The following is a 56,187-nucleotide window of genomic DNA, read 5'->3' as shown; positions in this document are numbered from 1 at the left end:
TGGATGCCTGACCGTTAAGGGGCAGGCTGGAAAACCTGGCATACGTATACCATCTGGTGGTTTCCTGAAGCAGCGAGCTCGAAATCCCTCATTCGATAGCATTTCGTAGAACGGTGAATCAGGCATCAGAAGCTGATACTTCTTCGCTGTCTCTGCAAAAAGCTCAGGTGGGCAGGCCTGAAGAAGCGACTTATCGACGATGACTCCCTGATATTTGGGCATGTTCGTCCTTAGGTGTTGGTCATCTGTTGGCTGCTCTCTATGCCAGTTTGAAGTGAAGCGAAAGCAAGCGCGTTGGCTTTCGCATATTCCTCTCGGTCATGGTCAATCTTTGCAAGCCGTGACCGCATGTACTCAACTGGATTCCAATCGCCATCTGTTGGTCTGGATGGGAGGTGTGCATGAGAGCGAAGGCTTGCAGACAACTTAGAAGCACGTATGCCTAGAAGGGCATATTGATACTGGCGTTCTTGAAAAAATTCCTCAAAGTCTGGCGGGTCGCTAACAAACTCGCCAACGTTATGAATTTTTGCCTTTGCGGATTCAATTTCAAGCGGAAAGCTCAACAAGTCGTTCATCAGCTTTGCTGGCAAAGCCTTCCATTCAACCTCAGCGGATAAGGGCTCAAAGGTAGGTGGGACGGTTTGGGTCCTCCTATTCCCATCGCTATCGGGCTGGCCGTGGAACAAGCCATCATCGCCAACGACTTCAGCGCATCCGGCTAAAAAGCGCTCTAGCATCGAGGCGATAAGAATTGCTAGATATTGCGTATCTTTCCGCTTGTCTCTTGCCTTGAACCACCATTCTTTGAAGATGGTTAGGAGTGCACCGACTACAACACCAATCAGGCCGAAGATTGCGGTTTCCATGGTTCCCCTTTGCATGATTTTTGAGCGTGCGACGCATTACCGAAGCTGGATATCGTCTACTTCGTAACGTACGTGTGACCCAATCCTTGGGTGCGTGTTCTTTGGTAGTCGATGACGGTACATCGCTCCTCTCTTGTGGAGAGGAATGGAGCTGTATTCGCGGCGTATTTTAATGAGATTCGGGCTGAGACGAATTGGCAGAAGCGCTTCGAAGCTGTGCACGATTTGTTCCATCGAGCCATCCGCGTTCTTTGCCATCTTTGTGGTTACGAAAGTGGTGCGACCCTGGGGGCGACGTGCCTTGCTATCACGGCAGAACGCCTCGAATTCTGGATTCACGTCGTCCATAAAATACAGATTCTCGTGCGCATTAAGCGCTTGAAAGGTGTTGAAGCAACGCACGTCCCGTATGTCCTTCAAGGTGGTTACGTGTCTTGCCCCTGGGTCACCAGTCACTCTGTAGGTGTCTGCGTCGTACAGCATCAAAAGATGCCTTGGGGATAGGGGAAGGAATGCTTGCAAGCCCCGGCAATCCCATCCAAGAACGCCTCTGTACGTGATGCCCTCGCAGTACAAGTTGTGGGAGACCACTGGGTCGTCGCCGGTAATGAACTGTTCGGAGGTTTCGTTGACAAGGAGGTGCATCTGGAGGTCGGCGGCCACAAACATCATTTGCGGTAGCGAGCTAAAGATGATTTTAAGTGGAGGCGTTTGGTCCTCCATCATCTCTTTGATGAAGGCCTCTGGAGCTTCTTCCGGGCCCTTGTTTACCTGCTCTCGCAGAAATTGATTCATGGTGTCTGCGGACTGGATGGAGCGGGTTGTTCGTGCTTTTTGGAACACCAAGAATATGAGAAGGTCCAGCCATTCTTTCGTGCCACGGGGAGGAAGTGCCTTTCCATCTATCACAGAGCGGATGACGATGGAGGCTGCCGCTTCCATTACTCCTAGCCTCTTCTCAAGGCCTGGCTCAAAGGCGTGCAATTTCCGCTTATAACACTGACCATCAACACCGGCCTCTGTAATGAACCGGTCGCCAGCAAAGTTGTAGAGATTGATTTGCTTTCTGTTGGTCGAGAAATTTTTGAGGTAGAACCTCGGGACATAGTGATGCTTCTTAGGTTCACTCATGTTCTACCTGCCAGGCCGCGCGAAAGTCATTTTTCAAGCCGTGAGCTATGGTCAGAAGGGTACGTCATCATTCCATGTTGGCCGCGTTGGAGGCGATATTTCGGTGGCTTTTTCTTGAGGTTTTGGAAGTGTTTTGGATTCCACGCGCTTCAGATGCTGGCGGCTGACAAAGGTGTTAACGGCTGCTGCGAGATTGATGGCTAGCTCGCCATACTCTACGGGAATTTCCAGAGTGTCCGAGCCGTGCCCGTGGCCCGCAAGCTCATTTCGAAGAGTTGCTGTGGGCATTAGTGCCTTCTACAAAGATTGAGCTTTCGACTTTGGCAAGCCCTCCAGGAGATTCGCGTTGGCATAAGCTTGGGTCAGGTCAATCCCCGTCTTGGGAGAGTTTCCCAAAGCAGCCTTGAAGGCGCTTTCTACACTCGCGCCTGCATAGAAGATGGCGTCGCGGATGTTGCCTTCCGTGAGTTCGTTTCGTGCGCGCTGAAACTCATCTTTTGCTCCGCTAAACGACGCTAACGCTAGGATTGGTGGCGTATCGGCCAAGACGATGTCCTCCATGAAGTCATCATCAACGATAAGACCTTGGCCGTCGCTCATCCGCCATCGGCATGTGTAGTCACGGAAGACATCATTGATAGCTGTTTGTGCTTCATCGCGTCGCTCAGCATCAAGCCACGCCAAGAAACATTCGAGCACATCGAGTGCAGACTCGACCTTTCCTGTTTGGATTATCTCTTCGATGACTTCTCCGACATAGCGAGCCGATTCTGGCTTGGGCGTGCCCAATAGCCTGGCATAAAGGTGCTCGACTTCTTGGATGTCTGACGATTGCTCGTTCCACCCGGGATTGTCGGGCGGGCTGTAGTAGAAGGGCTCGTCAATCTCTCTAAGCGTAATCCAAAGACGGCGCCGCGCTTGTGCCGATAGGTCTGGAAGCGAACCCTTCTCTACGAGTCGCCGATGTCTAAGCGAGAATGGTTTGAGTCTTATGTGGACCTGTTTTTGCATCGAGCTTCACCTCACAACTTTCTTGGATGTTGCGATTTTGGGATGGCTATAGTGGTGAAGCGTATTGTCACGACTTCATGGCCCACCTCTGCAAGTAGGGCGGCGGGTTACAGCCTGCTGTATGAACTGCCGGGGGTGTGGCCCTGGGGATGATATGGGTGGCGACACCGACGCAGCAGGGTTGGCTGTACCTGGCCGCCGTGCTGGATATGTACAGCCGGCGCATTATCGGCTGGGCCATGAGCGAACGTCCTGACCAGGCACTCGCCAGCGATGCCTTGACGATGGCGCTCGCACGCCGACATCCACCCAAAGAGACCATCCACCACAGCGATCAGGGCTCGCAGTACACCAGCAAGGCCTATCAGCAGCAGCTTCAAGCGGCTGGCCTGATCGCCAGTATGAGCCGCAAGGGTATGCCTTACGACAACGCCGTGATGGAAAGCTTCTTCGCCTCGCTCAAACAGGAGCTGACGCACCACGAGCGGTTCGTCGATCGCGATACGGCCAGGAGCCAAGTCTTCGACTACATCGAGAGCTTCTACAACCGCCAGCGGCTACACAGCAGCTTGGACTATCGCTCGCCCGAAGTGTTTGAGAGCATGGCGCGGGTGACTAATTAATCCGTCCGAGAAATCGGGGGTAGTCCACTTCGTCCCGGTTTCACAGGTTTCCGAGGCTTCGGCCTCACGTAGGAAGCCAATAATCTGTTCATCGGAAAAGCGCTTTTTCACCTCCAATCTCCGTCAGTGGGGGGATTGGACTCCAAACCGCTGTGCTACTCAAAACTGAGGGGACGTCGTCGCTTCAGTAATAAGGAGCCGGTAGTCTGCTGAACTTTGCCCAAGAAAAAGCCCCGCAAGATTGCTCATGCAGGGTTTAGAGTTTTAGGACTGAAGGTAGAACTTACGCTTTTGCCGTCTTCTTGGCTGCGGACTTCTTGACTGCTTTCTTGGTGGCCTTCTTTGCCGTTTTGGCAGGAGCTTTGGGGGTGGTTCCACCAATCAAAAGACTCTCAGCAGTTACGCCGCGTTTCTTGATGGCTTGAGTGAACCAGAGAGGCTGACGGCCGCGCCCGGACCAGGTCTTGGTCGGATCAACAAGGTCACGGTACTTTGGGGCAACCGAACTTTTCGTGCCCGGCGCTTTCTTGCCTCCACGGGTTGGGTAGACCTCAGCCAAGGTCAAGCCACTGATGTTCAACAAGGCATCAATCTTTTTGCGTACATCTTCAACGAGGTTCGAGTGGGCCGATTTCATCTTGGATTCCGCTTCAGCAATGATGGCTTGCAGTTCTTTGGGGGAAAGGTTTTCGAGGTTAACGGCCATGGTTATTCCAGTTAGGTAAAGAATGAAGGTGCGTTTGAAGCGGGTAGCTTCTGAAACTTCCATGTGTAAGTACATAGGATAGTGCTAATCACTGCATGTGCGTTGAAATATGACCCATTACTGGAATATTTTGAGCTCTTCTTCAGATGCCTCAGAAAAGAAATCGCCATCGGTAACGATGGTGAAAGTGGGATGTCCGTTCTTTAAGACGATCTGATCAACGCCGAGTCCAACCCAAAACTGTGCAAGGCCAATGTCTCCGGTCAACACAGCGGTAGGCTTGTCCGGGAACAGCGCGATAGCGTAGGTGAGCAATTTTAGAAGTCGTACGTCTGAAAGGGCGTTGTAGGCTTTCACCGATGCGTTTCGATGCTCATGAGGCTTCAGGATACGAAATGCAGGGTTTTTGTCTTGGGGCAGAACCAAGGTCAGCCACGCTAGTAGAAAAGCAAACGATTTGACTGACACCTCGTTTTTCTCGGCTATCGACCGCAGCTCCGCGATCACTGGTTTACGTTTACCGGCAGAGAGAACCGGCCGAAGCAATGGGAAGGCCTCCATCAAAAAGTGCTGTTCTCGTTCGAGGGATGAACGCTCGTCGGCCAATAGATTCATCAGGCCTTTGGTAGCACTGGCGATATTTGGTAACACCTTTGCGCTTGGCATCGCGCGTCTAATTTCACTGTGCGCTTTTTCCAACAAGCGGCCGACCTCGTTTTCGTCGGGTTGGTGGCCCTGCGCGCCTTCCATGGCGTACGCCATAGGGTTAACGGTGACAGCGTTATCGAGGAGGAGATCAAGGAGGTCTTCGGGCCTCCCCGCATCCACCAATGCTAGGCGTCTTGCGCCCAATCGACCAACGACGTTGCGATCAGGCAACAGCATGTAGTGCGCCCCTGATAGTTGAGAGGGGAGCCAGCCGCCTTGGACGAGCGCAAAAAAGTCGTTCGAGTAATCCGACTGGGCTTCGGATTTAATTTCATATCCGCGGCAGTCGTATTCAGTTCCATTGGCGTCGCGTGCGATCACCTCGGTGAACTGTGTCGTCAATTGCGCAGGCGTGCGACCTTTTGCAGACTTCAGTCGGTCATACAACAGAGGTAACGGTGTCCATGACTCGAGAACAAGCGGACCGTGATGGTCTGAGATGATGTGTATGGGATAGAGGGTCATGCATCCATCAATAACGAGGGCTGATCCACCGAGCAACTTGACACTTCGGTTCTGATAGAGGTTTGGTTTGACAAGTATTTTCGGTGGTTCCAAGATCGCACCACACATCACACCACGGTATGTGGGCTGTCAGGCAAGGCGATGGCTTGGGGAGATCACCTCCCACTCTCTCCGCCAGGTAGGTCAAAGCCCTGATTTTTCAGGGCTTTTTTATGTGCTTGAGAACGGCGCTTTTTCAAGTCGGTTGGTCAACACGACATGCGTCTAGCTCATCATCTCCTTCGTCATCCCACCGGCTTGTGGCACTTCCGACTGACGGTTCCGCGCGATCTGCATGCGGCATTGGGTTTGCGGGTCATTAAGAAATCCTTGGGCACCTTCGTGGAGTTTGCCCGGCGTTTTGAAGAACGTGTCGAGGCCAAAGAGTCCAGGCGGCGGCAACCTCGCCGGCCGAGAGCGAGTTAGTCCGTCGCACCACGATTCGTGCATCGTGACGTCAGGAGTAACATCCTGTCGTCTTGATTCGCCATCGCTGGATATGGCCATGTCCTTCCAAAATCGTTTATCTCGCGCGCCTCGCTGTGTCAGCGCTGGACGTTATCAGCGTAGACAACGTCAAAAATAGACTTCGCAAGGCGGCATTGCTCAAAAGACGATGACAAAGGCCCGACTCGGCAATGATGCCGAGCGCTTCATGCTTTGCGTGTAGGGCTTTCTGAATGTACATCGGTTGGTTTTTGCTGGTTCGAGTAAGCGTTACACTCGGACCACCGACGCACGGAGCCGCGTGATGATGTTGAACGTCACTTCGAGCGCAGCCGCAGCGCTGCGCGTGGAAACACTCGATGTCAGAGCACCCGATGCTCGACGTCAGGCCACAGCTTACCTACCTGAATTTGCCGGCCCAACGATCGCGGACGCCATTGGTGTGCCTGCGACTGAGAACCATCCATGACGAAACAGCTTTTCTTCGGCCTGTTCTTATCGGCAACCCTTGTCACCACTGCTTGCGGCTCATCGACCATGACGACACCTGACATCAAATTCAATCCGCACCCGACCAAGCGCTACGAGCTGACCGTCACGATCAAAGATGCCCCCGGACCGTTTGATTCGATGCAGACCTATGTTCTCTACGATGTCACCGATCCGTTTTGCGTGCCGACACTCCCGGGAAGTGGGGCAACAAACGAACCCAGGAAAAGCGTTCCGCTAACACTGACGAAAGTTGGTGAAAACACCTACACGGGGACGTTTTACAGCGACCTAATCAAGGATGAGGACTATTCCGGCAAGGGTGTATGCCATTGGAAGCTCAGTGCGGTTTCCATGTATTTGCGGCACGAGAAGCTGACATTACCGCCCTCAATCACTTGGGAAAATATCCTCGCCGGTAAGCCACAAACCACTTATTTTTCGGGACTTTCTTATGCCGATGCGAGCGCCGAGCGCGTGGACGCGGGCATTGAAGAAGGTGGCAAGCTGCGACCTTCTGATCATCCCTTTACGGTCACATTTGAAACGAAGGCGCATGTGCAATGACGCTTCGAACGGCGGACTACGCCGCGATCAGCAATGACGTCTACAAAGATCCCGTGGTCGATCAGAGAGCGCCGGATGGTCAGGTGCTGACTTATCGACGCGTCGAACTCAATGGAGTTTGGTATCAGCCCATCGCACACGCCGACAATCCGAAAACGGGGTTTCAAGCCACTGCTTATGAGCGATTGGATGGCACGCATGCAACAGTGATTGCTTATCGCGGGACAGAGATGGACCGCGAGTTCAAACAGGACTTGCTGACCACCGATGTGTCCATGGCCATCAAAGGGGTCAATACTCAGGGCCCTGACGCCGATGCGTTCACTAAAAAAGTGATCGCCCAAGCCACCCAAAAAGCAGAGCAATACGGCTATCCGCCGTCGATCTCGGTCACCGGCCATTCTTTGGGTGGCACCGAAGCGGAAATGAACGCGTTCAAATATGGTTTGAAGGGCGAAACCTTCAACGCCTACGGCGCGGCGGGTCTGAGCGGCCTGGGCATCCCCGAAGGCGGTACTCAGGTCATTGACCACGTCCGCGCGACAGACGTGGTGAGCGCGGCCAGCCCGCACTTCGGCCAGGTTCGGATCTATGCCGTGCCACAGGACATCCAGGCTCTGCAGGGCGCCGGCTATCACGACAGCCGACTGCTCAACGCCATCACGCCTGACGAGCCCATTCTGGGGAAGATCCAGGGTGAGGCACACAAAATGGGGAACTTCTTGCCCAACAACAGCGTGACCGGGCAATCGCTCCTCACGCCGCAAAACGAGGCACTGGCAGCCGAGCACAGCGTGATGATCGGGCACTACCGTGGCCAGATCGAGCGCGCCCGAGAAATGGCGCACATCGAGTATGAAATTCAAAAACCCGTGATCGATGCGACGGGGGCAGTCGTGCATCAAGTCGAAAACAACGTCAAGAAAACGGGTGAATTTCTTGGCGCGGTCAAAGACAAAGCCGTGGAGGACTACCACGGCACGGTCAACGCAGCCTCGCGCGGCATCGAAGGCGCGGCGCATTCCATCAACGCGCACCCCGTGCTGCTTAATCATCCGGCGCACCCGGACTACATGTTGTTTCAACAATCGCTGGGTGCCGTGCATCGCCTGGATGCCGAACATGGCCGCACGCCCGACCAGTACAGCACCAACCTCGCCGCTGGTGTCGCGGTTGGTGCCAAGGCGCACGGGTTGAGCCGGGTGGACCACGTCGTGCTGAGCACCGACGGCGCAAACGCGTTCGCCGTTCAAGGCGACCCGGCGTCGCCATCGAGGGAAATAGCGCGCCCCATCGCCACAGCGCAAGCGGTCCACACGCCGGTTGAGCAACACACCCAAGCGATGCAACAGGTCAATCATCAGCAACAGCAGGTCCAGCAGCAAGTGCAGCAGGCGATGCAGGTGCAGCAACCCCAGCAGCAAGGGCCAGCGATGGGGCGCTAGCGCACTGAAGCTCGGAAAAGCTGCGAATTGGCTATGCGTTCGCTTAACTCAGCGTTAGGTCACACATGAGACTAGTCGACCCCACCTTACGATTCCTGCATTGCTTGCCAAGGCGCGAGTATCTTTACTCCGCCTTGAGCAACGGGTTGATGTTCACGGATCATGAAGTGAATTTCAGTGTCACCGAAGATAAAGATCAGCTTTGGAAGATAATCCAAGAAATTCTCCCCATCCTGCATTACAAGTTGGCGACCCTAGGCCTAAAGCTGGAATCTCTCCCAGAAGATAGAAAACAGACCATCTTCGCTGGTCTTGGAAGGGTAAAAAGCAAGATTCCAATGGTCTGTCTAACGGAGATTCCACCAGGAAAGATTCTTAGCAATCATCGCATGCAGTTTGGCAGCTACGCTTTAGTGCTTAAGCCTTCGTGGGTTTCCTCAAACGAAGCTGATCGAGTCATCTACATCGGCCAGAACTCGCCAACCTCACGAGCGATCTTCAGATGCCTTGCCACAATGAACATCCTTGGCCTGAACATCGATAAAAACGGACTTCTGCTCTTTGATATGCGAACGAACAAGGAGGTGTTTTCCCTTATTTCATATTATGAAACCCGTGAAAATGTCACCGAGGCCGAATGGCGAGTATGCGGAGAGACAGGCTACTTCGGAGGAACTCGCAGCACAGGAACAACTGTTCCTCTTGGGTTAGATGATATAGATCACATCTTCGTGCCAGCTTGCGACATAGAGCAAACCAAAAAACTGGTAGAAAATCTTGCAAATGCGCAGTCTGTATCCGTCAGTCCATCAGTAGGCGAATTTCCACAGGCACTTGAAGGCCTGACCTAACAAAATTTTCAAGGCGGACGGCTGCGCCGCCGCTTAACTCCAGCGTTGAGCGTCAGCTTTCGGTCGCTCGCTTTCTGACAGTCGCGCAATCAGCCGATTCAGCGCCCGGGCATGTAACGGTGGAATTCCCCTGACCAACGCATACGCGGTGACTTAAATTCCGCCATCACATCGCTCGATGAATGCGGGCGGATCACGATTTCACCGTCGACCAGTTCATCGCAAAAATGTCCGCCTTGAGGTGTTTCGATCGCGTAATGGCTGGTGTGCGGATCACCGTGCACCAAGTGGGCATGCAAGACACAGATGTGGGGCCCATGCACTTGGGCAACCAAGCGGTGGGGCTCGAACCGGATTTCGGTGTAAACGCCGTGGGGACTGCGGGCGTGCAGGACGCCATCGAAGAAAGGAGCCGTGGCTGTCGGTGCGCAAAGTGCGCTGGCACTGATGCCCAGAAGCATGACGGCGGCCCATGTCTTTACCTGCGCCCACTTGCCGAGTGTGCTGCTAGGTGAAAGCGGAAGCGTTGGATCAGCATGTACGGCGGTAGGATCGGGCATGGCAGTCATTTGACCATCTCAAAACTGGCCGACAATTAGATCATTTGGCGGTCGCAAGCGTTGAGATTTTGATTGCATCATCGTGCCCGAACACCACATAGATAAGAGGCCTACCTAATGCATCAGGAGAAGGCGGATCGACATAACGACCGAACAGCTGGAGCGGTGAGGTCGTCCAGCGTTAGACCGTGCTTCGGGAAATTAGACTGATCTCAATTCTTGAGAACGGATGTGGGCAAAGTAATCAGCAATTCACCACCGGAGGAAGGCCATGCAGCTGCGTGCCATCATGCCCCATGAAAATGTCTATAACGCTGTAGATGCAGTCATCGCCCACGGTTTTGCTGCCGTGGAGGGGACAAAATCCCAAGCGGTTCCGTTTTGCGAACGGATTATCGAGGCACTTGGCCCATACGACGATGTTGTGCCAATCACCTCATATCAAAATGTCCGGAATCGGGGCTATCTATACTTGGTTGTAGATACGGAGCGCTTTCCTTTGGATGACACGAGTGTTTTGAAAAGGCGGGTGGCTGAGTTGGATCGTTTGGAACCTGGCTAAATCGCGGCGTCGAAGGTCGGGATGTCCAGGCGATGCATGCAAAGCCTACGCTAGCGCGGACCCTTAAAGGGGACGGAGGCTGAGGTTTCCCCACGTTTTCATGCTGCCACAGCCATTTGATCGAGCAGTGCCGGAGATGGCTTTCGCATCTGCTCCATGAGCTCTTCGAGCCTGGCGTTTGACCATCGTCGCAGCAGCGCTTCACGGCCCAGCCGCATGATCGAGTACAGCCGTCGCTTGGATCGAAACGGCGCCAGCCATTGATCTATCCCTGCGGTTTCGCAAACCATGCCGACCAGCCAGCTGGCGAAGGCTGCCATCGTGTGGAGCAACAGCAACACTTCGATGCGCTTGTCCTTGCGGGTCAGGCTGTCTTCAAAGGCATGACCGTAGCGGTGGGATTTGAGATCCCGGAAAGACAGTTCGATCTGCATGCGTCGCGCATACAGCGCGACTATCTGTCGGGCACTCAAGTGACTCAGTGTCGGTGAAGCGACGAGGAGCCATGGCTCCCGCTCACGCGCCGCATTCTGCTTACTCTTCTTGGTGCGCGAGGGCACACCCTGACGATTGCGTTGTTTGCGTCCCTTCGGTGGTTTGGCATGCACCACCATGCGGCAGCGCCACGGCTTCGCTCGCACCGTATCCATCAGCCCCAGGTCGCGTGGCGCGGCGACGGCCAACTCATAGAGCGCCCGACACGGTACCCACGCATTCGGTGTATCCACTTCCTCGACAGGCTTGACCAGCGTGCGGTGGCGCAGACGACCAAGCCAGTACCAACCCATCGCTTCGACGGCACGGAACCATGGCGCGCGAAAGCCGGCATCAGTTACCAGGATCGGCTTTACATCATCGGGAATGAGCGTCGCCAACCGTTGCAAGAATTGCTTCTCTGCCGCCGGCGAACCCTGTTGCCCGTCGGGGAAGACCATGTCCAAGATCGTCAGGGTACGACCACCGACAGGAACCGCCGCGCGCAAAAGATGCCAGCGCTGATCGGCCTTCAGATTGCACCAATCCAGCACGATCACCGGATGCCGGTCGCGCAGGAGCCAGCGGGCCATGGACGCATGTACGTGCTCCCGCTCGGCGTGCAGATGTCGATTACCTAACAGTCGATCAAGCGCCTTCAAGGGTGCTCGGACGCGCTCTGCGCCTGGCCATGCGCGCGCGACATCGATCAGGGTCAGACGACGGCCATGGATCAACGCCTCAACGGCCCGCAGCAACACACTGCGGCGTAGTGCGTGCATCGGCTGAAGTGCATCGCCCAAGCACTTTTGCAATACTTTGGTCGCGCGCATGGTGTGGTCTCCTCTGGCTTCGTAACCCGTGAGGAATGACCGCATCATGCGCGCACTGTTCCTTCAGTCCCCACGCAACGTGTTGATTGAGCGAGGAGATTCGTGGGGAAACCTCAGCCTCCGTCCCGGTTTCCGGAAGTGATGCGCGGAGCAGGACTGCCGTCTTTGGCAACAATTTCTGACTGGAAAATGCTAGCCGATGGGAACGTATCGAGTAGCCCAAGTTTGTCTGAACGGACATACCATCACCAGGGCCGTGGACCGCATGCCGGAATTGCAGGAGAAGTTCTGCTCGAAGTGCGGAGAAGTAACCATCATGGAGTGCTTATCGTGCGTCACGCCGATACGCGGTGAATTCGAGACCGAAGGGGTTTTGATACTTGGTAGTGGGTATACGGCGCCGGCTTTTTGTTACACGTGCGGAAAACCGTTCCCCTGGACGCAAAAGCGCGTGAAAGCTGCGATCGAACTCGTTCAGGCTGCCGATATCGAAGGGCAGGAGTTGGCACAGTTCGAACGCGATGTGCAAAGCCTGACAAAAGACAGTTCAGAGACGACCATCGCTTCCATCAGATTTAAGAAAATCATGGGAAAGGTCGGATCTTCGATTGCCGGCGGCGTAAAAGACATTTTGGTAGATGTAGTGAGCGAGGCTGCGAAGAAAGCGATTTGGGGCATATAAAGTTTGCAGCCGACGTAGAATTTTTTTGCTTTGACCTTCAAGCGTGGATAAGCCGATGCACATGCCAAGCAAAAGAATCCGTAAGGAAATGTATTCGGAGGATGCTTCGTTATGGTTCACTCTTGCTAATGGCGGCGCCGAAACGGCAATTCTGCTCAAGCTAACCACGACATCTCTGAAGGCGCTCATGCAGGGGTGTCGGTTCGAAATTTTATTTGATCGGATAGCGGGCTACGTTTGTTGGTGCGCGAGAATTTATGATGTGCCAGAGCGCGCCATGACCGTCACCGGGGTCATCCGGCATCCTGACGAGTTCGGTGCAGTGATCCGTGTTTTAAACGAGAACGGCGCGCCATTATTTTTGTATAACGAAATGGATTTTTGTGTGGCCTGGGCTGATGTCACTCTCGACGATGTAGCCACGCGAAAGGCGTTGGGCTTGCTGAGCGAGACGTCTTTGAAAATTACGATACCGTTTGATGCCGAGGCATCAGGCGCTCTCGACGTTTTCTGCGCACGACTTAAGGAGAGACATTCTGAGAACACAAGTATGGTCTCGGTGCTAGCGACAACTGAGACTTGGACGTCGGCGAAGATCGCCGTAGCTGGCGTGAATGATTTGAAGCGCATTGATGTCAGTAGTGAGGATGAAGGCTTTGCTCTAGAAGCAATTACATGGTCGGCGCTTGAGTCTGTATTTCCGTTCTCCTTGCACCATAGCCCGAAGGTTACGGAAGGCATTAAAGAGCGTGAGCTGATCGATATCATCGCCAGCTACGAGTTCGGGACTTTTCTGATCGAGGCGAAAGACCTTGCCGTGCTTAGGGCAAAGCCTCAGCGGACTCATTCCCGGCGGCTGTCTACACTTAGGGCGCACATCAGTAGGGCAATCGGCCAATTAAAAGCAGCGGCTAAGTCGGTGCAGCAAGGTGTCGAGGTTCGCACGCAAGGCGGCGAAGTGATATCCCTGAATCGAGAGCAGCCACTTCACTGCATCGTCCTGGTGACTGAGTTTATAGAGGATGATGACTGGGAAGAGGTATTTATGGAGTTATGCAATGCGTGGATAGAGCGCGAGTGTTTCTTTCACGTGCTTGACCTCCGCGAGCTTGTGACGATGCTGAAAATCGCCAAGGGCAGATCCAGTCATTTGGACTATATGCTCATGCAACGTGCGAAGGTGTGTGTCGAGCACTCGGTGCCCCACGTTCGCAGCCGCGTAGCAGGGTCGGACGCGGCCTAACAGATTGTGGATTTCCCTCACGAGGTGACCGGCACGTTGGAGTTTGCGGTATGGAATGCTACGTTCACCCTGGACACTTCCCCTAGGCACTTTGTTGCGGGCGGTCGCCACCGAAAAGGCTTGATTTGCGGGGCAGGGGAGAGAGACATACGGTCTACCACTCTCTCCGCCAAAAGTGGAGCTAAGTCGCTGAAAAGTGGATATAAATCGCTGAATTAAAAGGTTTTTTACTGCGTATTTTTCACTGTCTCTACTTCTGTCCCTATGCCGCAACCCGCTTGTGCGTAGACGGCTACGGACACGGATGGCCGCAGTATGCGAAGCGATTTCGCTGTGCGCGGGCTGCGGGCCAGTAGTACGCGCACTGGCCTCACCGCGCGACCCGCTACTGCACATTGCCTGCATGGGATACACACAGTTCTTGTCCCGTGCAGGGCGCGGCGCTGGAGCTGACGCCTTGATAGCGAGATACTGGGCCGTCTCCCAAAGATAGGGACAGGGGCCAACATGAACGTTCTCGTCAGCATCGCGCTCGCTGGGTGCAGCACGTATCAAGCGCACAGCAATCTAGCTACACCCCATGTGCCCACCGATCCGAGCAAGGTGCAAATCCTCTACTCGCCCCCGCAGCGCGCGTACATCTCCATCGGCATCGTCTCGGCTAACCGCTACAAACTCGGCTGGACTGATACGACTGTCGGCGACGGAATCCCTCAGTTACATGCTGCCGCGGCGCAGATTGGCGCATTGATCTATCGTGCCAGCAAAAGACTCAGCCTTTATAAGGAGTAAATGAAGTGGCTCAAGCGAAAGGAAAGGGCGGAAAACCCGTTACAAAAACTGCAAAAATCGCCAAGTTTGCCAAAAAACAACAATCGGTCAAGGCCGATGAGAAACGCGTCTATTTCAGACAGTCAGATTTTCCGATGATGACGCTTCAACAAACTCAGAAAATCGCGTCGTCGCTCGTGGATAATTTCGCTGGCGACTCCGCCTCGCCGCCGGACGTTGCGCTCGCACTTGGTATCAGTCCAACTAGCAGCAGTTGGCAGCACCTCACAGGTGCATCCATCGCTTATGGATTAACAGATGGAGGAGTAAATGCCAACGTGATCAAACTTACTGCCTTGGGGAAACGCCTCGTTGCACCGGAAGAAGAGGGGGAAGATGTGGTTGCCCGGCGCGAGGCTATTTTGAAGCCTCGTATTCTGAAAGAATTTTTTGAGAAGTACCGCCGCGCAAAACTGCCAAATGAGACAATCGCAATCAATGTCCTGAAATCGCTCGGTGTCCCGGTTGAACGAGCACAAGCGGCGTTTCAAATCATAAAGGCGAACGGAAGTTACGCTGGCATCATTCGTGAGACACCTACTGGCCCGTTCGTAAATCTTGACTCTCCTGGCGTTCCTTCACCAGCAACCACTCAGGACATAAATGACCGTCAGCCAAATCATACGATAGACATGGTGACGCCCGAGACGGAAGAAGAAGTTGATCAGCATTCGCCCGCAGCCGTAGCGACGAAACCCAATGTTTTGCCTGACGCCAAGGCAAACCGAGTATTCATAACTCATGGAAAGCAACATGCGATCGTCGGCCAAATTAAGGAGCTACTGACGTTTGGAAATTTTGAACCAATTGTATCAGTCGAGCGTGAAGCGACCGCTATCCCAGTGCCAGAGAAAGTATTCGAAGATATGCGTTCCTGCGGCGCAGGGGTGCTTCATGTGGGGGCTGAAGGAAAATATCTAGACCGGGATGGGGCCGAGCATGTCAAGATTAATGACAATGTGTTGATCGAGATTGGCGCGGCCATGGCACTTTACGGAAAGCGTGTCATTCTTCTGGTAGAGAAGGGCGTTGTTCTTCCATCAAATCTCCAAGGTCTTTATAGGTGTGAATTCGAGGGAGACAAGCTTGACTACGACTCGACCATGAAGCTGCTTAAAACTTTCAGTCAATTTCGCTAATGAAAACGGCGGAAAGCGTCTCGCAGATTTTCCGTCTGTATCACGCCTTTCATTGTTCACTTCGAATAAAAATGCGTAATGAAACGGGGTCAGAAATCAGGGGTAGCCCAAGTTGACCACCTTTGCTTGCCGAAGAGCTTGGACCATCTGGACTCTTTCTTCTGAAAAAGCGGAAAATGTTCAGGGGCGCGTTGAATCAACATGGCGGACTCCCTTTGAGATGGTGCCAATGCAATAAAGCATCTGATTCCTGATTATTCCTATGCCTTCTTCTTGCTGTTCGCTTTTGCCAACATGGCTTCCATTGCCTTCTTTAAGTTTGCGCTCGTTTGAACAGGCTTTGATACTTCTTTGCCACCCACGGTTTCTTTGAACCTTGCTTCCCTGTTGTTTTGCCACACCTTACCTTGATGAATGTAAAAGATGCTGCGGATGCCGGTAACAGTCCAAAGCACGTCGCTGGGCTCTTTGAATTGTGGCGGCGGCGTATCGAGCACTTCAACCTCATCGATTTGGAGGAAGTAATTCTCGGCGGCCACAAGGTCAAACAGTACGACCAGCGGTAGCCTAGCACTGATGTCCAGAAAGCCGTTGAAGGACTTGTCAGAGGGATAGTGCGTATCAATGACTTCGATTGCTACCCACGGATTTCGATCCGTAAAATTTAGAAGGGAGAGATTCGCGCCAAATAGATCGTGGCGGCATTTTTGGCCATCACTCAGCGCGCGTGTCACTTCACCTTTCCAGGTATAACCATCCAATTCACCGATGGTGTGCCAATCCTGCTCGACTCGCTTGGTCGCCTGCCATACGTCCGACCGCATCATCGTCGTCCCAACTTCAACAACCGTTCCCGACGCAGTCAGATCCACCAATTTTTTCAGCAGCTTTGCTATGCGCTTGTTGTGGGCATCACTGGTTTCGGGCTTTTCCGTGAGCGCACGAGCCTTGGACGTTGTATAGAAATGGGGTGTTTTTCCGCCACGCACGAACAGGGTGAATTCGTCGCCTGGATCCACCAATACTTTGCTGCGAGCGAGGTGGAGGACATCAGGCTCGCCCAAATCCCTGGCAAGGATCGAATGCTTCACTCCGCTCTCGTAATAATTCGCTTCGACGTGCTTGACCATAGTTTTCCTTGGCGACTGACGAATAACCAACCCTGTGACTCATTAAAGCAAGAATGGCTGGTGTGCCATATAGGCGCGCTCCCTTTCTTGCCTCTGTGGGAACGAAGTGGGTCAGAGCTCCTCACTCGTTTGGATTCTTCACGTACAGCGATTGACACCACGCACCCGCGATAGCAGACTTCCACCCCAAGGAGCGTAGAAACTCCTCTAAGAGCGGTACCCACCTCCGACAAACCGGTGGGTTTTTTGTACCTACGTGTGCTGTAGGTACAACCGACGCGAAGCCTGCGTCGGGAGGGCGGCTAATAAAACACCCGCAAGGGGAATACGCCCGCCGACTCTTAGCGGTTTCTAACCTCCCGACTTCCCGTCCGTCGTCATGCCGTGGACGGGCACTTCGATGGATGGAATCAGGAGGCGGCCATGTCAACGTTCGATGCGGATGATCGGGACACGATGGGTTATTTTCTGCCGGAGCACAGCCAGCGCCGGCTGCAGAAGCTGCGCGACTACGCGGAGTTTCTCTCGCATATCGCGCAACCGCGCACGCCGGATGCCGAGCATGAAGGGCTCCCCAAGATCAATGCGGAGCAGGTCGCGATCTGCCTGGAATTTCTGGTGGAGCAGATGGGCCTGGTGCTGAGCGATCTCTCCTTTCCGGCCTATCGCGCCGAAAGCGACGCGGCGCCTGCCGCCGATGAAACGCCTTATGCCGCCGAGTCGATGCCATACGACACGGGCGAGCACCACCGCTTCGGTATCACCCTCGACCAGGTCGACACGCTCAACCGGCTGATCGACATGATCACCGCCCACGGCGACGTCATCACCACCAGCCACGCCACCGAACTGGCCGATCACACGCTGTCCCTATTGGGCCACGCCATCTTCACCGACGCCCGCGCGTTGCGCGACATCATCGACCAGATCGAAGCCCAGCGCCTCAACCCCTCACGCCATCCGCCCACCGGTGTCGGCGAAGCGCAGGCCGTCTACTGTATTGGGCGAGAAAGCTCTTGGGAAACTCCGATTTTGTCCCGACGTTGGCCGGGCGAATCGCATGGCATGAGAACCGGCGAATGTTTCAACTCGGACCTTACGAATACTCGTCCAAGGAAGCACTGAAAGCCAGGCTGAAGTCGTACCTCGATAGCGCATCCGATGGACCGATCACGAACTTGGTGGCGATCGAAAAGTTGCAGTATTTGCTGCTGTTTCATCCGCGCGCCAGCGAGAAAATCGGGGCAGGCGTGGCATCGTTCGTGATCGCGAGAAACGAGCGGGGTTTGGGCAAGGGATTCAAACTAATCCGCGTCGATGGTACCGAGGAACGGTTCTCCTATAAGGTGTGTCTGGATGGTCAGACACCGACGAACCGCTCACGGGCCACTGAGGCATTACGGTTCGCCGTGCGTCCCCAACTCATGGCGTTCCGGCGGTCGCTCACGCTTCCTGTCGCCTGTGCCTTGACGGGCGAGGTCATTGCCAAACATGCAGATCTGCACATCGATCACGCCATACCATTCTGGCGATTGGTACAGACGTTTTGCTTAGGCGAAGGTGTCAACCTCGCGGCATTGAAAACGGTGGGGAGCGGCGAGCATTTAACGCTGCAGGACGAAGCGATAGTGCTTCGATTTCAACGGTTCCATCAGGAGCATGCTCACCTTCAGCCGACAGGGAAGCGTGCGAACCTCGAAAAGGGAGGCGGCTATGAAGGTCGTTTCTCTTTGAGCTTACGTCCGCCACCGGCTTGACGCACATAGTCCTTGCCAGCCTCGCGTTGACGCACGGGAATCAACGGTTCAACGCGCTTTACCATTAATCCTGTGAGCAGATTCAGCCTGGCATGCTGCAACCAACAACGATCAACATGCAGGAAGAATGATTGCAGCACTGGCGTGCCTGGTGCTACGGTATTCTTTCGTCAACCGCACGGAATGCCGGTTTATGAGCTTTCCTCTTGGTGATTGCAGTCACTCCACGCCGGATGCCGTCAGTGTTATCACCGGCCAACGCAAGGTCGCGCCGTGGCCAGTGAACGCGGTATCCGTGTTGCCAGCAGCAATCAATGTCTGCCCCGAACGTATTAGCATTCTTCCCTTCCTCTGTTGAGCAAGAAGCGCTGTGATGTCGAAGCTTCCGCCCCCGCCCGTCCCGGAAAAACTGCGGGAGATGTTGAAGGACTATCCCGAATTAATCCAAGAGCTTCAGGATGCCCTGAACAGTTTTACTAAGAACCCGAAGCCATTGCAGCCGTTTGACGAGGCCATTTGGCTTCTTAAAGACATGCTTGGGGCTTTTTACTCCGAAGCCGGTGTCAAACTCAGATCCGCTGAAAACAGCGGCAATGAGCAGGCGATTCAGAAGGCAAAAGAAAAAGAATTTGCCATTGGATATGCCCGAGGCAACATGGGGGCGATGAACGATCTTTGGGCCTACTTTGAAGCCCATGGAGGCGTTTGAATGAATGCCTCTGCCGATCAGCTCGACTCGGAAACCCATGCACGTATCTTCGAGGAAAAAATCGCTCCCCAAAGCTTGCTGCAAAAGACATCCTACGAACATCCCAAAGCCATCATCCTGGGAGGGCAGCCGGGTTCTGGTAAAGGTGGATTGGCACGCGCTGCCGACAACGAGCTTGCGAATACTGCCGTCACGATCGACCCCGATGCGCTCCGCGAATATCACCCCAACCTCAAAGAGTTCCAATCTACCAACCCCTACACTTGGTCTGGCCGTACCCATGCCGACGCCAGCCAATGGGCCGACGAACTGCGCAATGCGGCCGTCGCCGGTAAGAAAAACATCATCTTCGATACCACGCTGAGCAATGGACAGTGGACATCGGAGCTGATCAAGGATCTTCAAGCGAAGGGTTATGACGTCGAAGTGCGCGCCGTGGCGGCACACAAGCTGGAAAGCGAGCACGGTGTCGATAGCCGGTTTTCCAGAGCGCTCGATCAGAGTGGCTCTGGTCGTTATGTGCCGGCCGGCGCACGCGATGCCATCTACGACAAGGTGCCGGCCAGCCTGGACACGATCCGCGCGCAGACAGATGCACCGATCCGCCTCTTCACCCGTGAAGGCAAAGAGCTCTACGACAGCCGCACCGATGCCCGGTTGCCGGGACAGGTGATGAATGAGGCCCGCGAGGCACGGCTGAGCGATCCCCAGATCACCCGTGACCTCAATCAGCGATGGAAAGAACAAGCCCAATGGCACGAGAAGCTGCCCGATACACTCGCTCATAACCCCAAGGTGGCCCCGGGCACGGCGCAGCGGCTGTTGACCGAACGCAGTGCGTTGAACGTCGTCGAAGGCGTGGAGCGTAATGCCGCCCAAGCGGCAAGCCTCGACTATGCGGTGCGCATCCACCCCAATGTGGTCAAGGGTGTGGGCATCGTCGGTGGTGCGGCGATGGCCTACGACGCCTACCAGACCGCGCAGCAATATCAGGCCCTGAGCGCCAAGGGCAACCAGTTCGGCGCTGATGCCTTGCTGCACCAGTACGAGGGGCGCACGGCCGGTGGGCTCATCGGTGGCTTTGCAGCCGGTGCAGCCTATGGTGCCGTGGCCGGTTCGGAGTCGGGGCCCGGTGCGCTGGTCACGGGTGCGGTCGGAGGCGTGGTCGGCGCGTTCGCAGGCGACAAGATCGCCACCGCCTACAACGAGCATCAGGTCAATCACCAGACTGGCACGAATGGGGTGACCTACGCCTACGACAAAGGCCAGTGGACTCAGACCGAGCACCATCTTGGTTTAAGCAGCTATGACCTGCCGACGATCAAAAGCACCACGATCCACGCCCCTGCGGATCAGATCTCCACCCTGGATTACCAGCGCACCACGGCGGTGACGGCGTTGGCGCTGGCCAACCCCGTCACGCAGGACACCAAAAACATCACGCTCGACGGCACTGAATGGCACGCTTCTCGTGGGGGTTGGACGAAAGAGGTGCAACAGACGACGCCGGGGCTGCCTCAGGCCGACGATTTTGGGCGGCCCATCACCATCAGCGAACCGGCCGACGCCAAAACCGCCAAACAGTTGGATCAGCTTGCCGCCAACCGCCAATACAACAACGCGCATTACGCCGAGAGTGTGTCGCAAGCCTATGTGATGGATTACTACGGCAAGGGCTGGAACAAAAATGGGCCCTTGCCCGAAGTTGTCACCCAGGAACTCAAACGGCCCAGCGAAACCCAGATCACAGATCCTGCGACTGGCCATACCTGGACCGCCGATGGCAAAGGTCATTTCAGCCGCGAAGAAACCACCGTGGGTTTCGACATGCCGGTGACGATGACGGTCAAAGCCGACGGTGCGGAACTGGCGCGCGTGGGCAAACTGCAGCAGGAAGCGATGCAATCCAACGCGGCCTATGGCAGTCAACTGATCGCGGATAAATACGCGCAGTTGCAGCAAACCTCCATGCATCAACAAGCGCCAGTCCAGCCTGCACCGGCGGCGACACCCGATCATGCTGCAGTCAACCCGGCGGCCTCGCACACGCCGCCGCATGTTGCCGAGGCACCCTCGGCGTTCTTCCACGAGATGTCCGCCAAGATTGATCGCTTCGACAAGGCCATGCAGGCAGGGGACCGGACGGCGGTGATGAAGGAAGTGGCGCATGTCTACGAGACCCCTGAATGGCAGGCGAGTTATGGGCGTGCCAGGGAGACGGCGGCGAAGGAACAGCAGCAGCGGGAACACGAGCGTGCCCAGAACCCCCGCGATCCACGCGATGCGGGGCACCCGGACCACGCCATGAATCAGAGTATTCGCAAGCAAGTGGAGACACTGCACGAACGGGCTGGAACCTATATCGGTAACCAGGAACTCGATCGCCTTACCGCGAGCGTGGCCAACGATGCGCGCAAGCAGGGTATGACCCGAGTCGATCAGGTGCAGTTCGGCGGCGATAAGAACCAGGTCATAGCTACTCAGGGCGGCCCCCACGACATGCTGTCCAAACACAGCGTTACCAACGTTCAGCAGGCCATGCAGACGCCGCCGGAACACGCCTATCAGCAGATGGGGCAGGAGACGCAACGCCAGGCCCAAGTGCAGCAGAACGTTCAACAACAAATCGCCCAGTCCCAGCAGCAGGGACAGTCCCTCGGGCGCTGACATTGCTTATAGGTTGCACGCATGAACGACGACGAATTCAAGCGATTGACGGAGCAGTTGCTGGCGGTAGTCGCTCGCATGGACCAGCGCGATGACCGGCTGGAACAACGCTTGCCTACTATCATGGAAGAGCAGACCACCCGTTGGTTACGAACAGTCAGCGGTCAGGTCGAGAGCGCGGCGCGGGCGGGTCTGGAACCCTCCTTGGCCGAAGGCCGACAAAAAGTCCAAGGCATCGCCACGGAAGCCGACCAAACCGTGCGGACCTTGCAGACCAACCGTCGCGACTTCGCTTCGATCCTGCGTTGGGTTTGGATTGGGGCGTGTGTTTCGTTGCTGCTTTCCGTGGTTGCCCTGGTCGGGACGTATGAAATGCTTTATGGCCACTACGCCACCCGTTACGACGAATTGAAATCGCAGGTGACCTACCTGGATGCGCTCAATCACTCGGATGTCATGCCGTGCGGTGAGGACCGGTTGTGCGCCCGCATTGACGACAAGGCTCCGCGCTTGGGCGACAAGAAGCAGTATCGGTTGATCGAGCTGCGGCAGTAGCGCGCGCTGTCGGCTGCCGGACGGCCTGTTGAATGATTCGGTCACGTTGTTGGAGATCTGTGGTCAGTAAGTGTGAACACATACAGGCTGAGGTCACCGTCATTGCGTTCGCGGTCTTCGTTCAAGGCCAACGTTTGAGCGTGTGTAATAGCCAAGCACTTCCTGTGCTGGTCAGGCCGCTAAAGCATATGCCTCGGCGGGGGTCTTCATGTCCAGCGCCTGATGGGGGCGACGGTGGTTCAAGAACTGGAGCCATCCGCCAATCATGCGCGTCGCGTGCGGCTGTGTTTCGAAGCGATGCCGATACGCGCACTGCGCCTTCAACGTGCGAATGACATGCTTCACCATGCCGTTGTGCTGCGGGCAGTGCGGTGTGATGTATGCCTATAGCTGCGTACCTGTCGCGTGTAGTGTTGGCCGGTAAAAGGCCAAGCCATTGTGCCCCGAGGGCAGGTTTCGCGCTCGGAGCGCAGCAGGAAGGAACGCCACGGGTCGCTGGCGATAGGCGCGCCCGCTCCGCACTCCAAGTCGAGCAACGAGCTGTTCAGTGGAATGAGCCCATAAACGATCCAACCACTCGCGCTCGTAGAGGTTTCCCTCCCGCAGTCGCGCACTCGCCCACGCAGCTGCGCGTCGCTGCACGTATTCATGAAGGAATCTTACGGCTTCCAATAAGGCGCCTCGATCACTGCAATGCTTGGGCCGTAGCCGATAAGCTTCGGCGTCCTTGCCGAGAACGCGATCCACTTGCCGTCGGGTGACCAGACTGGATGTTGGGTATTCCTATCGAATGGCGTCAATTGCTCGACATGCTGGCCATCGATGGTCGACACGAATGCGGCATAGAACGGTGGCCGCGGACTGCCTTGATTGCTTTCAAAGACAATCCTTGAGCCATCTGGCGACCACTCGGGTGCGCGTCCTTGCATCGTGTTTTGAATGAGCGGGTGAGCCTTGCCGGTGTCGACGGAAACGATCCAAATTTGGTTCAACGTCTGATCGTAGATTTGGGTCTTTTTGGGCTGGGCGGCAACGGCAATCCATTTTCCATCCGGCGAGACTGAAGCCATGCCCGTCATCAGGGCGGGAGTGGTATTTATTCGACTTATGGTGCCGTTACGAATGTCCACCGTGCGCAGGGTGCTGTCGTCGGCGACCATCTCCAAGATTCTCTCGTTGTCTGGAAACCAACTCGGATAGAAGGTGCTTTCACTTTGGAAAGATATCGCGCGTCGGATATGGGTTCCGTCTTTGTCCATCAGCCAAGTCGCGCCCTTGCTGCTCGATTCAGTGCCCGTAAAAGCGATCATGTCACCTCGTGGCGACCAACGCGTGCGCGTCTGTGCAACTGGAATATCGCCAGGCCCCAGGGGCTTCGGCGTGCCTCCCTGGAGGGGCACGCTATTTGTCTTCGATATTCCGCCCGTGAGTGGTTGCCGATCGAAAATCAGGAATTTTCCGTCTGGCGAAAACTGCGGACCGTAATCCGTTCCGGTCGGATCATCGGTGACATTTCTGATGGTCTTATCGGCCGCCCGTGAATCTGACGGATACAACGATGCCAGTAGAAGTGCCGCGGAGATAAATACCCAGAGGGAAACTTTCATCGGTTCATTCCGCCGCACCGAATGGAATTAGTTCGCTGCAAAAATTCTTTTGAGCATGATGGACGTATCGAAGCCGGCCGCACTGCAAACGCGTTGCGCGCCTTTGAGCTGCTGTTGATCAACGTGAGCGTTGGTCATCTGCTGGCACTCATTGGAAGTGCGGTGGAGAAGCCAAACGAAGTTCATTGAGTAAACGCTGTACGCGATGAGCAAACCCAGGCCAATTCTTGCCGTATTTGTCACGTCGCTACCTCGTGAAACGTTTTGGGATCGAGAGAATGCTACTAAATTTTAGGCACAAAAACGCGACCCCGAAGGAGCGGCGCAGAGCGGGGGAGCACCACCGGTCTTGATTAAGAACGTCCGCATCTAAACATGGCGGCCACAGACCACGTTGTATTTACCGCTCGTCGGTCGAAACCGAATCAAGGAACCTCATAAGCTGCCGCATCCCTGGAGAAGCGGCAGAGTGATCTTCGGCCCGGGGTGTCTCACGTGTCCACTGTTCCTGGCTCAGCTGTTGGATGACGCTGCGTGGTGCGTCTCGAAACCCCATGAACCAGTTGCGAAAGAGCCGCTGGGGGATGCGTCGCTGTTCCAGCTCAACCAAGTCGCTGTGAAGCGCTGAGCGACGAATGCGGCCATAGACGTGCTCAATGTCTGCCGGAAGACCTTCAATGTACTGGATAAACTGGTTGCCGCCGAACAGCAGCACGCCAGTCACCCCTCTCTGCGAATTGAAACTGCGAGAGTCCATCAATAGTCGGTCGAGATCGAGAGGCACCGTGGGGTGGGTCGATCGGCTCATGTATACAACGCCAACCAAATCCATACGATCGCTCAACTAGTGGGTAACTTTCAGTCGCCTATAGTGACCCGTGCTCATAAAGCTGGCAATGCCGGCAAACCGCGATGTTTCAGCGAGTGACTCGTGACCGTTACATTGAGCGGCTCATTCTTGAGCTCGGTTCGTTGCTTCGCCGCATCAATGACTTTTTGTGTGAACGCTATCGGCTCTGCCGCCTGGCTGTTGGTGCCCTTGAAAGTCATGGCCGCATCCGCCAACCCGTCTTGCTTTGGTTCGCGATCAAACTCCGTCCCGCGATAGGCGATGATCACCTCTTTGGTGTCTTTATGTTGATATGCCGTCGCCTGAAAGCCCGTCTCAGGGTCGTCAAAATGATCGGGCGGCCGTTAGGTCACGCCATCAAGTTTGACTTCTCTATACGTCACGCCCTCCGGCCCACGGCTCTCGACCATGGGATCCTTATAGGCGTCTTGGCTCAACAACGCATAGTCTGTTGAGCGCATGTTCATTGGAAATTCTCTCTGGCCGTAAACGTGACGGAGAACGTGTTGGCGGGGGCCTTAAATGCGGACCGATCAGCATCGCCGATGTCTACGCCAGTTAGCTTTGGGTTGGTGAAGTTCTGGTTTGAAAAGTAGTGTTCTGCCTTCTTGTGCGCGACGACGTCCTCTCCTTCGATGCCGGTCGTGACCGTGCTTTTGTTCACGCGCAAATAGCCTGAAAACGCGGTGAGCTTCCCATGGAAAACGCCTTGCCCGTAGTAGTCCTCATCGACCAGTTGATCGGTATAGATCTCACCTCGATACGAGTTGTCTTCGACCTTCGGCATGTGAATAGGAACGGTTTTATCAGGAGCAATCGTGGCCCCGCTTCGCGGCGTTCGTCATAGGTGCTTCTCAGACGCGAACGCGCTGAAGGCGCACACGGTTGATCGGCGTCGAAGTCGAAGGGGTAGCCGTTGCCAGACGCCGAGTACCTCGTTCCTGGAAGGCTTGCTTATCTGCGTTTCGCCCATGGGATGGTATCGACGTGATGCATGTCACCATCACCGTGCTCCGTGCGTCGGTGTTTCGAGTGTGCCCCTATAGCGGCACGGTAAAAAACCAAGGGCTGCACATTCAGAAATATCCGCAAGCGAAGCGTGATGAAAGCTGCCGTCCATGGCTGAGGCCAGGTGACCACGGCCATGGTGCTTCTTACCAACAGGCGATGGAGATAGGCCGCGCGTCGGTATCGGTAGAAGCGTGGCTCGTACACGCTTGTGCTCAAGGCGCGTAACGCGATGCCGGGCATGGTCCGTGCGACGCGTAGTCCTAGGCCTACAAGCGACAACTGCGCTCCCTGATACTCGACGCTCTTGCTGCGGCGCAAACTTAAACTGCTCCGCGCATTCGGCCGGGTATGACAGCGTTTGGTAGTAGCCGATGCGGCAACGTCAAATAGAGCTGACAACCGGCTAATTCTTTCCGATGCGGGATGCCTCATGCTTGAAATCCGACCAGCACGTAAAGGCTTCATCGTGTTCGATACCGATGAACAGGAACCCATCATGCGATTCGACAATCGGGCCGACGCCACCGACCTGGTGGCGGAGCTGGTGATGGCCGAATCTCGGGAGCAGCTGCAGGCGTGGCAGTCGCCTCAGGCACGAAAAAAGTTTTATCTCGTGCGCTAGGCGATTAATTGGTCAGCTTTCCAGCCGCCCGTCGACTGGTCTAGCATCGTCGATCGCCAGGAATGAGGCATCGTAAAATTGGCTGGGCCAGATCGGTTTTCGAATGCATGCCCAGTGACTTACCAGCTCAAGTGCGACGCCCTACTGTCGTTGTCTGGTTGAAAGTCGTCGACGGAGGATTCATCCAAAACTCCACGCGACGCTGCTGGGGATCGGCGCCATCAGTGGGCTTCTTTCTTTCTTGCATCATCTGCACTTTTTCCATCCTTGGCGATATCCACTTGTTCGCCTTCATACAGCGAATCCGGCGGGCTCAGCACAATGCGTGATTGGGCATCGATGCCTTCGGTGATTTCCACCGTGCTGCCGAAGTCTCTTCCGATGGTGACGGGCTGCAGATGGATGTGGTTCTGCGCGTCGACCAGGGCCACGCGCAGGCCTTCGCTGCGGAAGAGCAGGGTATTGGCCGGGATGATCACGTTATGTGTGGCGCTTGAGACGCCGAGTTTGACGTTGGCGTAGACGCCAGCGACGAGCGACTGGTCGGCGTTGTCCAGGTCGATTTCGGTGCGTAGCGTTCGGCTGTTCGCATCCAGTGCGTCGGCGGTGCGCGCTACCGTGCCGGTGACCGGCTTGTCGCCAAAGCTGCTGACCGACACTTGCACGGGCATCCCTACGTGCACGCTGCCGGCGTAGATTTCCGGCACGTTGACGAAGACGCGCAGCTTCGACGTGTCGGCAATCACGAACAGGTTGCTACCGGTGGAGCCGGCGTCGACCAGTGCGCCGACGTCGAGGTTGCGCTGGGTGATGACCCCGTCGAACGGCGCGTTGATGTATTTGAACTGTTCCATGTTTTCCAGTCGGGCGACGTTCGAACGATCCGCCTCGACGGTGGCGAGGCTAGCGCGCGCCTGCGAGTCGTACTGATCGCCGGTCTGCTTGGCGACCAATCCGGTCGCGACCAGCTGGTCGTAGCGCGTGGCGGTCACCTGCGCAAACTTGGCGTTCGCCTCATCGCTGCGCATCTGCGCCTGACCTTGGCTGAGCTGATTGTCGACGTCGGGCGTATCGAGGTCGGCCAGCCGCTGACCTTTCTTCACCTTGGTACCGATGTCGACGTACCACTTGGCGACGTAGCCGGTGGTGCGTGCGTAGATCTGCGCGTCCTGCCAGGACGATACCGTGCCGGGCAGGCTCACCGTTTGATCGCCCGGTGCCGCCTTCGGTGTGAGTACAGCGACTGTCGGCGTGGCGTCGCGGTTGGTTTCGTCGGCGAGTTGGTGATGCGCGTGCAGCCGCTCGACGATGCCGTAGACGGCGAGCACGACGAGTATCAGCGCCAGAATGATGAGCACCAGCCGTGCGCGGTGCGTCGAACCCGGCGGCTGGCGAAGTGGTGAGCTGGAATGATCGGGCATGGGTCGGTATCTCAGTCGGCAGCCGCATGCTGGCGCGCCTGATGGCGCCGATGCAGCAGGCTGAAGAACGTGGGGACAAAGAAGAGTGTGGCTGCGGTAGCCAGCAGCAGGCCGCCGATCACGGCGCGGCCCAGCGGAGCATTCTGTTCGCCGCCTTCGCCAAGGCCAAGCGCCATCGGCACCATGCCAATGATCATGGCGAAGGCCGTCATCAGCACGGGGCGGAAGCGACCGTAACCCGCTTCGATCGCGGCTTTTACCGGGTCATCGTGATGCGCCAGCCGTTCGCGCGCAAAGCTGATCACCAGGATCGAGTTGGCGGTCGCCACGCCCATGCACATGATCGCGCCCATCAGCGCGGGCACGGACAGCGGCGTGTGCGTGAGGAAGAGCATCCAGACCACGCCCGCCAGCGCGGCGGGCAAGGCCGCAATCACGATCAGCGGATCGATCCAGGTTTGAAAGTTCACCACGATCAGCAGATAAACCAGCCCGATCGCAAACAGCAGTCCACCGATCAAACCGCGATACGACTCGCCCATGGTTTCCACCTGGCCACGTACGGTGATGTCCGAGTCGCGCGGCAAGTGTTTTGATGCTTCGTCGACGATCTTCTGTACGGCGCTGCCTACGCTGCCCAGATCGGTCTGGTCCACCGACCCAAACAAATCCAGCGCCGGTCGGGTGCTGTAGTGCGATACCACGGCGGGACCGGCGCTGCGCGAGAAGGTGGCCACGTTCTCGAGTATCTGACCTGCCGTGCCGCCGGCTGGAGCGCTCGTACTGCTGGCGCCGTTCACCGTAGCGCCTGTGGCACCGCTGGCGCTAGTAATCGACAGGGTTTTCAGATCCTGCAGGGTATCGAGCCGGTACTGCGGCGTCTGCGTGGCGATGGTGTAGCTGACGCCGGATTTGGGATCGACCCAATAGGTGGGACTGACCTGCGAAGAGCCTGCCAGCGCGGTGAGCAGATTGCTGGCGACGTCCTGCTGGGTCAGACCGACCAGGTTGGCGCGAGTGCGATCGACGTTGACGTTGATCTGCGGCAAATTCTGCGCCTGTTGGATATGCAGGTCGACCAGGCCTGGCACATGCGCCAGCTTGCCCAGCAGATCGTTGGCGATCTTGGACGCCGTCTCGGGATTGTGCCCGGTAACCTGCACGTCGATGGGCGCGGGCGAACCGAAGTTGAGGATCTGCCCGATGATGTCTGCTGCGAGAAACGAGAACGTCACGCTGGGATATTTCTGACGCAGCTCCTGCCGCAGCGAGCGCACGTAGTTGGCCGTCGGATGATGATCGTCGTTCAAGGTGACAAAGATGTCGCCATCGGAGGTGCCGATAACGCCGGTGTTGCTGTACGAAAGGTTGATGCCGCTATAAGGCAGGCCAAGCGTATCGACCACGCTGCTGAGCTCCGCTTTGGGCACCGTCTGACGGATGACATTCTCGATGCCGTCGGCCAGCCGCGCCGTTTCCTCGATGCGCAAGCCCGTCGGCGCATGGAAGTGCAGCTTGATCTGGCCACCGTCCACGTAGGGAAAGAAGTCGCGGCCCAGCCAGGGCACCAGCAGCGCGACCGACAGCGCGCATGACGCAAAGAACAGAACGGCAAACAGTCCGCGATGCGACTCGGCCGTTTCCAGCGCGCGACGATAGCCCCCGCGCGTGCTTTCGAAGCGACGTTCGAAGCCCGCCTGGAAACGGCTGAGGCGACCGCTGGGCTGCGCGTGGTGGTCGTGTTTTTTCAGCCAGTACAGCGACAGCGTCGGTACCAGGGTTCGCGACAGCACATACGAGGCCAGCATCGCAAAGACCACCGCTTCGGCCAGCGGCGCGAAAAGGTATTTGGCGACGCCGCCGAGAAAGAAGATCGGCACAAAGACGATACAGATCGACAGCGTCGAAACCAGCGCCGGCACGGCGATCTGATGCGCGCCTTCCAGGATCGCGTCGTAGACCTCCTTGCCTTCCTCCAGATGCGAGTTGATGTTTTCGATGGTCACGGTCGCATCGTCGACGAGGATGCCGACCGCCAGCGCCAGGCCGCCGAGCGTCATGATGTTGATCGTTTCGCCCAACGCAGAGAGTGTGATGATCGAGGCGAGAATCGACAGCGGAATCGAGATGGCGATGATCAGGGTGGAGCGCCAGGAGCCGAGAAACAGCAGAATCATCAGGCCCGTTAGCGCTGCGGCGATGACGCCTTCGCGGATCACGCCGGATATTGCCGCACGCACGAACAGCGACTGGTCGGCGATCGGTTTGATCTGCAGGTTTTCAGGAATGGCGGCGCGAATGCGCGGCAGCATGTTGCGCAGCGAGTCGACGATATCGAGGGTGGAGGCATTGCCGATTTTCAGGATGGACATCAGCACCGCACGCTGCCCGTCCACCCGCACGATATTGGTTTGAGGCGGCGAGCCGTCGTGCACGTGCGCCACGTCGCGGATATAGGTGGTGATGCCGTTGACGGTGTGGATAGGCGCGTTGTTGAGATCGCTGATCTGCTGCGGACTGCCGTTGAGCCGCACGCTGTATTCGATATCGCCGACTTTTTCGGTGCCGGCCGGCAGAATCAGATTCTGCGCGCCAATGGCCGTCACCACATCACTGGGCGCCAGCCCGTGCGACAGCAATGCCTGCGGGTTTAGATCCACCTGGATCTGCCGCTGCTTGCCGCCATAAGGGTAGGGCGTGGCTGCGCCGCGTACCGACGTGACAAAGGTACGCACGATCTGGTTGGCGTCATCGAAGATGGTGGATTCGGAAAGCTCTTTCGACGACAGCGCAAACTGCAAAATGGGCACGGTGGAAGCGTTGTAGACGATGATCAGCGGCGGCGTGGTGCCCTGCGGCATGGATTTGACCGCCGACTGCGCCACGGCGGTGATCTGCGCAATGGCCATGTCCACGTTGACGTTCGGCTGAAAAAACACCTTCACCAGACCGACGCCGTTGAGCGACTGGGTCTCGGTGTGTTCGACGTCGTTCACGGTAGTCGTGAGCGAACGCTCGAAACCGGTGACGATGCGGTTGTTCATGTCATCGGCGGGCAGGCCGGTGTACTGCCACACGACCGACACCACCGGGATATTGATGTTCGGGAAAATATCGGTCGGGGTACGCAGGATTGCCAGGGGCCCGAGAATCAGTAGCAGCAACGCCAGAACGATGAACGTGAGCGGGCGCTCGAGCGCAATTTTGACAATCCACATAGGCGTCTTGGTCCGTCGATCACTCGCGCGGCGTATAGCCTGTGCGCAGCGTATGGTTCACTGAAGACCGGAATAGTAGCGTGGGCCGTTTCTTTAATTTCTTAGTGCAACAAGCGCGCGCGGCCTATCCGCAGGAAACCTCGAAATATGACAGGTGTATCGGCAGTTATTACGACGCGTATTCAAATTTACCTTTTGTGTATCAGTCACTTGTCGTGTTTGGTCCGATACGCAGCGGCACACAACGCGTTTGATGAAACATTTTTTACCCAGTGGTCAGCGCGCTGCGCGATCGATGCGCTCCAGGATACGGCGCAGATGGGCCAGATCGGTTTTGGACAGATCGTGCACGCCCGGCGGGGCATCGTCGCGCACGGTGCGTCGGACCAAGTCGATCATCTGCTTGCCTGCGCCGGTGAGTGATACCAGCTTGGCGCGCTTGTTTTCCGGATGCGGGTAGCGTTCGACCAGGCCGCGCGTTTCCAGATCGTTGACCGCGACGGTGGTGGCGGGCGCATCGCTACCGGTCGCCTCGGCCAGCTGGGTCAGTGTCATCGGTGCATCGAACAGTCGCCGCAGCACGCGCGTGCGGCTGAAGGGCAGGCCGGTGACTTCGCTGACTTTTCGACGCCATTCGCCGCGGGTTTCCCAGACCAAGCCGACCATCATCTGCCAGAGTTGGTCCGCTTCGTTGCTGCGTTGGGCCGGCGCGGTCATGCTGCCGCTCCGGTCGGTGCCTCTTCCAGCAGATGCGCGGCGTGGCGGGTGGTGTCTTTTGCCCAGGACGTATTGGACAGCCACGCGAGAAAGAGCACAGTTACCCCGCCGCCGGTGATCATCCACCAGAACGGATGCGACGCTTCGGCAAAACCGTTATGCACGTGTCCGGCGAGGATGGTACCGGCCAACGCAACGCCGAGGGAGGCACCGATCTGCCGGCTGGTGGATGCGACCGCGGCGGCCAGTCCGGCTTGTGCCTTGGGCATGCCGGATACGGCGGTATTGGTGATCGGCGCATTCACCATGCCGAAGCCGATGCCGAAGATCACGTACGTCAGCAGCAGAAAGGGCAGCGGTGTGGTCGCCGTCAGCTGCGTCATCATCAGTGCGCTGACGACCGTTGCGGTGCCCGAGGCCAGTAGCGAAGGCCGCGTGCCGTAGGTGCCGACCAGCCGCCCGGAAAGCGGCGAGCAGAGAATCGTCGCCAGTGCCAGCGGCAAGGTGCACAAGCCGGTATGGAAGGCCGACAGGCCACGTACTTCCTGCAGGTACAGCGCATTGAGAAAGAGGAAGCCGGAGAACGCCGAGAAACTGCAAATCGCGATCAGGGTGGCGCTGCTGAAGGGCGCGCTGCGGAAGAACCGCACGTCGATCAGCGGCTCGTGGCGACGCGGTTCGTAAACCAGCAGTGCGATCAGCGAAAGCGCGGCGGCGGCGAACAGGCCGATGATCGTGGTCGAGCCCCAGCCGTCATGCGGGCCCTCGATCACCGCGTACGTCACCGAGGCCAGAATGACGAGCACCAACAACTGTCCCACCGGATCGACGCGCCGCGCCCGCGGCGCCTTGGACTCGGGAATATAGCGAGCGGCCAGTAGCATCGCCGCGGCGCCGATAGGCAGGTTCACCCAGAAGATCGAGCGCCAGCCGACGCTTTCGGTGAGCGCGCCGCCGATCACCGGACCCAGCGCCATCGACACACCGGCGACGGCACCCCACACGCCGATGGCTCGTGCGCGCTGTTTCGGTTCGGTAAAGGTGTTGGCGATGATCGACATGGCGACCGGATTGAGCATCGTGGCGCCGAGCGCCTGCACGATGCGAAACGCGACCAAGCCGTGGATGTTCGGCGCCACGCTGCACAGCAGCGAGCCCAGCATGAACAGCGCCATGCCCAGCTGGAACACGCGGCGGCGCCCGAAGCGGTCGGCCATCGAGCCGGCCAGCATCAGCAGGCTGGCGACCACCATGGTGTAAGCGTCGATAACCCACTGCAGCCCCGATACCGACGCGGCGAGATCGTGCCGGATCGAAGGCAGCGCCACGTTGACGATGGTGGCGTCCATGGCGACCATCAGCAGGCTCAGGCAGCAGATACCGAGAATGAGATTGGGGTGGCTGTTGGCCCGTCGGGCGTCGCCAATAGTTGTATTCATACAACTATTGTTGATTAACAACTATCGCCTGTCAACGTTCGAGCTTTACCAAGAAGGCGCGCCCATTGCGCCTGCCACGACGCGCGCGCATCGGATCGCCTGCAATGGTGGTTCGAGCTTGTCGCGACCGCCAAGGCAGATAACCGCCATCTGGCGCTCAACCGAGGACAGTTATCGGAAGACAGCGCGCGAAAGCTCAGTCTCATTCGCCAACGTGCGTTGCCAGCAGGGTGTCAATGCGTAGCCTTTTGTTCTTCGGCCGGAGAGCCGCCGTCCGACGCCTGCGCGAGAATCGCCTCGAGCAGGCCTGGAAAACGCGCATTGAGTTCGCTGGCGCGCAGCGTGTTCTGGTGCACGGTGCCGGCGGCGCGCGTGTGCACCAGACCGGCATCGCGCAGGATACGGAAATGGTGCGACATGCTCGACTTGGGCCGGCCGCCGTCGAGTTCGCCACAGGTGGCGGCTTCCACGCGCGCGAGGTGGCGAACGATCTCCAGCCGCGCGGGATCGCTGAGCGCATGAAAAATGCGCTCCAGCGTTAATTCATCGGCATTGGGATGTTTGTACGGGCGCATGCGGCAAATGGTACGTCTTTTGACGATCGCTCGATAGTTCGACTATTATCGAACATTGGTAACTGAATCGGAAACTCCCATGCCTTCACTGTTCGAACCGTTCAAGCTGAAAGATGTCACCTTGCGCAATCGCATCGCCGTGCCGCCCATGTGCCAGTACTCGGCCGAGGACGGGTTGATCAACGATTGGCACCATGTGCATCTGGCCGGCCTGGCGCGCGGCGGCGCCGGCCTGTTGATCGTCGAGGCCACGGCGGTCTCGCCCGAGGGGCGTATCACCCCGGGATGCACCGGCATCTGGAACGACGCGCAGGCGCAGGCATTCGTACCCGTCGTGCAGGCGATCAAGGCAGCCGGCGCCGTGCCCGGCATCCAGATTGCCCATGCCGGTCGCAAGGCCAGCGCCAACCGGCCCTGGGAAGGCGACGATCACATCGCGGCCGACGACGCGCGTGGCTGGGACACGATCGCCCCGTCGGCGATCGCCTTCGGCGCCAACCTGCCGAAGGTTCCCAAGGCGATGACGCTGGATGATATTGCGCGCGTGCGCGCCGATTTCGTGGCGGCGGCCAAGCGCGCGCGCGACGCCGGCTTTGAATGGTTGGAACTGCATTTCGCCCATGGTTATCTGGGCCAGAGCTTCTTCTCGACGCACTCCAATCAGCGCGACGATATCTACGGCGGCAGCCTGGAAAACCGCAGCCGCTTTCTGCTGGAAACCCTGGCCGCCGTGCGGGAAGTGTGGCCCGAACATCTGCCGTTGACGGCGCGCTTCGGCGTGATCGAGTACGACGGGCGCGACGAAGAGACCCTGGCCGAGTCGATCGAGCTGACCAAGGGTCTGAAGCAGCGCGGATTGGACATGCTCAGCGTCAGCATCGGCTTCTCCACGCCGTCGGCCAAAATTCCGTGGGCGCCGGCCCTACTGGCGCCAATCGCCGAGCGAGTGCGTCGCGAAGCCGGCCTGCCGGTGTCGTCGGCGTGGGGCTTCGGCACGCCGGAGCTGACGCAGGCCGCGGTTCAGAACAACCAGCTCGATCTGGTGATGATCGGCCGCGCGCATCTGGCCGATCCGCACTGGCCGTACAAGGCTGCGCTCGCGCTGGGCATCGAGCGCCCGTCATGGACGTTGCCAGCGCCCTACGCGCACTGGCTGGAGCGCTACTCGGCCTGAACCTTCGGTTCGCCTCACTCCCGGCTACTGGCCGCTTCGACGAGTAGCCGGTAGCGTGGCGTGCGCATGTCACAGCCGGTTCACGCGCTTGTCCTTTAACTCGTAGGACATCATGCGGAGATCGGCCATGGCGCGTCCTATCTGGACTGGTACTTTGTCGTTTGGACTGTTGAATGTGCCGGTCTCGCTGATGACCGGCTCGCGTTCGGTCGACCTGCATTTTCGAATGCTCGACAGCCGCAGCAAAACCCCGATTCGCTACGAGCGGGTCAACGCGGAAACCGGCGACGAAGTGCCGTGGAAAGACATCGTCAAAGCCTTCGAATACAAGAAGGGCAGCTACGTGGTGCTGGAAAAGGACGATCTGAAATCCGCCGCCTCCGAAGGGCGCGAAACGGTGGAAGTGGAGGCCTTCGTGGATGCCGATTCCATCGGCCCGGAGTATTACGAAAAGCCGTATATCCTCGTGCCGGGCAAGAAAGCCGAGAAAGGCTATGTGCTGCTGCGCGAGACGCTGAAGCGCACCGGCAAGATCGGCATCGCACGCGTGGTCATACGCACGCGTGAATACCTGTCTGCAGTGATGCCGAAAGACCACGCGCTGGTGCTGATGATTCTGCGTTTTCCGCAAGAGCTGGTCGATGTGTCGGAATACACGATTCCGGAAGGCAACGTATCGAAGTATCGAATCGCGCCGAAGGAGCTCGACATGGCAGAGAAGCTGATCGAGTCGATGTCGGGCGAATGGAAGCCGGGTGATTTTCGCGACGAATTTCGCGAGCGGCTGCAGAAGGTGATCGCCAAACGGATGAAGTCCAAAGGCCTGGTGACGCCGGCCAGTGACGATGCCGAGGCCGACGACGCGTCGGAGAATACGTCCACCAATGTAGTGGACTTCATGGCGCTGCTGGAAAAAAGCCTGGCCTCCAACAAGCGTACGCCGGCCAAAAAGCATGGCACGAGCGCCGCCAAACCCGCTGCAAAAAAGGCCACGAAGAAAGCTTCGCCTGCGAAGAAGGCTGCCAAAAAAATCACCATGAAGGTCGTGCGAAAGGCCGGCTGATGACCAGCTATTTTTTTCGCGACTTCGCCAAATGTTTCAGGACTGCGGGCAGGTCCTGCTTGATCGTCGTCAGCGCCTTCCACGGATCGCTGCGCAATTTGGCCAGCCGTATCGGGATGGTCTTGATCGTAAACGCCGCGCCGCTTTTGATCTTGCCCAGTTCTTCCCAGCGCAGAGGCGTGGCTACCGGCGCACCGGTCCGGGCGCGCAGCGAGTAGGACGCCACGCTGGTGGCGCCGCGACCGTTGCGCAGGTAATCGACGTAGATTTTCCCACCGCGTTGGGTCTTGGTCGCGGTGGCGACGAACTCCAGCGGATGCGCCCCGGCCAGGCTGTTGGCGAATGCCTCGGCAAATGCCCGCACCGTCGCCCATGCGCAGCTCGGTTTCAGCGGCACCAGCACATGCAATCCCTTGCCGCCGGTGGTACGTACCAACGACTCGAGCCCCATCTGAGCAAGCAGCTTTCGCACCAGGCGCGCTGCGGCAACCACGCGATCCCAGAATACGTTCGGCCCGGGATCGAGATCGAACACGATGCGATCGGCACGATCCGCATCGGCTACGGTGGTTCCCCACGGGTGAAACTCCAGCGCGCCGAACTGCACCAGTTCGATGATCGACGTGGCGTTTTCCGGATAGATGTAAATCGCTTGGGCGCCGGACTCCTCTTTCAGCTTGGCCGTGCCCACGCGGTGCAGGCCCTGAATCAGGTGCTTCTGAAAAAAGCAGGCTTTGGCCGTGCCTTCGGGGCAGCGGATTACCGAGGTCGGTCGGTTAAGCACGCCGGGAAGAAACCAGTCCATCACCTTGGCGTAGTAATCGACGACGTCCTGTTTGGTGATCGCTTCATCGGCGTAAACGACGCGATCGGGATGCGTGATGGCGATGGCATCGGTTGGATTTTTGGCGGCTGTCTTTTTACCTGTTTTACGTGGCGTGGATGTCGCCGAAGCATCGCGATCGGAATCGCGCAGATCGGCAGGCGCTTTGTCCGGGCGCAGCGTTTTGAGACTGGTTTGGCGCAGCAGAGTGTGATTGCCGATGCCGCGATAAAACACCTCGGCCACCACGCGGGGTTTGATCCACAGCGCGCCCCGCAGCTGCGGATCGATGGCTGCCAGCGGCATCGGCGGTTTTTTCGCGCCGCCGGTCGCCAGCGATCGCGTCAGATCGCCTAGCTGTGTGTCGGTAAAGCCTGTGCCGACGCGACCCACATAGATCCAGCCGCGCGCGGTGTCGGGATCGGGTCTTGCCAGCAGGAGCGAACCGAAACCGGTGCGGCTGCCCTTGGGCTCGGTATAGCCCACCACGGCGAACTCGTCGCTCTCCAGCCGTTTGATTTTCAGCCAATCGTCGCTGCGGCCGGAGCGGTACCCGCTGTTCGCGCGTTTGGAAACGATGCCCTCGAGCTTTTGCTTGTTGGCCATCGCCAAGGCCGCTTCGCCGTTGCCGACGCTGTGGCTGCTGAAGGCTAAGGGATGCGAAGCGTGGGCAAGGACACGCTTGAGCAGCGCCTTGCGATCGCTCAGCGTAGCGCGTGTCAGGTCCGTGCCTTCGAAGTAGGGCAGATCGAACAGCATGTACGCGAGCGGCTTCTGCGCATCGCCGGACAAGGTTTTCTGCAGCCCGTTGAAATCGCTGTGGCTTTTTTCATCGAGTGCGATCAGCTCGCCATCGAAGTGCGCGGAGGATAGCCCCAGCGCTTCGATCGCTTGGACGATTTCCGGCAGCCGGTCATTCCACGGCAGGCCGTTGCGCGACCACAGGTGCACTTTGCCATCGGCGATGGTGGTGAGAATCCGGTAGCCGTCCCATTTGACCTCGTGAATCCATTCGCTGCCCGTGGGCGGATGCTCACGCAGCTTGGTCAGCTGCGGCTTGAAGAAGTCGGCGTTCGGTGGCGACCTGATGGCGCCGGGGAGGGCGGCAGCGAACTTGGCCAGCGTTGATCGTGCCGCGGCTTTCGGCTTGGGCACGGCCTTTTTTTTTGCCACTGATTTTTTCGCAGCCGCTTTGGACATCGTCGTTTTCGCTGCCTTCAGCGTGCTTGCCTTCATGGTCGCGTCGAGTAGATCGTCGGCGTCGATATCCGCAGCGAAAGCGTCCTTGGCCTTGACGAGAAACCACGACGGCTGGCGCTCCTTGCGACCGCTGCGAATCAGGTGCCAGCGGCCCTTGAGTCGCTGGCCGAACAGCTCGAACTCGAGATGGCCTTTTTGCAGCTGGGCTTCGGGGTCGCCCTGGGTCGACCACACGCCCTTGTCGAACTGATCGACATGACCTTTGCCGTAACCTTCGGCGATGTCGCCCTGAAAATCGGCGTAGGCGATGGGGTGATCCTCGACTTCGACAGCGAGCCGTTTGACCGAGGGATCGAAGCTCGGGCCCTTCGGCACCGCCCAGCTTTTCAACGTATCGCCCACCTGCAGCCGGAAATCGAAGTGGCGGCTGCTGGCGTGATGAAGCTGCACCACAAAAATCGCGCGACTTGCGTTGTTCTTCGCTGCGTCGGCACGGGGCTCGGATGTCTTGGTGAAGTCGCGTTTGCGCTGGTAGTCGCGAAGACTCATGCAGGCTCCGTCGAGGATACGATGTGGAGTGTTGCAATCCATACGGCGGCGGCTCGACCGAAGACGCTTTCTCTTGGCCGCCGCTTACCCGCAACGTGCGCCTGCCGCCGTCAAACGCGGGTGAGCGGGCGCCAGGATGCATGAAACGGTCGCGCGCCGCCGCGCGCGATCAACTCTTCAGCGCAGATGATCCAGTCGCAGGCGCTGGCGATGGTCGGTCAGTCGCCACGCGGCGGCATAGGCCACCGCCACGGCGACCAGGCCGCTGGCGCCGGACAGCAGAAACATCAGCAGGATCTGGTACTTCACCGCCTCGATCGGATCGAGCCCTGCCAGGATCTGGCCGGTCATGATGCCGGGCAGGGTAATGATGCCGGCGGCCGACATCTGGTTGATGATCGGCAGCATGCCGCGGCGAATCGAGCCGCGAATCAGCGAAGCCATCGCCGCCCAGTACGAGTGGCCGAGCATCAGCCGCGCCTCGATGCCGGGCTGTGCGGCTTCCATGCCGCCGAGCACGCCGTCGAGCGCGATGCTTCCCGCGTTCAACACGCTGCCCAAAATGATGCCGACCAGCGGGATGGCGTAGTGCGGATCGAACCAGGGATCGGGCCGTATCGCGGTGATCAGTGCGAACACGCTGGCCAAGGTCGCGGCGCCCGCCACGCTGACCAGGCCGATCAAATAATTCTGTCCGTGGATGAGCGACCGATCGGGCCGCGCGGCGACTTCGCGCGCAGCGACCAGCACCATCAGCATCACGATAACGGAGGTCGCGATCGGACTGTCGAGTGCGAACACGAATTTCAGCACGTAGCCGATCATGACCAACTGCACGACCATGCGCGCCGCGGCGAGGGCGATCTGCCGATGCAGGCGCAGGCGCAGAGCGATCGACAGCCCGATATCGACGATCACCAGCGAGGCGGCGATGCTGAGATCGAGCGGTTGCAGCAGGATGGTTTTCATGCGGCCACCGCCTTTCCGCCGGCGATATGCAGTGTCTGCTGACCCATGCGCGCGGCCTGCGCGGCATCGTGCGTTACCAGTACCAGGATCAGCCCACGCGCAAGCTCCTCGGCAAGCAGCGACTCCACCGCGGCCACGCTGTCCTGATCCAGCGAAGCGGTCGGTTCGTCCAGCAGCAGCGCGGTCGGCCTTGTCACCAACGCCCTAATCAGCGCGAGCCGCTGTCGTTCGCCGGACGAAAGGCGCAGCACCTGACGTTCGAAAATATCGCTTGGAAGCCGCAGTCGATCGGCGAGCGGTCGAGCGTTGGTCATCGTCGCTTCGGCAAAGTGCTCTTGCACCGTGGTCGCCCACCAGCCGGCTTGCGCCGGCACCAGCATCACGCGCTGTCGCCATGTCGACGCCGACATCGCGCGGCGATCGATGCCTGCCAGCGACAGCTCGCCTTCCGCCGGGTCCATGTCGGCCAGCATGCGCAGCAGCACGCTCTTCCCCGAGCCGGACGCACCGGTAACACAGAGGCATTGGGCAGCCTCGATCGACGCATTGAACGGCCCGGCCCAGGTGTTGCGCAGCATGTGCATGCGTAGAGTCATGGTTCGATCGGCCTGTTTGGTGGGCATGGCGCACGTGCGGCGGCCAGTGTCGATGAACCGCCGTGATCGTTTGTTGCAGAACAGGAATACACGCTCAGGCTTACGAAAAGCTTCGCCGGACGGCGCGAGCTTTCGTGCCCCCTTGCCGTGCGGATATGAGGCGCGCTGCGTATCAGGAAAGATCGAAGTATTTCGCAGTTCAACGTGCTTCTACCTCACTCATGTGGGCGCACACAAAAACCTAAATAAATCCTGAAACGGGGGTCTTGAAAACATGCCGTGGGGAAATTATTTTTCTGTGCGCCGGCCATCCAGGCGGCGCTGCCACCTCATGGTGAGGTGACGGATTCCATATTGCTCCCAGGAGGATATGTCATGCGTACCAACCTCGATTTTGCTCCCCTGTACCGTTCCAGCGTGGGTTTCGACCGCGTGTTTGCCCTGCTCGAAAACGCCTCGCGCGCGCAGGTCGTGGATAACTGGCCGCCGTTCGATACGGTCAAGCTCAGCGACGATGCCTATCAAATCACCATGGCCGTCGCCGGCTTTGCCGAAAACGAATTGGACATTTCGATGCAGCCCAACTTGCTGATCGTCAGCGGCGAGCGCAAGGCGAACGACGAGAATGTCGAGTACCTGCATCGTGGCATTGCCAATCGTGCGTTCACCCGGCGCTTCGAGCTGGCCGATCACGTGCATGTCACTCAAGCGCAGCTGGTCAACGGCCTGCTTACCATCGAGCTGAAGCGCGAAGTGCCGGAGGCGATGAAGCCCCGCAAGATCGCCATCGGTGCGAGCCACGAGGCAACCCAGCCGAAGCTGGTGGAAAATCGCGCCGCATAAGACCGCGACGCATCGGGTCGACCGGGCCTTGCCCCAGCCGCCGCTGCCATAGAGTGGAGGCAACGGGTCGGCAACGATCTCGACTATGGAATGGGCGGCTCGCCTCGATGCGAGCCGCCTTTTTATGCGTTCGGTTCAAGCATGAGCGGAGGCTGCGATCGGGACAGTCGCGACCGAGCGCGATAGGTTGTTGTGGTCGATCGGCGCGATCAGCGCTCTGCGCCGATCGCCGATTTCACGGCCAGCGATAGATCCACGCGGTTATAAGGTTTGCGAAGTATCTGCAGGCCTTCGTCCATATCGTCGGTTTGAAAGCGCTGGGCAGTGTAGCCGGAAGTCAGCAGCACGGGTATGTGCTTGTAATTGGCCTTGATCTCGCGTGCGAGCTCGATGCCGCCCACTTCGCCCGGCATGATCACGTCAGTGAAGACCAGATCGATCGGTGCGCCCGAGTCGATCAGGGTCAACGCCTTGTTGCCGCGGTCGGCTTCGAAAACCATATAGCCGAGTTCGCGCAGCATGCTGCTGGCGATTTCGCGCACGTCGTCGTCGTCTTCCACCACCAGAATTGTGCCGTGGCCCTTTACCTCGCGGGTCGGTGCACGGTCGTCGGCGCAGACGCTGGGTGCCTCGGCGTGGGGCAGGTGGATGGATACCGACGTGCCTTCGCCGACTACGCTTTCGATGGTGACGAAACCGCCGGACTGCTTGGCGAACCCGTAGACCTGGCTGAGGCCGAGACCCGTGCCCTTGCCGACTTCCTTGGTCGTGAAGAAGGGCTCGAAGACTTTCGACACCACCTCGGCGCTCATACCCGTACCGGTATCGGCCACAGTAACGACCACGTAGTCGCCGGCGACGGTATTGTTCAGTGCAGCGGTTTTCGATCGTATCGTGCGCATGCTGGTAGAGACGGTGAGTTTGCCGCCCTGGGGCATGGCGTCGCGTGCGTTGATCGCCAGATTAAGAATTGCCGTTTCCAGCTGGTGCGGGTCGGTGCGCGCGTGCAGAAGGGCGGGCGGATCCTTGATCGTGACTGCGATCGTCTCGCCGATGGCGCGATCGAGCAGGTTTTCGAACGAGCTCAGCAGGGCTCCTATGTCGACCGACTCGGTGCGCAAATCCTGCCGGCGCGCGAACGCCAGCAGCTGCTGGTTGAGCTTGGCGCCGCGCTCCACGCCGTGCCGTGCCGTGCTGAGGTAGCGGATGGTTTTGGCGTCGCCGCCCACGCGGCTTTCCAGCAGATCGAGACTGCCGGCGATCACCATCAGCAGATTGTTGAAGTCGTGCGCCACACCACCGGTGAGCTGACCGATGGCCTCCATCTTCTGCGCCTGGCGCAGCTGCTCGTCGATCAGGCGACGGTCGGTAACGTCGGAGACCACGCCGGCGATGCGCACAGGCCGGCCCTCGTCATAAAACGTCAGGCCCTTGATCTGAACCCAGCGCAGCGACCCGTCGTTGCGCCGGCGAATGCGCTTTTCCAGGTCGATAAAGCCGCTGCCCATCGCCATGGCAAACGCATCGGCGACGGCGCGTCGGTCTTCGTCGACGAACAGCTGCGCTGCTGCCTGCGGCGTCCATTGGGCCACGCCGATATCGCCGATGATCTGATCGAAACGGGCCGACCGCGTGGTTTTGCCGGTGAGCAGATCCATGTCCCAGTTGCCCATGTCGGCTGCATCCAGCGCCAGCCGCAGCTTGTCCTCGGTGCGGCGGCGCTCGTCAATTTCGTTCGCGAGCTGCTGGTTGGCGGCGGCCAGTTCATCGGTGCGCTTGCGGCTGCGGGTGAGGTCGGTGATCACGCCGCAGAGCAAATCCGGCATGCCCGCTTCGATTGGCATGTCCGCGACTGACATGTTCACCGGCACACCGCCCTGTGCGTCCGTAGTAATGAGATTGAACTCGGCGGAGCGTCCTATGACCGAGCCACGCGCCAGCAGTTGATCGAACACCGGGCGATCTGCTGTCGCGACGAAATCCTGCAAATGCCGCCCAACGAGCGCCTCGCGTCGCACGCCGGTCAGCGTGGACAGGCGCTGGTTGCAATAGAGAATGGTGCCGTCCAGGCCCAGCGTGAAAGCGCATTCCTGCATTTGCTCGATCAGCAGACGATAGGGGCGGTCAGCGTTTTCCAGCGTGTAGATCAGCTGGCCTTCGGGGCCACCGATGACTACCGCGTCTACCTCGCCGGTGCGGATCGCTTCGAGGGTTTCGTCGGCCTCGGTCAGCCGCGCCTCCAGGTCGGCGATGCGCAGCAGCGCTGCGACCAACTCTGCATTGCTCTCCGTGCCGCTCATTTCGATCGGTTATGCGCCGCGCCCACGGGCGCCAGGTTGAGGCCGGCCAGCACGCGCTCTTTATCCGACAGGTCGCCGATGATGCGCCGCAGCGGCTCAGGGAGAATTTTCACCAGCGTTGGCGTGGCGATGATCTGCAGATCGCGCGTGGCTTCGGGGTTTTCGTAGACGTCGATGATTTCCAGGTCATAACGTCCATGCAGATTTTCGTCACAGATCTTTTGCATGTTTTCGATAGCACGTGCCGATCGTGGTGTGGAGCCGGTGACAAACAGGCAAAGCTTGTAGCGTCCGGGGTCAGGGATGGGCACGGCGGCGTCCGAGGTCATGACGTGCTGGCCAGACGCGGTCGAATGTCCAGACCCACCAGCACCTTTTCCGTATTCGACAAATCGCCGATCACGCGTTTCAGCGGCGGCGGCAGCGTGCGCACGAGGGTAGGCAAGGCCACGATCTGGTCGCCGGCAGCAAGTTGTGGCGTCACAGTCAAATCGATGACCTCGATGGAGTAGCGACCGGAAAGATGGTCTTCGCAAATCGCTTTAAGGTTGGCGATCGCAGCCAGCGACTTTGGCGTCTGCCCGGCCACATAAAGCCGCAAGTTGTACGCGCCCGCCTCGGGGCTTTCTATTTCGATGGAATGTTGGTCTGCATCACTGGCCATGCTGCTGCCCTCGCGCTGTCGCCATCGTTGAGCGATCGCTGCCGAGCGTTGCCTCTCTGGCTTCTTCCTGCTCGATGATCCTCCGCACTTCGTCTTCTTCGCGTGCAAGATCGGCGTGCAGTTCGGCAATGCGACGTTCTGCCGCCTCGCGCTTGCGCGTGAGTTCGCGATGCATTTTCTGGATATTTTGCTGACGCGCCTTGCTGGCCTCGCGCTCGCGCGCTTCCTGCGCCAGCCGCGCCGTGCCGGTAAGCACACCCTCCGGACCGGCGTAGACGTCGACGAAGTGGATGCCCTTGTCGGACAACTGGTATTCGCGCAGCTGCTTGGAATGGCTCATGCCGCGTGACTTGAGGATATACAGCACGCGATTGCGCTCGCCGTTGGCCTCCATGTCGGTCAGCGAAATCCAGGTGTCCATCAGCGAGGACACGCTGCGCTCGCTCTCGTTCATCTGATCGCCGACGGTCGACAGGCTGGTGAAGACCGCCGTGATACCGCGCGATTTGCAGATATCCGCAATGCGCACCAGCGTGGCGTGAATTTCCATCGACGGGCCACGGAAGGCGGATATCGGATCGACCACGATCGCCTGTGGATCGAAACGCTCGATGTCGCGATACATCCGCGCCAGATGCATCTCGAAACCGTAGATACTCGGTCGCGCCGCCTCGAAGCGCAGCAGGCCACTGTCTGCATGCTGCTGCAGATCGAAACCGACCGAGCGCATATTGCGTGCGATCTGCTCGGGCGATTCTTCAAAAGCAAAATACAGGCAGCGCGAGCCACGCCGGCACGCCGCATCGACGAACGCCGCGCCGTAGGTCGACTTGCCGGTGCCGGCCAGGCCGGAAATCAGCACGCTAGAGCCGCGAAAATAGCCGCCTGCGCCAAGCATCGCGTCCAGATCGTCGACGCCGGTCGAAACGGGCTCCAACGAAATCTTGTGCTTCAGGCCGGCCGAGGTGATCGGTAAAACGGTGATACCTTCGGCGTCGATCAGGAACGGATATTCGTTGGTGCCGTGCGCGGAACCGCGGTATTTGACGACACGCAGGCGGCGCGTGGTGATCTGGTCCTCGACGCGGTTGTCCAGCAGGATCACGCAGTCGGACACGTACTCCTCGATGCCGAACCGGGTCAGCTGACCCTCGCCACGCTCGGCGGTGATGATCGCTGTGACGCCCTTGTCCTTCAACCAACCGAACAGCCGGCGCAACTCGGCGCGCAGCAACGCAGTGTCCGAGAGACCCGAGAACAGCGCCTCGATGGTATCGAGCACGACGCGCTTGGCGCCGATGGAGTCGATCGCGAAGCCCAGCCGCACGAACAGCCCTTCCAGATCGTAGTCGCCGCTTTCCTCGATTTCGGAGTGCTCGATATGGATATGGTCGACCACCAGCTTCTTGTCCGCGACCAGATCGGCCAAGTGATAACCCAGCGAAGCGACGTTTTCCTCCAGATCCCGCGCGCGCTCCTCGAAGCTCATGAACACGCCCGGCTCGTCGTAAGCGGTTGCGCCGTTGACCAGAAAGGTCATCGAGAACAGCGTTTTTCCGCAGCCCGCCGCGCCGCACAGCAGCGCAGGGCGACCTTTGGGCAGGCCACCCAGGGTGATATCGTCCAGGCCCCGAATGCCTGTCGGCGTCTTGGCGAGACCGGCCGCAGCGGCCGAAGCGTGATGATCTTGCTGATGCTGCACGTAACACTCCCGTGGAAGAGCGCGCGCAGGTATTTGGCGGCGCTGTGTGGCGGCGGGCAAAGGCCCATCTTCGACCCACGAGCGGATTATCGCAGGTGGGCCAGTAAAAAAAGCCCCGTCAGACTCGTGGAAGGCGGGTGAAACCCGCGTCGAGGGTGACATCACGCCGTACCGCATTCGGCGCAGCAGCCCTGCGCCTGACAGGGCGGAAGGCCTGCGGTCAGACTTCCAGCCGATCGTCTTTGCGGGCCACCAGAGCGTACAGCGCTGGCATCAGAAAGATGCTGATCAGCAGTCGAGTAAACAGCCCACTGACGATCACCAGCGCGAACGGCCGCTGCGTATCCGTGCCCACGCCGGTGGCCAACGCCGCCGGCAGCAGGCCCAACGCCGCGACCAGGGCGGTCATCATGATCGGGCGCAGGCGCAGGATGGCGCCCTGGCGAATCGCCTCGGTCACGTCGATGCCGCCACGCCGCAGTTCGTTGACGTAGGAAATGTAGACCACCGCTGTTTGCACCGACACACCGAACAGCGCCAGGAAGCCGATGCCGGAGGACACCGAAAACGGCGTGCCGGTAAGCCATAGCGCCACGATGCCTCCGACCGGCGCCGACAGCAGCACGCCGGCCACCGTGATGAAAGGGAACTTGAAGTTGCTATACAGGGTGAACAGCAGCAGGAAGATCAAGCCCAGCGTCAGCGGCAGGATGATGTTGAGCTGCGCGCGCGACGCGGTGTATTCGGAGTATTCGCCGCCCCAGTCCAGGCGATAACCCTGCGGCAGCGTGATCTTCTGGTGGACCTGCCCGATGGCGTCCTCCACGGCACCGGCCAGATCGCGGCCCTCGACCGAAAACTGCACGCCGATATAACGCGAGTTGTCCTGTCGATAGATGAACGATGCGCCGTTGGTCACCTGGATGTCCGCGAATTCCCGCAGCGGAATATTCTGGCCACCAGGCGTGGCGACCAGGATGTTGCCGATTTCCTCAGGGTTGTCGCGATACTTCTGCTCCAGCCGCACCACGAGATCGAACTGCTTCTCCTGCTGCACCACCTGGGTCGCGACGTCGCCGCCGATCGCCGTGGTGATCAGGCCATTGATATCCGAAACGTTGAGGCCGTAGCGCGCGATGGCAGCACGATTGATCTTGATGCTCAGGCTGGGCTGCCCCAGCTCCTGCACCAGGGTCACGTCGCGGATGCCGCGCACTTTCTCCAGCACCTGCTTGATCGCTTTGCCCTTCTGCTGCAGGGTGTTGAGATCGGCGCCGAAGACTTTGACCGCGAGCGCGCTCTTCAATCCGGTCTCGGCTTCGTCCACCGCATCCTCGGCCGGCTGGGTGAAGTTGAAATTGATGCCGGGGAAGGCAGACAGCTTGCGGTTGATCGCGGCGATCAGTTCGGGCTTGGTGCGATAGCTGCCGCTCCACTGCGAATAGGGTTTCAGGCCGACATAGAACTCGACGTTGAAGAAGCCGGTCGAGTCCGTACCGTCATCCGGTCGGCCTAGCTCCGAGGCCACGGTCGTGACCTCGGGGAAGGTGCGCAGGATGTCGCGAATCTTTGGCGTGATGCGGGCTGATTCGTCGAACGAGATGGTGTACGGCATGGTCGCACGCACCCACAGCGCACCTTCGTCGAGCTGCGGCATGAACTCGGCGCCGATGCGGGGGATCAGCAGCAGCGAACCGAGCAGGACCACCGTCGCTGCCAGCGTCGTCACCCAGGGAAAGGCCAGGCACACGTCCAGCCCGCGGATATAGACCGATTTGATCGCCTCGAACACCACGTTGCGTCGCTCGCGCACGCCGCGGCGCATGAACCACGCGCACAGCACCGGCAGCAGGGTGAGCGTGACGATCAGCGAGCCGACCAGGGCGAAGATCATCGTATCGGCCATCGGCTTGAACAAGGTGCCCGACGGACCGGACAGCACGTAGATCGGCAGAAAGCTGACCACGATCACGGCCACGGCATAGAACAGCGGCCGATCCACTTCGGCCGCCGCATCGCGGATGATCGCGCGGATGCTCAGCGGCGAACCCTCGGTCTTGCGTTCGGCAATCTGGCGGAAGATGTTCTCCACCATCACGACCGCGCCGTCGACCAGGATGCCGAAGTCGATCGCGCCGATCGACAGCAGATTCGCCGACGCGCCTTGGACGTCCAGACAGATAAACGCAAACAGCAGCGCCAGCGGAATCGTGGTGGCGACGATCAGGCCGGCCCGAAAGTCGTACAGGAAAAAAATCAGCACCACGATCACCAGCAGCATGCCGCGCAGCAGATTGTCCTCGACGATCTTGGTGGTCAGCGTGATCAGGTCGGTGCGGTCGTAATAGGGCACGACCTTGACGTCTATGGGCAGCACGCCGTTATTGAGTTCGTTGGTCTTGGCCTCGACACGCTTGAGCACGTCCTGGGTTTTCTCGCCGGTGCGCAGAAGAATGACGCCTTCGACCGCGTCGTCCTGTTTCTCGTAGCCGAATTCGCCCAGGCGCGGTGCGATGCCGATCACCACGCGGCCCACGTCCTTGAGCAAAATCGGGGTGCCGTCATGTACGGCCAGCACGACGTTACTGATGTCTTCCAGGGTGTCCATACGGCCGAGGCCGCGCACGTAATAGAACTGCCCGCCCTGCGAATAGAAGCCGCCGCCGGCGTTGCTGTTGTTGGCGGCCAGCGCCGCTTCGATCTGCACAGCCGACAGGCCGACCGAGGCGATCTTGGCCTGGTCCAGCAGCACCTGATACTGCATCGTGCCACCACCAAAGCCCGAGTCGTCGGCTACGCCGGGCACGGACCGGTACTGCGGTTCCACCGTCCACGCTTCCAGCGTTTTCAGCTCCATCGGCGATCGATCGGGGCTTTGCAGCACGTAGCGATAGATCAGGCCCGAGGGGGCGGACAGCGGCGATACCGACGGCGTCACGCCGCTGGGCAGGCTGGGATCACCGAGTCGGTTGAATACTTCCTGGCGGGCGAAATTATTGTCCGTACCGTCGTTGAAGGTAATGATCACGTCGGACAGGCCATACAGCGAAATCGAACGCGCGTTGGCGACTTTCGGAATGCCGTTCATGGCCAGCTCGACCGGTACGGTGATGAGTCGCTCCACTTCCTCTGCGGCGTGACCGGGCCACTGCGTCACGATCTCGACGATCGGCGGCGAGAGGTCGGGATACGCATCCACCGGCAGGCGCTGCAGCGAGCGTGCGCCGGCGCCGGTCAGCAGCAGGGTCAACAGAATGATCAGCAGCGGCTGCGCCAGCGAGGAGCCGACCAGCCGGTTCATGATCGACGCCGTGCGCGAGGGCGTCTCGTCCGCAGGTAGTTGGTCGCTCATTGGTTTTGCATGAACTGGACGAAGATGCCGCCATCGACCACAACCTGGTCGCCCGCGTGCAGGCCGTCGGGAATATTGAACTGATCGCCGGTGCGCTCTCCCAGCGTGATGGCGCGCCGCGCGAAGCTGCCGTCCGGCTGCGCGATATAGACAAAGGGCAGGTTTTCGTCGTCGCGCAGAATTGCCGACACCGGCACCAACGTGCCCTGGCTTTCCCGCCGCGATTGAATGCGTGCAGTGACGTACATCTGCTTTTTGAGGAAATTACCGGGGTTGTCCACGACCACGCGGGCGATCACCGAGCGCGTATCCGGATTCACCAGGGCGGCGATGTTGTCCACGCGCCCGACAAAATTTTTGTTGTCGATGCCGGTCACCACTTCTGCCGGATCGCCGACGCTGATGGCGCCGAGGTCGGCACTGGAAACCTGCGCCATGACCCATACCCGCGACAGATCGGCAACCGTAAAGCATGCCGTCGTGCCGGCCTGCAAAAGCAGTCCGGGTGTGATCAGTTTTTCCGCTACGGTGCCGGCGATCGGGGAGCGGATAACGCCCTCGATGTGCGACAGCGTGTGGCCTTGCTGAATCCCCTTGATCGCCGCCGGATCGACGCCGAGGCCCAGCAGCGCCTGCAGGTCGGCATCGCGATCGGCTTCGGCGTTGACGGCGTCGGTTTGCGCCTGGTCGTTCTCGCGCTGTGCAACGCCCTCATGCTGGCCGAGATCCTTGTCGGCATCGGCCAGGCGTCGATCGGTTTTTGCCGTGGCGAGCGCCTTGGCGTAGGCGCTGACCGCGGCGGCAAAGTCCGGTGAATCGACCATGGCCAGCGGCTGGCCCTTGCTGACGTGGTCGCCCGGCGACACCAGCAGCCTCGTCACTGGACCGGAGAACGGTGCGATGACGCTAGTGGCCTGGTCGTTGTCGAAATCGACGGCGCCGGAGGCCTCGACCGTCTTGTGGAAAGTCGATTGTTTCACGGTGTAAAGCTTGATGTGCTGGCGCTGCTCGGTCGTCATTGTGACGTTGTGCGGCGTGGTGGACGCCGGCGCCGGATTGGCGTCATCGTCGGTTTTCGACGCGCAGCCGGTCATCAGCACGGCGAACACCATCAATGCTGTGAGCAGCGCAAAGGTCGGGCGCGCCGCGTGCTTTTTATTTGCCATGTCGCATGCGCTGCGAGGCGAATTACTTGTCATTTTTTGTCCGCATGGCATGGGTGCTGCTCGCAGAAGGTGGTTGGGCGCTAGTGTCAGCGTCGCTTGGCATCGATGGCGTGCCGGTGAGGTCGGCCCGGTTCCACCAGCCGCCGCCCAGCGCCTGAAACAGCCCGGCGGTGTCGGCAAAACGATTGGCCTGCGCCTGCACCAGATTGATGCGCGCCTGCTGGTAGCCCTGTTCGGCCGTCAGCAGCGAAAGGTAGTTCGCGTAACCGGCTTTCCACTGGCGCTGCGAGAGATCCAGCGTGACCTTGGCGGCATCGGCTGCGTGGGCCGATGCTTTCAGCGCGTCGGCATCCTGCTCCAGCGCGGTGAGGGTGTCGGCGACGTTCTGGAACGCGCTCAGCACGGTGCCGCGATACTGCTCGGCCGCTTCGACATACGCAGCTTTGGCGGCGCGTTCCTGATGCAGCAGCGTGCCGCCCTGAAAAATCGGCGCGGTGATGGTCGAGCCGATGTTCCAGAAACCGGTGCCCGACTGGAACACCTGATTGAGCGCGAGACCGGTGCTGCCGACGTTGGCGGTCAGCGCGATATTCGGCAGGCGGTTGGCGATGGCCACGCCGATCTGTGCGCTGGCGGCGTGCATATTCGCCTCGGCTTGCCGCACGTCGGGACGCTGCGACACCAGGGTCGAGGGCAGGCTTACGGGTAAATCCTGCGGGAGCTGCAGATTCGCCAGATCGAAGTTCTTATTCGGCAGCTGGTTCGGGAACTGGCCAACCAGCACGTCCAGCGCGTCTTTTTGTTGCGCCAGCTGTTTCATCAGCGGCGGCAGCGTGGCGACCACCTGCGCCAGCTGCGACTCCTGCGCGGCGACATCGAGCCGTCCGACGTAGCCCTTGCTCAGCTGGTACTGCAGGATCTTCAGCATGTGCGTGTTGATGTCGACCAGCTGGCGCGTCGCATCGACCTGCGCCTGCAGCGCCGCTTCCTGCACGACGGCCGCGACCACGTTGGTGCTCAGCGTGATCTGCGTGGCGATCGTCTGAAAGCGGACAGCCTGCTCCTGCGCTTTCAACGACTCCAGCGTGCGGCGGTTCAGACCGAAGATGTCCGGTGCATACGAGATGCTCAGCTGCGGGGTGAACAGGTCGTAGCGATACGCGTTGTTGCTAGGCACGGGGGCGAGCGAGCCGGGCGGGTCTTTTTCGCGCGAGGCCGAGAAGCTGCCCGAGACGCTGGGATAGAACACGCCGCGTCCGGCCTTGGTCGTTTCATTGGCGACCAGCAGCGCAGCCTGCGCGGCCTTGAGATCGGCGTTGTGCTCGAGCGACTGTTCGATCAGCGCATTCAGCGGTGCGGAATGAAACAGCGTCCACCAGTCGCCGGGGATATCGGCGCCGCTGGTGAATTGCTGCGCTTGGCCGCCGCTGAGGTTCTCTGTTGTGGCTGTGGTTGTCAGCGGATGATCAGTGTAAGCGGCAATCGTGGGCGCAGCGGGTCGTTTGAAGTTGGGGCCCACTGCACAGCCGGCCACCAGCACGCTGCAAAGCATGGTGACGCCGGCCTTACTGATCGGGCCCGACGCCTTATCTGATTTTTTTGAGATGCCCATAAACTTGCCGCCGGAGGTACGCGCCAATCGCCCGAATATCGAACAGCGCAGGCGGGCTAGATTTGAAAGCTCGCGACAGCGTCGATTCGATACATAGTAACAATGATGGCAAGGCCGCGAGGATAGGGCTTTCGCAGCGTTTGGAGAAGCTCTCAAATGGCGTCAGATGTACGCTTGGCGTCGCAATAGAGGGCGGTTCTGCCGCAATTACTTGCATGTCGCTCGCCAGCTTTTCGGCGCGGCTCTCAACCACATGGGCCGCGCCGAAAAACGCGCGCTCTCGTCTCTGGGAAACGACGGCGAAAAGGTATTAAACGTCACCGCTCGCCATCACGAACTCTTGTCTTATCTCCTGACACATTCGCACTGCAAGCTAAGGCGACCTCACGAGATATCACAATGAATACCACGACGTTTGTAGTGTGCGGCTTCCATCAGGGGCGCAAATTGAAGCCGCAGCATTTCAGTACCGAAGCGCAGGCGCGGGAGCACGCGCTCTACATGGGCAACACGATCGATTGCGTGGTACTGACCACCAGCACGGAGCGTTCGTCGACTCAGCGCGACTATCAGCCGCGCTCACTGACGCGAGCCGCGTGGGCGCCGGAGTTGGCTGAAGCCTGAGTTTTCAACGGGGCTTGGGCCGATTTCTGTCGGTCATGTGGCGTAGAGCTGACGAAGGCACCGGCTTAATTCAGTGCGGTGAGCCCATGCCCGGCTTCCAGCCACGTTGCTTGGCGAGATCCGTCGACGCGGACGTACGGCAGGCATAAAGAGTTGACCATTCCACCTGATTCTTCGCGGTACCGGCGTGGCAGGCGATCAGCGTGTTGGCGCGCAGCCGGTCATTGTCGAAGTATTGCGCCGGGTCGTAATGCGCCGCGCGCAGGGTCGCCGGATCGGGCGACTGCTGGCATGCCATGACCGAAAGGATCATGGCGGTGAAAAGGATGATTTTTTCGACGGCGGTCAAGACAGTGGGCTCCCGGGCTGTGTGAGCGCCACCATTGAGCCACTGCCGGCGCCGGATGGCAATGGGAAAATACGCCGTTCGTAGCGATAGTCGGCCGATGCGGGTGGGTCCGTCGTCGGCAACGTGAACCGTGGCATGCCATTCGGCCGGCCGCTGACGTGCCGCTACCGAGTTGTCAAGGCAGGTGGGTTAATCTAGCGGCGAACAGCTTACTGACACTTGAGCCTGATCGCGATGCAGACAGCCGAAACCACGAGTGCGGGGCCGATGCGGGACGTTGGTGAGCAATCCCGCATCGCACGCCTGCGATCACTGAATATCCTGGATACGCAGGCCGAGCCGCTTTTTGACGCCATCACCAGGGCGGCGGCGCTGGTCACCGGCATGCCGATCGCGCTGATTACCCTGGTCGACGAGAGGCGCCAGTGGTTCAAGTCCAACGTCGGACTTGCCGGCACCGCCGAAACGCCACGCGATATCGCGTTCTGCTCCTATACGATCCAGGGCGATGACGTGATGGAAGTTCCGAACGCGCTCGGCGATGCGCGCTTTGCCGATAATCCGCTGGTGACCGGCAGCCCGGACATGCGCTTCTACGCTGGCGCACCGATCACTCTGCAAGACGGCCTGCGCATGGGCGCGCTCTGCGTCATTGACCGCCAGGTCAACGCACTGACGGACGATCAGCGGCAGGCGCTGCGGGAGCTGGCGAGGGCCGCGTCGGAGGCGCTGGAACAGCGCGCCGTGCTGCTGGAAAAAAATGCGGCACTCGAGCACGAGGCAGAGATCGCCGACCGGTTGGAAAAAAAATTGCGCGCCAGCGAGGCTTTTCTGGACCGGACCGGGCGTGCGGCCGGCGTTGGCGGTTGGCAGGTGGACCTGACCACCGACGAAATCACCTGGTCCGACGAAACATGCCGCATCCACGATGTGCCGCCGGGCTATGCGCCTACGCTGAAAGAGGCGCTGGATTTTTATGCGCCGCAGGCGCGCGAGGTCGTGCAGGCGGCCGTGCAAAAAGGTCTGGAAGAGGGGCGGGCATGGGATCTCGAACTGCCGTTTATTACCGCCACAGGCCGCCATATCTGGGTCCGTGCCGTCGGCAACGTCGAGCTTGAGAACGGTGTGCCGCAACGGCTGGTGGGTGCGTTTCAGGACGTGACCTTGCGCAAGCGCGCGGTGAAGGCGCTGGAAGACAGCGATCGGCGCTTCCGCAAACTGTTCGAATACAGCCTGGGCCTGATCTGCACGCATGATGCCGACGGCATTCTGCTTTCGGTCAATCCGGCGGCGGCGCGCTCGCTGGATTACTCCATCGCCGAGCTGCTGGGTCGTTCGCTGGCGGACATCATGCCGCCGGGGCGTCGCGCCGGCTTTCAGAGTTATCTCGACCGAATCTTCGCCAGCGGCTCCGATTCGGGCGTGCTGGAGCTGATCGGCGGCGACGGCAGTTTACGCATCTGGGAATACCACAACGTCCTCGATGAGGATGATGACGAGCCTTACGTATTGGGTCACGCACAGGACGTCACCGAACGCCAGCAGCACCAGCGCAAGCTGGAGGAGTGGTCGATACGCGACCCGCTGACGGGCTGCTTCAACCGCCGATTCGTCACCGAGCTGGCCGCTTCCATCGGCGAGCTGGACCGCTGGGGCTGCATCACGTTCGATCTGGATCGCTTCAAGCAGATCAACGATCAGTTCGGCCATCAGCGTGGCGATGAGGTGCTGGTGGGCATGGCCAAATTCCTGTCGAACCATCTCCGGCCGGAGGACGCCGTGGTGCGGCTGGGCGGCGACGAGTTCGCGGTGCTGCTGCGGCACGCCGACGGTGAACTCACCCAGAGTGTTGCCAAGCGGATCGATGACGATCGGCAAACCGCGCCGATCGGTTTCACTATGGGAGCCGCTTATCGACATCCCGGCGAGCCGCTGGAGCACATGCTGGCCGAGGCCGACAAGCGTCTTTATGAAGTTCGCGCGGCGACGCGTTCGCCGGCTGGCGCGGAGCGCGGGCAGCAGCGCTAGCGATTCGGCGCGTCTGTCCGCGTCGTACGCTCATACATCCCGATCCGGCAAGCCGTCGCGAGAACCTTTGCCGAGTGGTAGGTTTGGTTTGCATGAATCGTGTCTGGCGCGCGCCTCGCGGTCGAGTAGAATCTAGGGCAGGGGAACTCGAATAACCCGCAAGACTCGAGGGAAGGCCATCATGGACACCGACAAGGTCGTCCTCATCGTTGACGATGATCACGCTGTGCTGGAGACAATGCGCATCCTGCTCGAAGGCCGGGGTGGTTTTCGTGTCAAGTGCGTTGTGGGATCCAGCGGCGCCTCCCATTTTTTGTCGACCCAGGACCGGGTAGACGTGCTTATCGCGGATGTGCTGCTGGCGGGCGAGATCAACGGCATCGACGTGTGCAATCTCGCCAGGCTTCAGCATCCTGATGTCGGCTTGGTGGTGATCTCGGCCGATCCCAATACCGATGAGCGCCAATTGCCCGAACGCATCGTCTATCTGCGCAAGCCGTTCGGCGGCAAGGAACTCGTCGAGGCGATCGAGCGGGTTCAGGCCTTTGCCACCTTGGGTCTGACCGAGATACGGCCCAAAGCCGACAGCGATTCGACAATAGAGCCGGATTCAACGACGTCCCTCTAGCCCAGAAAGACGCCCATTTCGGGCGTCTTTCTGGGTGCCGCGGCAAGCGTTTCGGCGCCGGATATCAGTTACCTTGTGTCGTAGGCGGTGGCGGCGTCGGGTCCGCTGGACTACGCCCCAGTCCGCGGCCTGGTCCGAACTGGCCCGGGCCGCCGGGTGGCGGTGGGGGCGGCGTTGCCGCCGACCAGCGCGCGATGGCCTGATCGCCGAGAATGCCGCGCAGATCCTTGCAGGTCTGCGCGTCCAGATCCCGGTGCTGCTGATCCATACGCTGGGCCTGTGCCTCCTGTCGTTCGAAAACCTTCTGAACCTTGGACGCCTGTGCGCTGCTGATGCCCAGCCCTTTGACCAGATCATCGTCGTTGGCAGGAGCCGGCGGACGAGGCGGTGGCGGCGGCAGGGCTGCATGGCCGGCGCAGCCGGGAGGGAGCGGCGGCAGGCTGCCGGCGATCGGCGCGGGCGGTGTGCCGGCGGCGGGGGATGGCGGTTGAATGGCTTGTGCCGCTGCCGTACCGGCCACCGCCATCGCGATCAGTGCGCAGAGAATTCGGGTTTGCATGGGGATGCTCCTTAGTATTGCCGGCCAACCCGG

Annotated in this window: 54 protein-coding genes (1 of these 54 only partly in view); 23 read left to right on the top strand and 31 right to left on the bottom strand. The window is 59.2% G+C overall.

The window, feature by feature from the left end; all coding sequences use genetic code 11:
• Positions 1-11, top strand: partial view of a hypothetical protein gene (locus HDE76_RS02605; protein ID WP_179476769.1) — the 3' portion only. The gene continues 856 nt to the left of window position 1, outside the view; only the last 11 of its 867 coding nucleotides appear in the window; the start codon falls outside the window, past its left edge; it ends in the stop codon at positions 9-11.
• 219 nt (positions 12-230) lie between these two features.
• Here the strand turns inward: HDE76_RS02605 and HDE76_RS02600 are convergent, their stop codons facing one another.
• Genes HDE76_RS02600 through HDE76_RS02585 form a run of 4 tightly spaced genes read right to left on the bottom strand, consistent with a single transcriptional unit; the run spans position 231 to position 3,011 of the window.
• Entirely contained in the window at positions 231-869 is a 639-nt protein-coding gene (locus HDE76_RS02600) for a hypothetical protein (RefSeq protein WP_179476768.1), read from the bottom strand.
• Positions 870-905: 36 nt separating this feature from the next.
• Positions 906-2,000: a DUF4238 domain-containing protein gene (locus HDE76_RS02595; RefSeq protein ID WP_179476767.1), complete on the bottom strand. Its 1,095-nt coding sequence runs from the start codon at positions 1,998-2,000 to the stop codon at positions 906-908.
• A gap of 51 nt (positions 2,001-2,051) precedes the next feature.
• Complete coding sequence (locus HDE76_RS02590; protein WP_184505277.1) at positions 2,052-2,288, bottom strand: hypothetical protein; 237 nt, start codon at positions 2,286-2,288, stop codon at positions 2,052-2,054.
• 9 nt (positions 2,289-2,297) lie between these two features.
• A complete protein-coding gene (locus tag HDE76_RS02585; RefSeq protein ID WP_184505275.1) occupies positions 2,298-3,011 on the bottom strand; it encodes a hypothetical protein in 714 nt (237 codons plus the stop codon).
• 158 nt (positions 3,012-3,169) lie between these two features.
• Here HDE76_RS02585 and HDE76_RS02580 point away from each other — a divergent pair, with 158 nt between their 5' ends.
• On the top strand, positions 3,170-3,634 hold the full coding sequence (locus HDE76_RS02580) for an IS3 family transposase (RefSeq protein ID WP_179476765.1): 465 nt from the start codon (positions 3,170-3,172) through the stop codon (positions 3,632-3,634).
• Between the two features lie 283 nt (positions 3,635-3,917).
• On the opposite strand, the gene HDE76_RS02575 is transcribed toward HDE76_RS02580, so the two are convergent.
• Both HDE76_RS02575 and HDE76_RS02570 read right to left on the bottom strand, forming a co-directional pair.
• Entirely contained in the window at positions 3,918-4,403 is a 486-nt protein-coding gene (locus tag HDE76_RS02575; RefSeq protein WP_255481386.1) for an H-NS histone family protein, read from the bottom strand.
• 54 nt (positions 4,404-4,457) lie between these two features.
• Positions 4,458-5,513 (bottom strand): hypothetical protein, encoded by a 1,056-nt coding sequence (locus HDE76_RS02570; RefSeq protein ID WP_184505273.1) that lies wholly within the window; start codon positions 5,511-5,513, stop codon positions 4,458-4,460.
• Positions 5,514-6,464: 951 nt separating this feature from the next.
• On the opposite strand from HDE76_RS02570, the gene HDE76_RS02565 reads away from it, so the two are divergent.
• The 3 genes from HDE76_RS02565 to HDE76_RS02555 all read left to right on the top strand — a co-directional run bounded on the left by HDE76_RS02565 (position 6,465) and on the right by HDE76_RS02555 (position 9,351).
• Positions 6,465-7,055 (top strand): hypothetical protein, encoded by a 591-nt coding sequence (locus HDE76_RS02565; protein WP_184505271.1) that lies wholly within the window; start codon positions 6,465-6,467, stop codon positions 7,053-7,055.
• The gene (locus tag HDE76_RS02560; protein ID WP_184505269.1) at positions 7,052-8,500 is read left to right on the top strand and encodes an XVIPCD domain-containing protein; all 1,449 of its coding nucleotides are present in this window, start codon (positions 7,052-7,054) and stop codon (positions 8,498-8,500) included. Before HDE76_RS02565 ends, HDE76_RS02560 begins: the two co-directional genes overlap by 4 nt.
• Before the next feature lie 149 nt (positions 8,501-8,649).
• On the top strand, positions 8,650-9,351 hold the full coding sequence (locus HDE76_RS02555) for an abortive infection system antitoxin AbiGi family protein (RefSeq protein ID WP_184505267.1): 702 nt from the start codon (positions 8,650-8,652) through the stop codon (positions 9,349-9,351).
• 98 nt (positions 9,352-9,449) lie between these two features.
• Here the strand turns inward: HDE76_RS02555 and HDE76_RS02550 are convergent, their stop codons facing one another.
• Entirely contained in the window at positions 9,450-9,920 is a 471-nt protein-coding gene (locus HDE76_RS02550) for a hypothetical protein (protein ID WP_184505265.1), read from the bottom strand.
• Positions 9,921-10,182: 262 nt separating this feature from the next.
• On the opposite strand from HDE76_RS02550, the gene HDE76_RS02545 reads away from it, so the two are divergent.
• Positions 10,183-10,473 (top strand): hypothetical protein, encoded by a 291-nt coding sequence (locus tag HDE76_RS02545; RefSeq protein ID WP_184505263.1) that lies wholly within the window; start codon positions 10,183-10,185, stop codon positions 10,471-10,473.
• 98 nt (positions 10,474-10,571) lie between these two features.
• Here the strand turns inward: HDE76_RS02545 and HDE76_RS02540 are convergent, their stop codons facing one another.
• Complete coding sequence (locus tag HDE76_RS02540) at positions 10,572-11,780, bottom strand: IS4 family transposase (RefSeq protein ID WP_184505261.1); 1,209 nt, start codon at positions 11,778-11,780, stop codon at positions 10,572-10,574.
• Positions 11,781-11,979: 199 nt separating this feature from the next.
• Between HDE76_RS02540 and HDE76_RS02535 the strand changes: the two genes are divergently transcribed.
• The 4 genes from HDE76_RS02535 to HDE76_RS20920 all read left to right on the top strand — a co-directional run bounded on the left by HDE76_RS02535 (position 11,980) and on the right by HDE76_RS20920 (position 15,675).
• Entirely contained in the window at positions 11,980-12,462 is a 483-nt protein-coding gene (locus tag HDE76_RS02535) for a DUF2321 domain-containing protein (RefSeq protein WP_184505259.1), read from the top strand.
• A 55-nt stretch (positions 12,463-12,517) separates the two neighbouring features.
• Positions 12,518-13,705, top strand: coding sequence for a hypothetical protein (locus HDE76_RS02530; protein ID WP_184505257.1), 1,188 nt, complete (start codon positions 12,518-12,520; stop codon positions 13,703-13,705).
• Between the two features lie 507 nt (positions 13,706-14,212).
• Positions 14,213-14,497 carry a hypothetical protein gene (locus tag HDE76_RS02525; protein ID WP_184505255.1) on the top strand — a complete coding sequence of 95 codons (285 nt, stop codon included), beginning with the start codon at positions 14,213-14,215 and terminating at the stop codon, positions 14,495-14,497.
• A 5-nt stretch (positions 14,498-14,502) separates the two neighbouring features.
• Entirely contained in the window at positions 14,503-15,675 is a 1,173-nt protein-coding gene (locus HDE76_RS20920; protein WP_184505254.1) for a TIR domain-containing protein, read from the top strand.
• Positions 15,676-15,935: 260 nt separating this feature from the next.
• Here HDE76_RS20920 and HDE76_RS02515 read toward each other — a convergent pair whose 3' ends face one another.
• Positions 15,936-16,805, bottom strand: coding sequence for a hypothetical protein (locus HDE76_RS02515; RefSeq protein WP_184505252.1), 870 nt, complete (start codon positions 16,803-16,805; stop codon positions 15,936-15,938).
• Positions 16,806-17,228: 423 nt separating this feature from the next.
• Here HDE76_RS02515 and HDE76_RS02510 point away from each other — a divergent pair, with 423 nt between their 5' ends.
• The 5 genes from HDE76_RS02510 to HDE76_RS20680 all read left to right on the top strand — a co-directional run bounded on the left by HDE76_RS02510 (position 17,229) and on the right by HDE76_RS20680 (position 22,493).
• Positions 17,229-17,930, top strand: a complete 702-nt coding sequence (locus HDE76_RS02510; RefSeq protein ID WP_184505250.1) for a hypothetical protein — start codon at positions 17,229-17,231, stop codon at positions 17,928-17,930.
• Positions 17,885-18,562: a DCL family protein gene (locus HDE76_RS02505; protein ID WP_179476757.1), complete on the top strand. Its 678-nt coding sequence runs from the start codon at positions 17,885-17,887 to the stop codon at positions 18,560-18,562. The genes HDE76_RS02510 and HDE76_RS02505 overlap by 46 nt, the downstream gene beginning before the upstream one ends.
• Before the next feature lie 373 nt (positions 18,563-18,935).
• A complete protein-coding gene (locus HDE76_RS02500) occupies positions 18,936-19,271 on the top strand; it encodes a hypothetical protein (protein WP_255457546.1) in 336 nt (111 codons plus the stop codon).
• Positions 19,272-21,938 carry a zeta toxin family protein gene (locus tag HDE76_RS02495; RefSeq protein WP_184505245.1) on the top strand — a complete coding sequence of 889 codons (2,667 nt, stop codon included), beginning with the start codon at positions 19,272-19,274 and terminating at the stop codon, positions 21,936-21,938.
• Positions 21,939-21,959: 21 nt separating this feature from the next.
• Positions 21,960-22,493: a hypothetical protein gene (locus HDE76_RS20680; RefSeq protein WP_255457545.1), complete on the top strand. Its 534-nt coding sequence runs from the start codon at positions 21,960-21,962 to the stop codon at positions 22,491-22,493.
• Between the two features lie 171 nt (positions 22,494-22,664).
• Here the strand turns inward: HDE76_RS20680 and HDE76_RS02485 are convergent, their stop codons facing one another.
• Both HDE76_RS02485 and HDE76_RS02480 read right to left on the bottom strand, forming a co-directional pair.
• Positions 22,665-22,841 (bottom strand): integrase core domain-containing protein, encoded by a 177-nt coding sequence (locus HDE76_RS02485; protein WP_255481384.1) that lies wholly within the window; start codon positions 22,839-22,841, stop codon positions 22,665-22,667.
• 311 nt (positions 22,842-23,152) lie between these two features.
• A complete protein-coding gene (locus HDE76_RS02480) occupies positions 23,153-24,100 on the bottom strand; it encodes a PD40 domain-containing protein (protein ID WP_184505243.1) in 948 nt (315 codons plus the stop codon).
• 21 nt (positions 24,101-24,121) lie between these two features.
• Between HDE76_RS02480 and HDE76_RS02475 the strand changes: the two genes are divergently transcribed.
• On the top strand, positions 24,122-24,289 hold the full coding sequence (locus HDE76_RS02475) for a hypothetical protein (RefSeq protein WP_184505241.1): 168 nt from the start codon (positions 24,122-24,124) through the stop codon (positions 24,287-24,289).
• A gap of 211 nt (positions 24,290-24,500) precedes the next feature.
• Here HDE76_RS02475 and HDE76_RS02470 read toward each other — a convergent pair whose 3' ends face one another.
• The 3 genes from HDE76_RS02470 to HDE76_RS02460 form a co-directional block, all read right to left on the bottom strand.
• Complete coding sequence (locus HDE76_RS02470) at positions 24,501-24,932, bottom strand: BLUF domain-containing protein (RefSeq protein WP_255481383.1); 432 nt, start codon at positions 24,930-24,932, stop codon at positions 24,501-24,503.
• A 50-nt stretch (positions 24,933-24,982) separates the two neighbouring features.
• The gene (locus HDE76_RS02465; protein WP_184505238.1) at positions 24,983-25,219 is read right to left on the bottom strand and encodes a hypothetical protein; all 237 of its coding nucleotides are present in this window, start codon (positions 25,217-25,219) and stop codon (positions 24,983-24,985) included.
• Between the two features lie 194 nt (positions 25,220-25,413).
• The gene (locus tag HDE76_RS02460) at positions 25,414-25,737 is read right to left on the bottom strand and encodes a hypothetical protein (RefSeq protein ID WP_184505236.1); all 324 of its coding nucleotides are present in this window, start codon (positions 25,735-25,737) and stop codon (positions 25,414-25,416) included.
• Between the two features lie 720 nt (positions 25,738-26,457).
• On the opposite strand from HDE76_RS02460, the gene HDE76_RS20675 reads away from it, so the two are divergent.
• The gene (locus HDE76_RS20675; protein ID WP_255457542.1) at positions 26,458-26,583 is read left to right on the top strand and encodes a hypothetical protein; all 126 of its coding nucleotides are present in this window, start codon (positions 26,458-26,460) and stop codon (positions 26,581-26,583) included.
• Positions 26,584-26,804: 221 nt separating this feature from the next.
• Here HDE76_RS20675 and HDE76_RS02455 read toward each other — a convergent pair whose 3' ends face one another.
• The 5 genes from HDE76_RS02455 to HDE76_RS02435 form a co-directional block, all read right to left on the bottom strand.
• A complete protein-coding gene (locus HDE76_RS02455; RefSeq protein WP_184505234.1) occupies positions 26,805-28,004 on the bottom strand; it encodes an efflux RND transporter periplasmic adaptor subunit in 1,200 nt (399 codons plus the stop codon).
• Positions 28,005-28,015: 11 nt separating this feature from the next.
• A complete protein-coding gene (locus tag HDE76_RS02450) occupies positions 28,016-31,222 on the bottom strand; it encodes an efflux RND transporter permease subunit (protein ID WP_179476749.1) in 3,207 nt (1,068 codons plus the stop codon).
• A gap of 276 nt (positions 31,223-31,498) precedes the next feature.
• Positions 31,499-31,939, bottom strand: a complete 441-nt coding sequence (locus HDE76_RS02445) for a MarR family transcriptional regulator (protein WP_184505232.1) — start codon at positions 31,937-31,939, stop codon at positions 31,499-31,501.
• On the bottom strand, positions 31,936-33,378 hold the full coding sequence (locus HDE76_RS02440; RefSeq protein ID WP_184505230.1) for an MFS transporter: 1,443 nt from the start codon (positions 33,376-33,378) through the stop codon (positions 31,936-31,938). Before HDE76_RS02440 ends, HDE76_RS02445 begins: the two co-directional genes overlap by 4 nt.
• A gap of 233 nt (positions 33,379-33,611) precedes the next feature.
• Positions 33,612-33,953, bottom strand: a complete 342-nt coding sequence (locus HDE76_RS02435; RefSeq protein ID WP_179476745.1) for a helix-turn-helix transcriptional regulator — start codon at positions 33,951-33,953, stop codon at positions 33,612-33,614.
• Between the two features lie 79 nt (positions 33,954-34,032).
• Here HDE76_RS02435 and HDE76_RS02430 point away from each other — a divergent pair, with 79 nt between their 5' ends.
• Positions 34,033-35,127 (top strand): NADH:flavin oxidoreductase/NADH oxidase, encoded by a 1,095-nt coding sequence (locus HDE76_RS02430; protein WP_184505228.1) that lies wholly within the window; start codon positions 34,033-34,035, stop codon positions 35,125-35,127.
• 127 nt (positions 35,128-35,254) lie between these two features.
• Positions 35,255-36,190, top strand: a complete 936-nt coding sequence (locus HDE76_RS02425; RefSeq protein ID WP_184505226.1) for a Ku protein — start codon at positions 35,255-35,257, stop codon at positions 36,188-36,190.
• 7 nt (positions 36,191-36,197) lie between these two features.
• Here the strand turns inward: HDE76_RS02425 and ligD are convergent, their stop codons facing one another.
• The 3 genes from ligD to HDE76_RS02410 all read right to left on the bottom strand — a co-directional run bounded on the left by ligD (position 36,198) and on the right by HDE76_RS02410 (position 40,327).
• The gene (gene ligD, locus HDE76_RS02420; protein ID WP_184505224.1) at positions 36,198-38,762 is read right to left on the bottom strand and encodes a DNA ligase D; all 2,565 of its coding nucleotides are present in this window, start codon (positions 38,760-38,762) and stop codon (positions 36,198-36,200) included.
• Between the two features lie 177 nt (positions 38,763-38,939).
• Positions 38,940-39,731, bottom strand: coding sequence for an ABC transporter permease (locus HDE76_RS02415; RefSeq protein ID WP_184505222.1), 792 nt, complete (start codon positions 39,729-39,731; stop codon positions 38,940-38,942).
• Positions 39,728-40,327, bottom strand: a complete 600-nt coding sequence (locus tag HDE76_RS02410) for an ABC transporter ATP-binding protein (protein WP_184505220.1) — start codon at positions 40,325-40,327, stop codon at positions 39,728-39,730. Before HDE76_RS02410 ends, HDE76_RS02415 begins: the two co-directional genes overlap by 4 nt.
• 375 nt (positions 40,328-40,702) lie before the next feature.
• Between HDE76_RS02410 and HDE76_RS02405 the strand changes: the two genes are divergently transcribed.
• Complete coding sequence (locus tag HDE76_RS02405) at positions 40,703-41,170, top strand: Hsp20 family protein (RefSeq protein WP_179476739.1); 468 nt, start codon at positions 40,703-40,705, stop codon at positions 41,168-41,170.
• Positions 41,171-41,379: 209 nt separating this feature from the next.
• Here HDE76_RS02405 and HDE76_RS02400 read toward each other — a convergent pair whose 3' ends face one another.
• The 7 genes from HDE76_RS02400 to HDE76_RS02370 all read right to left on the bottom strand — a co-directional run bounded on the left by HDE76_RS02400 (position 41,380) and on the right by HDE76_RS02370 (position 51,966).
• Entirely contained in the window at positions 41,380-43,470 is a 2,091-nt protein-coding gene (locus HDE76_RS02400) for an ATP-binding protein (protein WP_179476738.1), read from the bottom strand.
• Positions 43,467-43,799 (bottom strand): circadian clock KaiB family protein, encoded by a 333-nt coding sequence (locus HDE76_RS02395; RefSeq protein ID WP_179476737.1) that lies wholly within the window; start codon positions 43,797-43,799, stop codon positions 43,467-43,469. Before HDE76_RS02395 ends, HDE76_RS02400 begins: the two co-directional genes overlap by 4 nt.
• On the bottom strand, positions 43,796-44,134 hold the full coding sequence (locus HDE76_RS02390; RefSeq protein WP_179476736.1) for a circadian clock KaiB family protein: 339 nt from the start codon (positions 44,132-44,134) through the stop codon (positions 43,796-43,798). Before HDE76_RS02390 ends, HDE76_RS02395 begins: the two co-directional genes overlap by 4 nt.
• Positions 44,124-45,836 (bottom strand): circadian clock protein KaiC, encoded by a 1,713-nt coding sequence (gene kaiC / locus HDE76_RS02385; RefSeq protein ID WP_218861904.1) that lies wholly within the window; start codon positions 45,834-45,836, stop codon positions 44,124-44,126. Before kaiC ends, HDE76_RS02390 begins: the two co-directional genes overlap by 11 nt.
• 220 nt (positions 45,837-46,056) lie before the next feature.
• Positions 46,057-49,188: a CusA/CzcA family heavy metal efflux RND transporter gene (locus HDE76_RS02380; protein WP_255457541.1), complete on the bottom strand. Its 3,132-nt coding sequence runs from the start codon at positions 49,186-49,188 to the stop codon at positions 46,057-46,059.
• Positions 49,185-50,354 carry an efflux RND transporter periplasmic adaptor subunit gene (locus tag HDE76_RS02375; protein WP_179476734.1) on the bottom strand — a complete coding sequence of 390 codons (1,170 nt, stop codon included), beginning with the start codon at positions 50,352-50,354 and terminating at the stop codon, positions 49,185-49,187. The genes HDE76_RS02380 and HDE76_RS02375 overlap by 4 nt, the downstream gene beginning before the upstream one ends.
• 22 nt (positions 50,355-50,376) lie before the next feature.
• On the bottom strand, positions 50,377-51,966 hold the full coding sequence (locus tag HDE76_RS02370; protein WP_184505218.1) for an efflux transporter outer membrane subunit: 1,590 nt from the start codon (positions 51,964-51,966) through the stop codon (positions 50,377-50,379).
• 399 nt (positions 51,967-52,365) lie between these two features.
• Here HDE76_RS02370 and HDE76_RS02365 point away from each other — a divergent pair, with 399 nt between their 5' ends.
• Positions 52,366-52,590 carry a hypothetical protein gene (locus HDE76_RS02365; RefSeq protein ID WP_179476732.1) on the top strand — a complete coding sequence of 75 codons (225 nt, stop codon included), beginning with the start codon at positions 52,366-52,368 and terminating at the stop codon, positions 52,588-52,590.
• A gap of 70 nt (positions 52,591-52,660) precedes the next feature.
• Here HDE76_RS02365 and HDE76_RS02360 read toward each other — a convergent pair whose 3' ends face one another.
• Positions 52,661-52,939 carry a hypothetical protein gene (locus HDE76_RS02360; protein WP_179476731.1) on the bottom strand — a complete coding sequence of 93 codons (279 nt, stop codon included), beginning with the start codon at positions 52,937-52,939 and terminating at the stop codon, positions 52,661-52,663.
• A 267-nt stretch (positions 52,940-53,206) separates the two neighbouring features.
• Between HDE76_RS02360 and HDE76_RS02355 the strand changes: the two genes are divergently transcribed.
• Both HDE76_RS02355 and HDE76_RS02350 read left to right on the top strand, forming a co-directional pair.
• Positions 53,207-54,967 (top strand): diguanylate cyclase, encoded by a 1,761-nt coding sequence (locus HDE76_RS02355; RefSeq protein ID WP_184505216.1) that lies wholly within the window; start codon positions 53,207-53,209, stop codon positions 54,965-54,967.
• A 181-nt stretch (positions 54,968-55,148) separates the two neighbouring features.
• Entirely contained in the window at positions 55,149-55,595 is a 447-nt protein-coding gene (locus HDE76_RS02350) for a response regulator (protein ID WP_179476730.1), read from the top strand.
• Between the two features lie 64 nt (positions 55,596-55,659).
• Here HDE76_RS02350 and HDE76_RS02345 read toward each other — a convergent pair whose 3' ends face one another.
• Positions 55,660-56,154: a hypothetical protein gene (locus HDE76_RS02345; RefSeq protein ID WP_179476729.1), complete on the bottom strand. Its 495-nt coding sequence runs from the start codon at positions 56,152-56,154 to the stop codon at positions 55,660-55,662.
• Positions 56,155-56,187 lie beyond the last annotated feature (33 nt).

The organism is Rhodanobacter sp. ANJX3 (genome assembly GCF_014200755.1).
Lineage (GTDB): Bacteria > Pseudomonadota > Gammaproteobacteria > Xanthomonadales > Rhodanobacteraceae > Rhodanobacter.
Note: the sequence above shows the minus strand (reverse complement) of the source record. Positions and strands in the feature narration are given on the sequence as shown.

Excerpts from the sequence above, each read along its gene's own strand:
- HDE76_RS02540 (WP_184505261.1), bottom strand. The coding sequence starts at position 11,780 with ATGCGCGCGACCAAAGTATTGCAAAAGTGCTTGGGCGATGCACTTCAG.
- HDE76_RS02485 (WP_255481384.1), bottom strand. The coding sequence starts at position 22,841 with ATGGTGAAGCATGTCATTCGCACGTTGAAGGCGCAGTGCGCGTATCGG.
- HDE76_RS02375 (WP_179476734.1), bottom strand. The coding sequence starts at position 50,354 with ATGGCAAATAAAAAGCACGCGGCGCGCCCGACCTTTGCGCTGCTCACA.
- HDE76_RS02525 (WP_184505255.1), top strand. The coding sequence starts at position 14,213 with ATGAACGTTCTCGTCAGCATCGCGCTCGCTGGGTGCAGCACGTATCAA.
- HDE76_RS02380 (WP_255457541.1), bottom strand. The coding sequence starts at position 49,188 with ATGAGCGACCAACTACCTGCGGACGAGACGCCCTCGCGCACGGCGTCG.
- HDE76_RS02435 (WP_179476745.1), bottom strand. The coding sequence starts at position 33,953 with ATGCGCCCGTACAAACATCCCAATGCCGATGAATTAACGCTGGAGCGC.
- HDE76_RS02535 (WP_184505259.1), top strand. The coding sequence starts at position 11,980 with ATGGGAACGTATCGAGTAGCCCAAGTTTGTCTGAACGGACATACCATC.
- HDE76_RS02425 (WP_184505226.1), top strand. The coding sequence starts at position 35,255 with ATGGCGCGTCCTATCTGGACTGGTACTTTGTCGTTTGGACTGTTGAAT.
- HDE76_RS02505 (WP_179476757.1), top strand. The coding sequence starts at position 17,885 with ATGTTTCAACTCGGACCTTACGAATACTCGTCCAAGGAAGCACTGAAA.
- HDE76_RS02475 (WP_184505241.1), top strand. The coding sequence starts at position 24,122 with ATGGAATTAGTTCGCTGCAAAAATTCTTTTGAGCATGATGGACGTATC.
- HDE76_RS02545 (WP_184505263.1), top strand. The coding sequence starts at position 10,183 with ATGCAGCTGCGTGCCATCATGCCCCATGAAAATGTCTATAACGCTGTA.
- HDE76_RS02365 (WP_179476732.1), top strand. The coding sequence starts at position 52,366 with ATGAATACCACGACGTTTGTAGTGTGCGGCTTCCATCAGGGGCGCAAA.
- ligD (WP_184505224.1), bottom strand. The coding sequence starts at position 38,762 with ATGAGTCTTCGCGACTACCAGCGCAAACGCGACTTCACCAAGACATCC.
- HDE76_RS02600 (WP_179476768.1), bottom strand. The coding sequence starts at position 869 with ATGGAAACCGCAATCTTCGGCCTGATTGGTGTTGTAGTCGGTGCACTC.
- HDE76_RS02370 (WP_184505218.1), bottom strand. The coding sequence starts at position 51,966 with ATGGGCATCTCAAAAAAATCAGATAAGGCGTCGGGCCCGATCAGTAAG.
- HDE76_RS20675 (WP_255457542.1), top strand. The coding sequence starts at position 26,458 with ATGCGATTCGACAATCGGGCCGACGCCACCGACCTGGTGGCGGAGCTG.
- HDE76_RS02450 (WP_179476749.1), bottom strand. The coding sequence starts at position 31,222 with ATGTGGATTGTCAAAATTGCGCTCGAGCGCCCGCTCACGTTCATCGTT.
- HDE76_RS02400 (WP_179476738.1), bottom strand. The coding sequence starts at position 43,470 with ATGAGCGGCACGGAGAGCAATGCAGAGTTGGTCGCAGCGCTGCTGCGC.
- HDE76_RS02500 (WP_255457546.1), top strand. The coding sequence starts at position 18,936 with ATGTCGAAGCTTCCGCCCCCGCCCGTCCCGGAAAAACTGCGGGAGATG.
- HDE76_RS02390 (WP_179476736.1), bottom strand. The coding sequence starts at position 44,134 with ATGGCCAGTGATGCAGACCAACATTCCATCGAAATAGAAAGCCCCGAG.
- HDE76_RS02550 (WP_184505265.1), bottom strand. The coding sequence starts at position 9,920 with ATGACTGCCATGCCCGATCCTACCGCCGTACATGCTGATCCAACGCTT.
- HDE76_RS02395 (WP_179476737.1), bottom strand. The coding sequence starts at position 43,799 with ATGACCTCGGACGCCGCCGTGCCCATCCCTGACCCCGGACGCTACAAG.
- HDE76_RS02455 (WP_184505234.1), bottom strand. The coding sequence starts at position 28,004 with ATGCCCGATCATTCCAGCTCACCACTTCGCCAGCCGCCGGGTTCGACG.
- HDE76_RS02560 (WP_184505269.1), top strand. The coding sequence starts at position 7,052 with ATGACGCTTCGAACGGCGGACTACGCCGCGATCAGCAATGACGTCTAC.
- HDE76_RS02405 (WP_179476739.1), top strand. The coding sequence starts at position 40,703 with ATGCGTACCAACCTCGATTTTGCTCCCCTGTACCGTTCCAGCGTGGGT.
- HDE76_RS02430 (WP_184505228.1), top strand. The coding sequence starts at position 34,033 with ATGCCTTCACTGTTCGAACCGTTCAAGCTGAAAGATGTCACCTTGCGC.
- HDE76_RS02585 (WP_184505275.1), bottom strand. The coding sequence starts at position 3,011 with ATGCAAAAACAGGTCCACATAAGACTCAAACCATTCTCGCTTAGACAT.
- HDE76_RS02575 (WP_255481386.1), bottom strand. The coding sequence starts at position 4,403 with ATGGAAGTTTCAGAAGCTACCCGCTTCAAACGCACCTTCATTCTTTAC.
- HDE76_RS20680 (WP_255457545.1), top strand. The coding sequence starts at position 21,960 with ATGAACGACGACGAATTCAAGCGATTGACGGAGCAGTTGCTGGCGGTA.
- HDE76_RS02440 (WP_184505230.1), bottom strand. The coding sequence starts at position 33,378 with ATGAATACAACTATTGGCGACGCCCGACGGGCCAACAGCCACCCCAAT.
- HDE76_RS02355 (WP_184505216.1), top strand. The coding sequence starts at position 53,207 with ATGCGGGACGTTGGTGAGCAATCCCGCATCGCACGCCTGCGATCACTG.
- HDE76_RS02590 (WP_184505277.1), bottom strand. The coding sequence starts at position 2,288 with ATGCCCACAGCAACTCTTCGAAATGAGCTTGCGGGCCACGGGCACGGC.
- HDE76_RS02495 (WP_184505245.1), top strand. The coding sequence starts at position 19,272 with ATGAATGCCTCTGCCGATCAGCTCGACTCGGAAACCCATGCACGTATC.
- HDE76_RS02570 (WP_184505273.1), bottom strand. The coding sequence starts at position 5,513 with ATGACCCTCTATCCCATACACATCATCTCAGACCATCACGGTCCGCTT.
- HDE76_RS02515 (WP_184505252.1), bottom strand. The coding sequence starts at position 16,805 with ATGGTCAAGCACGTCGAAGCGAATTATTACGAGAGCGGAGTGAAGCAT.
- HDE76_RS02445 (WP_184505232.1), bottom strand. The coding sequence starts at position 31,939 with ATGACCGCGCCGGCCCAACGCAGCAACGAAGCGGACCAACTCTGGCAG.
- HDE76_RS02350 (WP_179476730.1), top strand. The coding sequence starts at position 55,149 with ATGGACACCGACAAGGTCGTCCTCATCGTTGACGATGATCACGCTGTG.
- HDE76_RS02595 (WP_179476767.1), bottom strand. The coding sequence starts at position 2,000 with ATGAGTGAACCTAAGAAGCATCACTATGTCCCGAGGTTCTACCTCAAA.
- HDE76_RS02530 (WP_184505257.1), top strand. The coding sequence starts at position 12,518 with ATGCACATGCCAAGCAAAAGAATCCGTAAGGAAATGTATTCGGAGGAT.
- HDE76_RS02415 (WP_184505222.1), bottom strand. The coding sequence starts at position 39,731 with ATGAAAACCATCCTGCTGCAACCGCTCGATCTCAGCATCGCCGCCTCG.
- HDE76_RS02410 (WP_184505220.1), bottom strand. The coding sequence starts at position 40,327 with ATGACTCTACGCATGCACATGCTGCGCAACACCTGGGCCGGGCCGTTC.
- HDE76_RS02565 (WP_184505271.1), top strand. The coding sequence starts at position 6,465 with ATGACGAAACAGCTTTTCTTCGGCCTGTTCTTATCGGCAACCCTTGTC.
- HDE76_RS02480 (WP_184505243.1), bottom strand. The coding sequence starts at position 24,100 with ATGAAAGTTTCCCTCTGGGTATTTATCTCCGCGGCACTTCTACTGGCA.
- HDE76_RS02555 (WP_184505267.1), top strand. The coding sequence starts at position 8,650 with ATGTTCACGGATCATGAAGTGAATTTCAGTGTCACCGAAGATAAAGAT.
- HDE76_RS02345 (WP_179476729.1), bottom strand. The coding sequence starts at position 56,154 with ATGCAAACCCGAATTCTCTGCGCACTGATCGCGATGGCGGTGGCCGGT.
- HDE76_RS02470 (WP_255481383.1), bottom strand. The coding sequence starts at position 24,932 with ATGGATTTGGTTGGCGTTGTATACATGAGCCGATCGACCCACCCCACG.
- HDE76_RS02510 (WP_184505250.1), top strand. The coding sequence starts at position 17,229 with ATGTCAACGTTCGATGCGGATGATCGGGACACGATGGGTTATTTTCTG.
- HDE76_RS02460 (WP_184505236.1), bottom strand. The coding sequence starts at position 25,737 with ATGCCGAAGGTCGAAGACAACTCGTATCGAGGTGAGATCTATACCGAT.